Source organism: Pararhizobium sp. (assembly GCF_035497515.1).
Lineage (GTDB): Bacteria > Pseudomonadota > Alphaproteobacteria > Rhizobiales > Rhizobiaceae > Pararhizobium.
The window spans coordinates 1-56,527 of sequence record NZ_DATJDJ010000067.1; the positions used below are offsets into that span (position 1 = coordinate 1).

Annotated in this window: 54 protein-coding genes and 1 pseudogene (1 of these 55 cut by a window edge); 31 read left to right on the plus strand and 24 right to left on the minus strand. The window is 61.7% G+C overall.

Annotated features, from left to right (window positions below):
* Together VL202_RS07645 and VL202_RS07650 are read right to left on the minus strand one after the other, a co-directional pair.
* A pseudogene (locus VL202_RS07645) lies at positions 1-263 on the minus strand (hypothetical protein); the annotation flags it as partial.
* A 193-nt stretch (positions 264-456) separates the two neighbouring features.
* The gene (locus VL202_RS07650; RefSeq protein WP_082520497.1) at positions 457-828 is read right to left on the minus strand and encodes a winged helix-turn-helix transcriptional regulator; all 372 of its coding nucleotides are present in this window, start codon (positions 826-828) and stop codon (positions 457-459) included.
* Positions 829-962: 134 nt separating this feature from the next.
* Here VL202_RS07650 and gstA point away from each other — a divergent pair, with 134 nt between their 5' ends.
* The 3 genes from gstA to VL202_RS07665 are packed head-to-tail and all read left to right on the plus strand — an operon-like array spanning position 963 to position 2,194.
* Entirely contained in the window at positions 963-1,577 is a 615-nt protein-coding gene (gstA, locus tag VL202_RS07655; protein WP_056332313.1) for a glutathione transferase GstA, read from the plus strand.
* Positions 1,574-1,966, plus strand: coding sequence for a nuclear transport factor 2 family protein (locus tag VL202_RS07660; RefSeq protein ID WP_325463534.1), 393 nt, complete (start codon positions 1,574-1,576; stop codon positions 1,964-1,966). Before gstA ends, VL202_RS07660 begins: the two co-directional genes overlap by 4 nt.
* 12 nt (positions 1,967-1,978) lie before the next feature.
* Entirely contained in the window at positions 1,979-2,194 is a 216-nt protein-coding gene (locus tag VL202_RS07665; RefSeq protein ID WP_056332318.1) for a tautomerase family protein, read from the plus strand.
* Positions 2,195-2,315: 121 nt separating this feature from the next.
* Here VL202_RS07665 and VL202_RS07670 read toward each other — a convergent pair whose 3' ends face one another.
* A complete protein-coding gene (locus VL202_RS07670; RefSeq protein ID WP_325463535.1) occupies positions 2,316-4,238 on the minus strand; it encodes a methyl-accepting chemotaxis protein in 1,923 nt (640 codons plus the stop codon).
* A 309-nt stretch (positions 4,239-4,547) separates the two neighbouring features.
* On the opposite strand from VL202_RS07670, the gene VL202_RS07675 reads away from it, so the two are divergent.
* From VL202_RS07675 to VL202_RS07690, 4 genes are all read left to right on the plus strand, one after another.
* On the plus strand, positions 4,548-6,641 hold the full coding sequence (locus VL202_RS07675) for a S9 family peptidase (protein WP_325463536.1): 2,094 nt from the start codon (positions 4,548-4,550) through the stop codon (positions 6,639-6,641).
* Positions 6,642-6,731: 90 nt separating this feature from the next.
* Positions 6,732-7,187, plus strand: a complete 456-nt coding sequence (locus VL202_RS07680; protein ID WP_325463537.1) for a hypothetical protein — start codon at positions 6,732-6,734, stop codon at positions 7,185-7,187.
* A gap of 74 nt (positions 7,188-7,261) precedes the next feature.
* Positions 7,262-7,783: a DUF1697 domain-containing protein gene (locus tag VL202_RS07685; protein WP_325463538.1), complete on the plus strand. Its 522-nt coding sequence runs from the start codon at positions 7,262-7,264 to the stop codon at positions 7,781-7,783.
* Between the two features lie 104 nt (positions 7,784-7,887).
* Positions 7,888-9,396: a protein adenylyltransferase SelO gene (locus VL202_RS07690; RefSeq protein WP_325463539.1), complete on the plus strand. Its 1,509-nt coding sequence runs from the start codon at positions 7,888-7,890 to the stop codon at positions 9,394-9,396.
* Positions 9,397-9,433: 37 nt separating this feature from the next.
* Here the strand turns inward: VL202_RS07690 and VL202_RS07695 are convergent, their stop codons facing one another.
* Complete coding sequence (locus tag VL202_RS07695; RefSeq protein ID WP_325463540.1) at positions 9,434-9,676, minus strand: hypothetical protein; 243 nt, start codon at positions 9,674-9,676, stop codon at positions 9,434-9,436.
* A 444-nt stretch (positions 9,677-10,120) separates the two neighbouring features.
* Between VL202_RS07695 and VL202_RS07700 the strand changes: the two genes are divergently transcribed.
* Complete coding sequence (locus tag VL202_RS07700) at positions 10,121-12,463, plus strand: glucose/quinate/shikimate family membrane-bound PQQ-dependent dehydrogenase (RefSeq protein WP_325463541.1); 2,343 nt, start codon at positions 10,121-10,123, stop codon at positions 12,461-12,463.
* 166 nt (positions 12,464-12,629) lie between these two features.
* Here the strand turns inward: VL202_RS07700 and bla are convergent, their stop codons facing one another.
* Positions 12,630-13,514: a class A beta-lactamase gene (bla, locus tag VL202_RS07705; protein WP_325463542.1), complete on the minus strand. Its 885-nt coding sequence runs from the start codon at positions 13,512-13,514 to the stop codon at positions 12,630-12,632.
* Positions 13,515-13,888: 374 nt separating this feature from the next.
* Here bla and VL202_RS07710 point away from each other — a divergent pair, with 374 nt between their 5' ends.
* Positions 13,889-14,392, plus strand: coding sequence for a GNAT family N-acetyltransferase (locus VL202_RS07710; protein WP_325463543.1), 504 nt, complete (start codon positions 13,889-13,891; stop codon positions 14,390-14,392).
* 122 nt (positions 14,393-14,514) lie between these two features.
* On the opposite strand, the gene VL202_RS07715 is transcribed toward VL202_RS07710, so the two are convergent.
* From VL202_RS07715 to VL202_RS07725, 3 genes are all read right to left on the minus strand, one after another.
* Complete coding sequence (locus VL202_RS07715; RefSeq protein WP_325463544.1) at positions 14,515-15,432, minus strand: cytochrome c; 918 nt, start codon at positions 15,430-15,432, stop codon at positions 14,515-14,517.
* Between the two features lie 95 nt (positions 15,433-15,527).
* Positions 15,528-15,965, minus strand: a complete 438-nt coding sequence (locus tag VL202_RS07720) for a c-type cytochrome (protein WP_325463545.1) — start codon at positions 15,963-15,965, stop codon at positions 15,528-15,530.
* A 176-nt stretch (positions 15,966-16,141) separates the two neighbouring features.
* Positions 16,142-16,780 carry a LysE family translocator gene (locus tag VL202_RS07725; RefSeq protein WP_325463546.1) on the minus strand — a complete coding sequence of 213 codons (639 nt, stop codon included), beginning with the start codon at positions 16,778-16,780 and terminating at the stop codon, positions 16,142-16,144.
* A 149-nt stretch (positions 16,781-16,929) separates the two neighbouring features.
* On the opposite strand from VL202_RS07725, the gene VL202_RS07730 reads away from it, so the two are divergent.
* From VL202_RS07730 to VL202_RS07745, 4 genes are all read left to right on the plus strand, one after another.
* Positions 16,930-17,631: a YafY family protein gene (locus VL202_RS07730; RefSeq protein WP_325463547.1), complete on the plus strand. Its 702-nt coding sequence runs from the start codon at positions 16,930-16,932 to the stop codon at positions 17,629-17,631.
* Between the two features lie 174 nt (positions 17,632-17,805).
* Positions 17,806-18,132: a helix-turn-helix domain-containing protein gene (locus VL202_RS07735; RefSeq protein WP_325463548.1), complete on the plus strand. Its 327-nt coding sequence runs from the start codon at positions 17,806-17,808 to the stop codon at positions 18,130-18,132.
* Entirely contained in the window at positions 18,129-18,569 is a 441-nt protein-coding gene (locus tag VL202_RS07740) for an SRPBCC domain-containing protein (RefSeq protein WP_325463549.1), read from the plus strand. The genes VL202_RS07735 and VL202_RS07740 overlap by 4 nt, the downstream gene beginning before the upstream one ends.
* A complete protein-coding gene (locus tag VL202_RS07745) occupies positions 18,566-19,222 on the plus strand; it encodes a glutathione S-transferase family protein (protein WP_325463550.1) in 657 nt (218 codons plus the stop codon). Before VL202_RS07740 ends, VL202_RS07745 begins: the two co-directional genes overlap by 4 nt.
* A gap of 214 nt (positions 19,223-19,436) precedes the next feature.
* On the opposite strand, the gene VL202_RS07750 is transcribed toward VL202_RS07745, so the two are convergent.
* The 3 genes from VL202_RS07750 to VL202_RS07760 all read right to left on the minus strand — a co-directional run bounded on the left by VL202_RS07750 (position 19,437) and on the right by VL202_RS07760 (position 23,436).
* The gene (locus VL202_RS07750) at positions 19,437-21,638 is read right to left on the minus strand and encodes a calcium-binding protein (protein ID WP_325463551.1); all 2,202 of its coding nucleotides are present in this window, start codon (positions 21,636-21,638) and stop codon (positions 19,437-19,439) included.
* Positions 21,639-21,856: 218 nt separating this feature from the next.
* Positions 21,857-22,705, minus strand: a complete 849-nt coding sequence (locus tag VL202_RS07755; protein WP_325463552.1) for a metallophosphoesterase — start codon at positions 22,703-22,705, stop codon at positions 21,857-21,859.
* Between the two features lie 131 nt (positions 22,706-22,836).
* Positions 22,837-23,436, minus strand: coding sequence for a superoxide dismutase (locus VL202_RS07760; RefSeq protein ID WP_325463553.1), 600 nt, complete (start codon positions 23,434-23,436; stop codon positions 22,837-22,839).
* A gap of 252 nt (positions 23,437-23,688) precedes the next feature.
* Here VL202_RS07760 and VL202_RS07765 point away from each other — a divergent pair, with 252 nt between their 5' ends.
* Both VL202_RS07765 and VL202_RS07770 read left to right on the plus strand, forming a co-directional pair.
* Positions 23,689-24,018, plus strand: coding sequence for a hypothetical protein (locus VL202_RS07765; RefSeq protein ID WP_325463554.1), 330 nt, complete (start codon positions 23,689-23,691; stop codon positions 24,016-24,018).
* A gap of 92 nt (positions 24,019-24,110) precedes the next feature.
* The gene (locus VL202_RS07770) at positions 24,111-25,001 is read left to right on the plus strand and encodes a dihydrodipicolinate synthase family protein (RefSeq protein WP_325463555.1); all 891 of its coding nucleotides are present in this window, start codon (positions 24,111-24,113) and stop codon (positions 24,999-25,001) included.
* 102 nt (positions 25,002-25,103) lie between these two features.
* On the opposite strand, the gene VL202_RS07775 is transcribed toward VL202_RS07770, so the two are convergent.
* Positions 25,104-25,301: a hypothetical protein gene (locus VL202_RS07775; protein WP_325463556.1), complete on the minus strand. Its 198-nt coding sequence runs from the start codon at positions 25,299-25,301 to the stop codon at positions 25,104-25,106.
* A 258-nt stretch (positions 25,302-25,559) separates the two neighbouring features.
* Here VL202_RS07775 and VL202_RS07780 point away from each other — a divergent pair, with 258 nt between their 5' ends.
* Both VL202_RS07780 and VL202_RS07785 read left to right on the plus strand, forming a co-directional pair.
* The gene (locus VL202_RS07780) at positions 25,560-26,066 is read left to right on the plus strand and encodes a hypothetical protein (RefSeq protein WP_325463557.1); all 507 of its coding nucleotides are present in this window, start codon (positions 25,560-25,562) and stop codon (positions 26,064-26,066) included.
* A 192-nt stretch (positions 26,067-26,258) separates the two neighbouring features.
* Positions 26,259-29,213, plus strand: a complete 2,955-nt coding sequence (locus tag VL202_RS07785; RefSeq protein ID WP_325463558.1) for a calcium-binding protein — start codon at positions 26,259-26,261, stop codon at positions 29,211-29,213.
* An 87-nt stretch (positions 29,214-29,300) separates the two neighbouring features.
* Here the strand turns inward: VL202_RS07785 and VL202_RS07790 are convergent, their stop codons facing one another.
* From VL202_RS07790 to VL202_RS07805, 4 genes are all read right to left on the minus strand, one after another.
* On the minus strand, positions 29,301-30,245 hold the full coding sequence (locus VL202_RS07790) for a M10 family metallopeptidase C-terminal domain-containing protein (protein WP_325463559.1): 945 nt from the start codon (positions 30,243-30,245) through the stop codon (positions 29,301-29,303).
* Between the two features lie 108 nt (positions 30,246-30,353).
* Positions 30,354-31,298 carry an MYG1 family protein gene (locus tag VL202_RS07795; protein ID WP_325463560.1) on the minus strand — a complete coding sequence of 315 codons (945 nt, stop codon included), beginning with the start codon at positions 31,296-31,298 and terminating at the stop codon, positions 30,354-30,356.
* A 117-nt stretch (positions 31,299-31,415) separates the two neighbouring features.
* The gene (locus tag VL202_RS07800; protein ID WP_325463561.1) at positions 31,416-32,474 is read right to left on the minus strand and encodes a D-alanyl-D-alanine carboxypeptidase family protein; all 1,059 of its coding nucleotides are present in this window, start codon (positions 32,472-32,474) and stop codon (positions 31,416-31,418) included.
* A gap of 178 nt (positions 32,475-32,652) precedes the next feature.
* The gene (locus VL202_RS07805) at positions 32,653-33,540 is read right to left on the minus strand and encodes a branched-chain amino acid aminotransferase (protein WP_325463562.1); all 888 of its coding nucleotides are present in this window, start codon (positions 33,538-33,540) and stop codon (positions 32,653-32,655) included.
* Between the two features lie 312 nt (positions 33,541-33,852).
* Here VL202_RS07805 and VL202_RS07810 point away from each other — a divergent pair, with 312 nt between their 5' ends.
* The 6 genes from VL202_RS07810 to tam all read left to right on the plus strand — a co-directional run bounded on the left by VL202_RS07810 (position 33,853) and on the right by tam (position 37,912).
* Positions 33,853-34,893, plus strand: coding sequence for a zinc-dependent alcohol dehydrogenase family protein (locus VL202_RS07810; protein WP_325463563.1), 1,041 nt, complete (start codon positions 33,853-33,855; stop codon positions 34,891-34,893).
* Between the two features lie 240 nt (positions 34,894-35,133).
* Positions 35,134-35,301 (plus strand): Thivi_2564 family membrane protein, encoded by a 168-nt coding sequence (locus VL202_RS07815; RefSeq protein ID WP_325463564.1) that lies wholly within the window; start codon positions 35,134-35,136, stop codon positions 35,299-35,301.
* A 58-nt stretch (positions 35,302-35,359) separates the two neighbouring features.
* Positions 35,360-35,569 carry a hypothetical protein gene (locus VL202_RS07820; RefSeq protein ID WP_325463565.1) on the plus strand — a complete coding sequence of 70 codons (210 nt, stop codon included), beginning with the start codon at positions 35,360-35,362 and terminating at the stop codon, positions 35,567-35,569.
* Positions 35,570-35,711: 142 nt separating this feature from the next.
* The gene (locus tag VL202_RS07825) at positions 35,712-36,287 is read left to right on the plus strand and encodes a phosphatase (protein WP_325463566.1); all 576 of its coding nucleotides are present in this window, start codon (positions 35,712-35,714) and stop codon (positions 36,285-36,287) included.
* 185 nt (positions 36,288-36,472) lie between these two features.
* Positions 36,473-37,123: a haloacid dehalogenase type II gene (locus VL202_RS07830; RefSeq protein ID WP_325463567.1), complete on the plus strand. Its 651-nt coding sequence runs from the start codon at positions 36,473-36,475 to the stop codon at positions 37,121-37,123.
* An 18-nt stretch (positions 37,124-37,141) separates the two neighbouring features.
* Positions 37,142-37,912: a trans-aconitate 2-methyltransferase gene (gene tam, locus VL202_RS07835; protein ID WP_325463568.1), complete on the plus strand. Its 771-nt coding sequence runs from the start codon at positions 37,142-37,144 to the stop codon at positions 37,910-37,912.
* Positions 37,913-37,930: 18 nt separating this feature from the next.
* Here the strand turns inward: tam and VL202_RS07840 are convergent, their stop codons facing one another.
* Positions 37,931-38,629, minus strand: a complete 699-nt coding sequence (locus tag VL202_RS07840) for a gamma-glutamylcyclotransferase (RefSeq protein WP_325463569.1) — start codon at positions 38,627-38,629, stop codon at positions 37,931-37,933.
* A 422-nt stretch (positions 38,630-39,051) separates the two neighbouring features.
* Between VL202_RS07840 and VL202_RS07845 the strand changes: the two genes are divergently transcribed.
* A complete protein-coding gene (locus VL202_RS07845) occupies positions 39,052-39,543 on the plus strand; it encodes a histidine kinase (protein ID WP_325463570.1) in 492 nt (163 codons plus the stop codon).
* 87 nt (positions 39,544-39,630) lie between these two features.
* Here VL202_RS07845 and VL202_RS07850 read toward each other — a convergent pair whose 3' ends face one another.
* Positions 39,631-40,524, minus strand: a complete 894-nt coding sequence (locus VL202_RS07850) for a LysR family transcriptional regulator (RefSeq protein ID WP_325463571.1) — start codon at positions 40,522-40,524, stop codon at positions 39,631-39,633.
* Between the two features lie 154 nt (positions 40,525-40,678).
* Here VL202_RS07850 and VL202_RS07855 point away from each other — a divergent pair, with 154 nt between their 5' ends.
* Both VL202_RS07855 and VL202_RS07860 read left to right on the plus strand, forming a co-directional pair.
* Positions 40,679-41,863: an MFS transporter gene (locus VL202_RS07855; protein ID WP_325463572.1), complete on the plus strand. Its 1,185-nt coding sequence runs from the start codon at positions 40,679-40,681 to the stop codon at positions 41,861-41,863.
* Positions 41,864-41,945: 82 nt separating this feature from the next.
* A complete protein-coding gene (locus VL202_RS07860) occupies positions 41,946-42,779 on the plus strand; it encodes an aldo/keto reductase (RefSeq protein WP_325463573.1) in 834 nt (277 codons plus the stop codon).
* Between the two features lie 264 nt (positions 42,780-43,043).
* Here VL202_RS07860 and VL202_RS07865 read toward each other — a convergent pair whose 3' ends face one another.
* The 3 genes from VL202_RS07865 to VL202_RS07875 form a co-directional block, all read right to left on the minus strand.
* Entirely contained in the window at positions 43,044-43,724 is a 681-nt protein-coding gene (locus VL202_RS07865; RefSeq protein ID WP_325463574.1) for a GNAT family N-acetyltransferase, read from the minus strand.
* Positions 43,721-44,212, minus strand: coding sequence for a MarR family winged helix-turn-helix transcriptional regulator (locus VL202_RS07870; RefSeq protein ID WP_325463575.1), 492 nt, complete (start codon positions 44,210-44,212; stop codon positions 43,721-43,723). The genes VL202_RS07865 and VL202_RS07870 overlap by 4 nt, the downstream gene beginning before the upstream one ends.
* Before the next feature lie 97 nt (positions 44,213-44,309).
* The gene (locus tag VL202_RS07875; protein WP_325463576.1) at positions 44,310-45,995 is read right to left on the minus strand and encodes a calcium-binding protein; all 1,686 of its coding nucleotides are present in this window, start codon (positions 45,993-45,995) and stop codon (positions 44,310-44,312) included.
* Positions 45,996-46,298: 303 nt separating this feature from the next.
* On the opposite strand from VL202_RS07875, the gene VL202_RS07880 reads away from it, so the two are divergent.
* Entirely contained in the window at positions 46,299-47,468 is a 1,170-nt protein-coding gene (locus VL202_RS07880; protein WP_325463577.1) for an MFS transporter, read from the plus strand.
* A gap of 17 nt (positions 47,469-47,485) precedes the next feature.
* Here VL202_RS07880 and VL202_RS07885 read toward each other — a convergent pair whose 3' ends face one another.
* A complete protein-coding gene (locus tag VL202_RS07885) occupies positions 47,486-47,881 on the minus strand; it encodes a hypothetical protein (protein WP_325463578.1) in 396 nt (131 codons plus the stop codon).
* A 289-nt stretch (positions 47,882-48,170) separates the two neighbouring features.
* On the opposite strand from VL202_RS07885, the gene VL202_RS07890 reads away from it, so the two are divergent.
* Positions 48,171-49,724 (plus strand): DUF853 domain-containing protein, encoded by a 1,554-nt coding sequence (locus tag VL202_RS07890; RefSeq protein ID WP_325463579.1) that lies wholly within the window; start codon positions 48,171-48,173, stop codon positions 49,722-49,724.
* Positions 49,725-49,817: 93 nt separating this feature from the next.
* Here the strand turns inward: VL202_RS07890 and VL202_RS07895 are convergent, their stop codons facing one another.
* The gene (locus tag VL202_RS07895; RefSeq protein WP_325463580.1) at positions 49,818-52,904 is read right to left on the minus strand and encodes a calcium-binding protein; all 3,087 of its coding nucleotides are present in this window, start codon (positions 52,902-52,904) and stop codon (positions 49,818-49,820) included.
* 349 nt (positions 52,905-53,253) lie between these two features.
* Positions 53,254-53,676, minus strand: a complete 423-nt coding sequence (locus VL202_RS07900; RefSeq protein ID WP_325463581.1) for an organic hydroperoxide resistance protein — start codon at positions 53,674-53,676, stop codon at positions 53,254-53,256.
* Between the two features lie 139 nt (positions 53,677-53,815).
* Here VL202_RS07900 and VL202_RS07905 point away from each other — a divergent pair, with 139 nt between their 5' ends.
* From VL202_RS07905 to VL202_RS07915, 3 genes are all read left to right on the plus strand, one after another.
* Positions 53,816-54,295 carry a MarR family transcriptional regulator gene (locus VL202_RS07905; RefSeq protein WP_325463582.1) on the plus strand — a complete coding sequence of 160 codons (480 nt, stop codon included), beginning with the start codon at positions 53,816-53,818 and terminating at the stop codon, positions 54,293-54,295.
* 78 nt (positions 54,296-54,373) lie between these two features.
* Positions 54,374-56,305 (plus strand): PAS domain-containing sensor histidine kinase, encoded by a 1,932-nt coding sequence (locus VL202_RS07910; protein ID WP_325463583.1) that lies wholly within the window; start codon positions 54,374-54,376, stop codon positions 56,303-56,305.
* A protein-coding gene (locus VL202_RS07915; RefSeq protein ID WP_325463584.1) for a response regulator crosses the window boundary here: on the plus strand, positions 56,302-56,527 show its 5' portion. 167 nt of this gene lie beyond the right edge of the window; only the first 226 of its 393 coding nucleotides appear in the window; it begins with the start codon at positions 56,302-56,304; the stop codon falls past the right edge of the window. The genes VL202_RS07910 and VL202_RS07915 overlap by 4 nt, the downstream gene beginning before the upstream one ends.

A 56,527-nucleotide genomic window follows, 5' to 3' on the forward strand; every position in this document is an offset into this window, starting at 1 on the left:
TCTACCCTGTCCTTCTCGCCCTGGATGGCGAACACGGTTTTCCCGCTGTCGCTCAATGAAAGCGCCGCATGGCCGGCCAGATCGAAACGCCCGAGTTCGGCACCGGTTCTGGCGTCCAGCGCCCGGACGACCGGCAAAGTATGATCCGCCACGAACAGGCGCCATGTTTCGCCATGGTCTTCGGCCAGCGCCGGCGCGGCGGCAAGCGCCATGAAAGTCGCCAGGACGGTGGCCTTTCCCGTTATATTGCAAGGGCTCTGCATGAAGGTCTCCAGTGATTAATGTAATAACGTTACATTCGTATCGTTATAAAGTTACAAAGATCCTGTCCAGACGGAAAACGCCAACATGAGAGTTTTCCCGCGTCGACTCGCCGAGCGGCGTGCCGGCGCACGCGAACCTGCCGACGGCGCCTACCCGCTACAGATCACGGCGGGCGCGTGGAAAGGCCACGGGTTATGTAAGTTGCGCCGTGTCATCGCTCATCCGGCGTTGTTTCAGCTTGTGGCCGATCGCAACAATGGCGTTGATGGCGGGGACAAGCTCACTCCCAAGCGCCGTCAGGCTGTATTCCACCGTCGGCGGTGTCGTCGGCACGATGGTGCGGTCGATCACGCCCTTGGCCTCAAGGTCCTTCAGCCGGGCGCTAAGCACCTTGGCGGTGATGGCCGGAATATCGATCCTCAGCTCGCTGAAACGACGGGCGCCGCCGCTCAGGCACCAGATGACATTCGGCGTCCAGGCGCCGCCGAGCAACTGCATGCACTCGCCCACCGGGCAGGTCGGCGGCAGCGCGCCCGCCCGGTTCTTCCTGATCTTCAAGGCCATAACGAAAATTTTCCGGTTACCGCGGGGAAACTTGAAACATCGGTAACACAAGGTAATCTGGTATACAAAGGTTATCTCGCTCATTTAGGTTCCGGCTGCCTGCAAGGGCAGACCAACAGCAAAGGAACCAGATCATGAAGCTTTATTACGTCCCCGGCGCCTGCTCGCTCTCGCCGCATATCAGCCTGCGCGAGGCGGGCGCGGATTTCGCGATCGAGAAGATCGACATTTCGACCCACCGCACCGAAAGCGGCGAGGATTTCCGCGCCATCAACCCCAAGGCCCGCGTGCCGGCCCTGGTGCTGGAGGACGGCGAAGTGGTGACCGAAGGCGCCGCCATCGTTCAATATATCGCCGATCGCTTTCCCGCAGCCGGCCTTGCGCCGGACAACGGCACGCTTGCCCGCACGCGCCTGCAGGAACATCTCAACTTCATTGCCTCCGAACTGCACAAGAGCTTTGCGCCCCTGTTCAATCCCACCGCTTCCGACGAGGCGAAGACGACGGCAAAGACCCTCGTTGCCGACAAGCTCGACCATGTCGAAAGCCTGTTGTCCGACAGCCGGGCCTATCTGCTCGGCAGCCAATTCTCGGTGGCCGATGCCTATCTCTTCACCGTGACGAACTGGACCGGGCCGACCGGCATCGGGCTCGATCGCTGGCCGCATCTGGCCGCCTATGCGAAGCGAATCGGAGAACGGCCGGCCGTGCAGGCGGCGATGCAGGCGGAAGGGCTGGTTGCGGCATGAGCGGGATAGCGCGCACCGACCAGGACTTTGCGGCGGTCATGGATGTCATCGCCCGCTATTTCGACGGGCTCCACCACAGCGACACCTCGGTTCTGAAAACCGTCTTCCATCCGAAGGCGCTCTACGCGACCGCCACCGAAGGCTCCCTTCTGGAGCTTGACATGGAGCGCTATTTCCCGATCGTCGACAAGCGCGCCTCGCCGGCCAGCCGGGGCGAGGCCAGGGCCGACCGGATCATCTCCATCGAATTCGCCGGGCCGGTCACGGCTTTTGCCCGGGTGGAATGCGCGATCGGCGTAAAGTCCTTCACCGATTTCCTGTCACTGATCCGTGTCGACGGCCGCTGGCAGATCATCGCCAAGGTCTTTCATTATGACATGGCAGCCTGAAGAGGAGACGACATGCCCTATGTGAACATCAAGATCACCCGCGAAAACGCCACCGCCGAACAGAAGGCCGCCCTCATCAAGGGCGTCACCGATCTTCTGGTCACCGTGCTCGACAAGGACCCCGCCACGACATTCGTCGTCATCGATGAGGTGGCGCTGGAAGACTGGGGCGTCGGCGGCCTGCCGGTTGAGGAATATCGCCGGCAAAAACGGACGCGACCGGACTGACGAAGGGTTCCATCGTCAGTTGACAGCGAATTTCGGCGAGGGCCTCGCCTGATCGGCATACGCGCAAGGGGAGAAAGCATGCCTCCTCCCCTTGCCACTCGATTTATCAAAACCGCTTCGCTCAGGCCGCGTAGCGGGTGCGCTCCTGCTGACGCTGCAGCTGCGATGCGCGGCCTGCCTCTTCCAGCTTGAAGCGTTGAAGCAGGGCCTGGAGCTGGCGGCTTTCCTCGGCCAACGTTTCGCTGGAAGCCGTCGTTTCCTCGACCATGGCGGCATTCTGCTGCGTCATCTGGTCCATATGGTTGACCGAGCTATTGATCTCGGCAAGCGCCGTTGCCTGTTCGCGGGCGGCGGTCGCGATGCTTTCGACGTGATCGTTGACGCGCAGGACAAGCTGCTCGATCTCGACCAGCGCATCGCCCGTTGCCCGCACCAGCGAGACGCCGCCTTCGACCTCCACCGCCGAGGCGCTGATCAGCGACTTGATCTCCTTGGCGGCATTGGCGGAGCGCTGGGCAAGTTCGCGGACTTCCTGAGCGACGACGGCAAAGCCGCGGCCCGCCTCGCCCGCACGGGCGGCCTCGACGCCGGCATTGAGCGCCAGGAGGTTGGTCTGGAAGGCGATCTCGTCGATGACGCCGATGATCTGGCTGATCTTGCTGGAGGATTCCTCGATCCGACCCATGGCGCTGACGGCGCTGCGGACGATCTCGCCCGACTTGCCGGCACTGTCCTTGGTCTCGCGCACCATGTCGCGGGCTTCGTTGGCGCGCGAGGCCGAGGTGCGGACGGTCGCGGTGATCTCGTCCAGTGCTGCCGCCGTTTCCTCAAGTGCTGCCGCCTGCTGTTCCGTGCGCTTCGACAGGTCGTTGGCGGCGGAGGAGAGTTCGGACGAGCTGTCCTTGATCGTGCCGGCGGCACCGCGCACGTTTTGCATGGTCGAGCGCAGGGTCACCATGGTGGCGTTGACATTGGCCTGCAGTTCGGCGAACGCGCCCTGGAACTGGCCGTCCATGCTCTGCGACAGGTCGGCATCGGCAAGGGCCGCAATGACCCGGCGCACTTCGGCAATGGCGTGGTCGATGCTGCCGACCAGTTCGTTGACGCTGCCGGCGAAACGGTTGAGGTCGTCGTTCTGGTAATCCTTGCCGATCCGGCCGGTGAAATCGCCTGCGACGGCGGCGGCGACCACGATGCTGATGCTCGATTGCAGATCGCTGTTGAGCGCCTGCAGCGAGGCTTCCTGGGCCTTCATGTCGCGCATGACAAGCGCGTTGCGGCGGAAAACGTCGACGGCGCGCGCCATCTCGCCGATCTCGTCCTTGCGCTCGGCATCCGTGCCGGTGCTCTCCAGATTGCCTTCGGCCAGACGGGTCATGGCGGCGGTCAGCGAACGGACCGGCGCTGCGATGCCGCGACGGGCGACCAGCAGGCTGACGACGGCGCCGAAGAGGATGCAGGCCGCGGCGGATGCGGCGGCGATGATCAGCGCGACGGAAGAAGATTGCAGCGCCGATGCGCGTGCCTCGGCCAGCGCATTGCCCGAATAGGTGCTGTATTCCTTGACGCTGGCAGTCACCGTCTTCTGGGCCTCGAGCGCCTTGTCGAGCGCAACGCCGATTGCCGCCGTGTCCGCGGGGCTTGCCTCGGCGGTATCGACCATGGCGCGGATTTCACCGAAATAGGTTTCGAGCGTCGCCCGGATCGCCTTCAATTGCGCGGTTTCGGTCTCGTCGGCCGCCGCCTCGATCTTCGGCAGGCGCGCCAGCATTTCCCCGGCACGCTTTTCCGCTTCGGCGCGAAAATCGGCGGCGTTTTCCGGCTTGGCGGCGAGCTGATAGGTCATGCGGCTGATGGCGATGATATCGACGCGCAGGTCCATGGCTTCACGGGCCACCTCTTCCTTGGTGCCGACCGAGACCATCGCCTCTTCCAGCGCCAAGATCCCGCGCGCGCCGACAAAGGCGATGACCAGGCAGGATAATCCCATGACGAAGACGACGAGGCTGATCTTCTGGAGGATGGAAAGATTGCGAAAGGTCATGGCAAAACTCCGGCAGGGCGAATGCCCGCGAACGAAACACAAAGGAGGATTTAAAGGCCTGATGCCTCTGGCACTGCGCATTCGGGAGGGACATCGCGCTGCAGTGCACACTTGACGCAATCGCGCTAATGGATGGTTAAGGGCGCGTCCCAAAAGGTGACAGGCGGCGGCGTAACCTCGCCCTATCCACGGTGCCGCTGCGTGTCGGCACGACACTTTCCGCCTTGAACCGCCCTGCCCCGCCCTCTATCTCTGACGCACCATCCTTACCACCGATTTGGCCCTGCCCCGATTTTCCGGAGAACATCCTTGTCCATCTTCAAAAACCTGCCGCCCGCTCCCGTCGCCGAAAAGAAGCCGGTGACGGATATCCGACATGGCATTACCCGGACGGACGACTATGCGTGGCTGAGGGCCGACAACTGGCAGGCGATGTTCAAGGATCCATCCATCCTTGATCCGGACATCCGCGCGCATCTGGAGGCCGAGAATGCCTATATGAAGGCGGCGATGGCCGACACGGAAGCGCTGCAGAAGACGCTGTTTGCCGAGATGAAGGGCCGCATCAAGGAGGATGACTCATCCGTTCCGATGAAGGACGGCCGCTTCGCCTATGGTACCTTCTATGTCACCGGCGGCGAGCAGCCGCGCTATTTTCGCGAGGCCCGCGATGGCGGCGAACGGACAGTGCTTCTCGACGGCGACAAGGAAGCGGAAGGCAAGGCCTATTTCCGGCTGGCCGGCATCGACCATTCGACCGACCACAACCGCGGCATCTGGGGCTATGACGACAAGGGCTCGGAATATTACACGCTGCGGGTCCGCGACCTTGCAACCGGTGACGACCTCGACGACGTGATCGAGAGCACCGGCGGGGGCGGCGCCTGGGCGCCGGATGGCAAGAGCTTCTTCTACACCGTTCTCGACGACAACCACCGGCCGTCGAAGATCTTCCATCATATCATCGGCGAACCGCAATCCTCCGACCGGCTGGTCTATGAGGAAGAGGATCCGGGCTTCTTCATGGGCGTCGGCGGCTCGATGCTGGACGACTTCATCTACATCGATATCCATGACCACGAGACCAGCGAATACTTGCTGCTGCCGACCTCCGATCTTCTGGGCAAACCGCAGATCGTCTCGCCGCGCGAAACCGGGCTGGAATATTCCCTCTCCGAAGGCGGCGATGTCTTCTACATCCTGACCAATGCCGACGGCGCCAAGGATTTCAAGATCATGCAGACTCCGGTTGACAAACCGGGTCGCGACCACTGGGTGGATGTGGTGCCGCACACCGCCGGCCGGCTGATCATTTCGCATGGCGCCTATGCCCGCCATCTGGTCTGGCTGGAGCGCGAGGCCGGGCTGCCACAGATCAAGATCCGCGACCGCACAACGGGCGATGAACACGCGATCGCCTTTGCCGAGGAAGCCTTCTCGCTGGGACTTCAGGGGGCCGCCGAATACGATACGGACGTCATCCGCTTTTCCTATTCATCGATGACGACGCCGGGTCAGCTCTACGACTACAACATGGTGACGCGCGAGCGCACGCTGTTGAAGACGCAGGAAGTGCCGTCCGGTCACAATCCGGACGACTATGTCACGCGCCGCGTCATGGCACCGTCCTTCGACGGCGTGCCGGTCCCGGTCACCCTGCTCTACCGCAAGGATACGCCTCTCGACGGCTCCGCCCCCTGCCTGCTCTATGGCTACGGCGCCTATGGCATCGCCATTCCGGCCTCGTTCAACACCAATTGCCTGTCGCTCGCCGATCGCGGTTTCGTCTACGCCATCGCCCATATCCGCGGCGGCAAGGACAAGGGTTTCCAGTGGTACGAAGACGGCAAGATGGAGAAGAAGACCAATACGTTCAAGGACTTCATCGCGGCGGCGGACTATTTGAATCAGGAGAAGTTCACGTCCTACGCGAACATCGTCGCCGAGGGCGGATCGGCCGGCGGCATGTTGATGGGCGCGATCGCCAACATGGCGCCGGAGAAATTCAAGGGCGTCATCGCCGCCGTTCCCTTCGTCGATGTCTTGAACACCATGCTCGACGACACGCTGCCGCTGACGCCGCCGGAATGGCCGGAATGGGGCAACCCGATCGAGGACAAGACGGCCTACGAGCGCATGGCCGCCTACTCGCCCTACGACAATGTTTCGGAAAAGCCCTACCCCGCGATCCTCGCGCTCGGCGGCCTGACCGACCCGCGCGTCACCTATTGGGAGCCGGCCAAATGGGTCGCCAGGCTGCGTGAAAAGACCACCGGCAGCGAACCGATCCTGATGAAGACCAACATGGATGCCGGCCATGGCGGCGCGTCCGGCCGCTTCCAGCGGCTGGAGGAGATCGCGTTCGAATATGCGTTTGCAATCAAGGTGGCGGGGAAGATGTAGGCGCAAAGCTCAAATTCCCCGGGCTGACAACAAGCTCCGCACATGCCCCGCCGCCTAATTCTCCCCGCAAACCCTGAAGGGAGAATCAGCATGAAACTCGGCGACAGCATCAGCAGTTATTATCGGTCGCAGAACACCGGCCAGACATCCGGCAGCGCAGCCTCCAGCCTGCTCATTCCGACCGACGGCGGCAGCCAGCGAACGCAGGCGCCGACGGTTTCGATCGGCGGCTCGGCGTCGTCCTCGTCGCTGTCGTCGGCGTTGTGGCTATCGATGGCCGACAAGATGGAAGCCGATACCGGCTCGCTGACCGAGGCGCCGAAGGGGCCCGCCGACGAATTCATGGAATGGTCGAGGATGTCGCTCGCCGAAAAGATCCGCGCACAGATTCTGGGCGAAAAAGGTTTGACCGAAGAAGACCTTGCCGGGATGGATGCCGACGCCCGCGCCGCCATCGAAGCCGAGATCAAGGAAGCCATCAAGCGGCAACTCGTCGGTATCGAGGGCAAGGGTGATTTGACAACCACGGACGCCACCAGCCTCTAGAATATTGTGCGCAACTGCCGACGCAGGTTATCTTCCCTGTCCGCGTGATTTGCGGACAGATGCGGAGGAGACGCATGCCCGTTCATATTGCCCTCCTGCGGGCCGTCAATGTCGGCGGCACCGGCAGGCTTTTGATGAGCGAACTGAGAGCCCTGTGCGAGGACGTGGGCTTTACCGACGTGAAAACCTATATCCAGAGCGGCAATGTCCTGTTCCGCTCGCCGCTGCCGGCGGATGACGCCGGCAAGAGGCTGGACGAGTCGCTGGCCCGGATCATGGGCAAGGCGCCGGGCGTGGTGGTGCGCAACCGCAGGCAACTCGAAACCATCGCCGAACGCAATCCCTTTCCGGATGCCAAGCCGAATTACCTGATGGTGAATTTCCTTCCCGAAGCCGCACCCGCCAATGCATTGAGCGACTTCGTCGCGCCAGATGGCGAGGAGGCAAAGGTCGCCGGGGAGGAGATCTACGTGCATTACCCGAACGGTTCGGGCCGCTCGCGCCTGACGCTGAAAATCTTAAGGCGAGCGACCTCGCGCAATCTCAACACCGTGCGCAAGCTGGCGGAGATGGCGGCGGAGATCGAGGCAAACTGACGACACCGGCCCGGATTCCACATCCGCTCTTTCGCTCGTAACGATGACGCCCTATCTATTGCTCAATCGTCGGACGGCCGGCGTTGACAAGACAGGATCGGGTCATGACGGAAGCAAGCAAGCGTGCCCAACAGGCGCACAACACGCCCATCCCGTTCGACAACAGCTATGCCCGGCTGCCGGCGCATTTCCATGCGAGCGCCATCCCCACGCCGGTGGCGGAACCCTGGCTGATCAAGTTCAATCGGCCGCTGGCGGAAGAACTGGGGCTCGATGCCGATGCGCTGGAGCGCGATGGCGCGGCGATCTTTTCCGGCAACCAGGTTCCGCAAGGCGCCGAGCCGCTCGGCATGGCCTATGCCGGCCATCAGTTCGGCCAGTTCGTGCCGCTGCTCGGAGACGGGCGGGCGATCCTGCTCGGCGAAGTGATCGACCGCGCGGGAAAGCGGCGCGACATCCAGTTGAAGGGTGCCGGCAAGACCCCCTATTCGCGGCGCGGCGATGGGCGGGCAGCCCTTGGGCCGGTCCTGCGGGAATATATCGTCAGCGAGGCGATGTTTGCGTTGGGCATCCCGGCAACCCGGGCGCTCGCCGCTGTCGTCACCGGCGAGCCGGTCTACCGCGAACAGGTCCTGCCCGGCGGCGTCATCACCCGGGTGGCGGCCAGCCATATCCGCGTCGGCACGTTCCAGTTCCTTGCCGCGCGCGGCGATACCGACGGGCTGAAGACGCTGGCGGACTACGTGATCGACCGCCATTATCCCAACCTCAAGGGCAGCGACCGGCCTTATCTCGATCTCATCAAGGCCGTCGTCGAACGGCAGGCGGCGCTGATCGCCCGCTGGCTCTGCATCGGCTTCATCCATGGCGTGATGAACACCGACAATTGCTCTGTCTCTGGCGAAACCATCGATTTCGGCCCCTGCGCCTTCCTCGATGCCTATGATCCGACCAAGGTGTTTTCCTCGATCGATCGCGGCGGCCGCTATGCCTATGCCAGCCAGCCAGCGATCGGCCAGTGGAACATGGCGCGCCTTGCCGAGACCCTGTTGCCGCTCATCGACCCCGATCCGTCTGAAGCGGTCAATCTCGCCAATGACGTCATCGCCGGATATGGGCCAATTTTCCAGGCCCATTGGCTCGCCGGCATGAAGGCGAAGATCGGCCTGTTCACCGAGGAGGATGGCGATCTCGACCTGGTCCAGGGGCTTTTGACCGCTATGCACCAGGGTGGCGCCGATTTCACCCTGACGTTTCGCGCGCTCTGCGATGCCGCCGAAAGTGCCGGCAAGGACGAGCCGCTGAAAACCCTCTTTGCCAATCCGCACCAGATCGAAGCCTGGCTCCCCGCCTGGCGCGAGCGAACCGGCCGCGAGCCATTGTCGGATGCCAAGACCTCGGCTGCGATGCGCACGGTCAACCCCGCTTTCATCCCGCGCAACCACCGCATCGAACAGGCCATCCGCGCGGCCGAGGACGACGGCGATTTCTCGCTGTTCGAAGCTTTGAACGACGTGCTGGCCAAACCTTATGAAGACCAGCCGAAATTCGCCGCCTACACGGCCGCCCCGCAACCGCAGGAAGAGGTGTTGCGGACGTTCTGCGGAACGTAGGGCAGAGCATCTGACTCTTGGTCAGCGGTTCTCCCCATTACTCCCACCCCCCGCTGCCATCCGCCGCAGCGCAGCCGTAGGGCGGCAGGCGGGCTTCGAAATTGGCTTTCAGTTGTGCGCAGCCCCATTTGCGCAAGGGGTCGGGCATGCGGCTGTTGAGTTCGATGCCGACCTCGTCCAGGGGGTCGCTGGTATTGGTGACGTAGATCAGCCAGCGGCCGCCGATCACGCCGAAAACGGAGATGGCGGCAACGATCAGAACAGTCAGCAGTCTTTTCATGTTTCCTCCCGGCGTTTCGGCCGTGACAGTATCAGCCCCCGTTGCGACCACCAGTTCCCCGACATGCGCATCCACAGGCATATTCCATCCGCTTCGCCTTGACGCCGCTGCAATGCTGGAATGCCCGATATGCGCATAATGCATGACTCTGACGAACTGTGGCTATTGAAAGGCAGGCGGCGCGCGTTAGTTGCCCTGTCACGGAGCATGGGCATCGCGCATTCCTGCTCGACGCGCAACGCTCCGCTTCTGTTCGTCCTCCGCGAGCCCTTCCGACACGCGGCCTCAGTCTCGTGACGGTTCGTTGCCGCCACGTCTCTCCACCCTGCTGCATAATTCCTTAAATCGGAATCGATTTATGGACAAAATTATCCAGCATATTTAAAGTGTTACAGCGATCTTTGCGCGTCATATCTGACGCGCGGCGCTGGAGGGAGACCACTCATGCTTCTCATCCTGACAGCCATCGTCTTCGCCCTGATCGGTCTCGCGCTCGGCGGTGGCGGGCTCTGGCTCATCGTACTCGGCGGCAGCTGGTATTATCTGATTGCCGGTCTCGGCTTCCTTGCCACCGCCTTCCTCCTGTTCGCACGGCGCGGGGCGGCACTCTCCGTCTACGCGCTTCTCATTTTCGGCACGCTGGCCTGGGCGATCTGGGAAGTCGGCTTCGACTGGTGGCAGCTTGGCCCGCGCGGCGGCGTCATCATCCTGCTCGGGCTCTGGCTGCTGATCCCCGCCATCCGGCGGCAACTCGGTTTCGTCAGCCCGACCGGGCAGGTGTATAAGGCAAGCGCCCTGCCCCTTGGTGCGGCGGTGATTGTCTCGTTCGTGGTCGCCCTCTACTCGATGACGCAGGACCCGCTTGATCTTGCCGGTGAACTGCCGGCGGGAATATCAGCAGCGACGCCCGATCTCGGCGGCAATGTGCCCGAAGGCGACTGGCATCAATATGGCCGTACGCCCTATGGCCAGCGCTATTCGCCGCTCGCCCAGATCACGCCGGAGAATGTCGGCACGCTGGAGGTCGCCTGGCAATACCAGACGGGCGACGTGAAGCGGCCGGACGATGTCGGCGAGACCACCTACCAGGTGACGCCGCTCAAGGTGAAGGACACGCTCTATATCTGCACGCCGCACAATCTTGCCATCGCGCTCGACGCGGCGACCGGCAAGGAGAAGTGGAAGTTCGACGCCAATTCCGGCATGAACCCGGACCGGCAGCACCAGACCTGCCGTGGTGTCAGCTACTACGCCGATCCCACGGCTGTCGCCGGAAGCCCCTGCGCCGAAAGGGTCTATCTGCCGACCGCCGATGCGCGGCTGATCGCGCTCGATGCCGCCACTGGCCAGGTTTGTGAGAGCTTTGCCGACAAGGGCACGCTGCACCTGGAAACCGGCATGAAATATAATCCGGCCGGCTATTACTACTCGACCTCACCGCCGGTCATCGTTGCCGGCAAGATCATCATCGGCGGCGCCGTCAACGACAATTATTCGACCCAGTCGCAATCCGGCGTCATCCGTGCCTTCGATGTCGACAGCGGTGCGCTGATCTGGAACTGGGACAGCGGCAATCCGGACGTGACCGTCCCCCTGCCCGAAGGCCAGACCTACACGACCAATTCACCGAACAGCTGGTCCGTCTTCAGCTATGACGAGAACCTGAACCTGGTGTTCATTCCGCTCGGAAACCAGGTGCCCGACCAGCTCGGCATGAACCGCAGCGAGGCGGTGGAGAAATATTCCTCCTCGATCGTCGCGCTCGACCTTGCGAGCGGCGCGGTGCGCTGGGTTCGCCAGACCGTGCATCACGATCTCTGGGACATGGACGTTCCGGCCCAGCCGGTGTTGCTCGACATCACCGGCAAGGACGGCCAGCCGGTGCCGGCACTGGTCGGCCCGACCAAGCAGGGCGATATCTACGTGCTCGACCGGCGCACCGGCGAGCCGATCATCCCGGTCAAGGAAATCCCGGCTCCAACCGGCGCCATCCCGGAGGACTTCACCAGTCCGACCCAGCCGATCTCCGACCTCACCTTCTCGCCGCCGCCGCTCACCGGCAAGGACATGTGGGGCGTGACGATGTTCGACCAGCTTGCCTGCCGGATCGATTTCAAGCGGCTGAAATATGACGGTCGCTACACGCCGCCGTCGCTGGAAGGCACGCTCGTCTATCCCGGCAATTTCGGCGTGTTCAACTGGGGCTCGGTGGCTGTCGATCCGGAACGGCAGGTGATGTTCGGCATGCCGACCTACCTCGCCTTCACCTCCAGGCTCGTCCCGCGCGACCAGATCCCGCCGAAGGAGCAGGACCAGAAGGGCTCCGAGCAGGGTCTCAACCGCAATGACGGCGCCCCCTATGGCGTCTTCATGGGTCCCTTCCTCGGCCCGCTCGGCATTCCCTGCCAGGCGCCACCATGGGGCTATGTCGCCGGCGTTGACCTGAAGACCGGCGAGATCGCCTACAAGCACCGCAACGGCACCGTCTACGACATGACGCCGCTGCCGCTGCCTTTCAAGGTCGGCGTGCCCGGCATCGGCGGCCCGATGATCACCAAGGGCGGCCTCGCCTTCCTGGGCGCTGCCGTCGACAACTATCTGCGCGCCTATGACCTGACCACCGGAAAGGTACTCTGGACCGGCCGCCTGCCCGCCGGCGGCCAGTCGACGCCGATGAGCTATGCCACCGATGACGGCACCCAATATGTCCTCATCGTCGCCGGTGGCCACGGTTCGATCGGGACGAAACCGGGGGATTATGTGATCGCCTACCGGTTGGCGAAGTAGGCCCTGAATACAGTGGAAACGGAAAAGCCGGGCGTCTCGAACGCCCGGCTTTTTTCATGGGATGGGATGTCGGAAACGATAGCGCATATCCGTCATGCCGGACATGTTCCGGTATCCAGATTCGTCCGGGCACAAGATCGACTTCAGCCGGCCTGCTCCCCTGACTTCAGGCCACCATCCCTGCGATCAGCCTGCCGACTTCGGCGAAAACAGGCTCCAGTTCCTTCGTCTTTTTCGTCCCCTCGGCGATATAGACCGATGCCAGGATCACATGCCCCTCGGCTGGCCGCGTGAAGCCGATGTCGCCGGCTTCACCATGGCCGCTGGTGCCGGTCTTTTCGCCCACCGTCCAGCCGCCCGGGAGCCCTGCCCTCAGGCGCCTGGCTCCCGTCTTGTTGGCGACGAGCCAGGCGGCAAACTGGTCGCGCGATGACGGCGACAACGTATCCTGCAGCAGCAGCTTGCCGAGCGTCTGCGTCATCGCCATCGGCGTCGTCGTATCACGGGGATCGCCGACCTTCGCTTCGTTGAGCTCCGGCTCGGTCCGGTCGAGGCGGGTGGTGCCGTCGCCGATGGTGCGCAGCCAGGCGGTCAATCCGTCCGGTCCGCCAAAGCTCGCCAGCAGCAGGTTGGCGGCCGCATTGTCGCTCATCGTCACCGCGGCATCGCAGAGTTCGGCAACCGTCATGCCGCCGCCGACACGTTTCTCGACAACAGGCGAATAGGACAGGAGATCGGCCTTGGAAATCGGAATGCGTCGGTCGAGCTTCTCCTTGCCGTTGTCGACCCGCGCCAGCACGAACGCCGCCGCCAGCGCCTTGAAGGTCGAGCACATGGCAAAGCGCTCGTCAGGCCGATGCGCGAAGGAGGCCTTGGTTTTCGTGTCGAGAACATGGACGCCGAGACGACCGCCGGTGCGCTTTTCCAGCGCGGCAAGCTGCTTCCTGACATCGATGCCGGCGGCAAAGGCCATTGCAGGCAGCAATCCGGCGGCAGGCAGAAGCAGGCTGGAGCCGATGATGAAAGACCTGCGATCGAGCGTGAAGGACATGTGAAGGGTTCTCCCGGAATGATTCAACGGGCGACACCAAGCCGTTGATCAGGTTAGTCAATATTAACCATCCCGCAGCAGTTGGATTGTCGCTGGCGATGATGCGTAGAGAGTGAATGTGGCCGGTCTTGGCCGGAAAGGCGGCAGTCCGGAATCTTGTTTTCGCCGCAACAGTAAACGCCGGCAAGATTCCGATTGACAAAATCCAGGAAAAGGACAAATTGCCCGCCATGATCAGAACCGCGAACATCAACCGTTGGTATTTTACGCTGCTCCCATAGGTGTGGCTGTCTGATCTCGTTCAACAAGCCGCCATCAGGCGGCTTTTGTTTTTGACGGCACCTGATGGCGCAAAAGCCATAAGGAGCCTCGAAATGCTGCAGACCGCCACCCCGACGTCCCTCCTCCATCCGGCGACACGCGCGCCCATGGTCACCATCCGCACCGCCAAGCAACGCGACCTTCCGGGCTTACGCGAACTGATCGCCGAGCTTGCCGCCCATCATGGCGATGCCGCCGCCGTCACGCCGGAAAATCTCGAGCGCGACCTGTTCGGCCGCATGCCCTGGATCACCGCGCTGGTGGCGGAAGCCGGCGGCGAACTGATCGGCTACGCCATCCTCGTCCCGCTCTACCGCGCCCAGCAGGGTGCGCGCGGCATGGAACTGCATCATCTCTATGTCCGCTCCGCCCATCGCGGCACCGGCATCGGCCGTCACCTCGTCGCCAAGGCCCGCGAACAGGCCCGCATGGCCGGCGCGACCTATCTCTCCGTCAGCGCCGCCACCGGCAATTTCCAGGCCCACCGCTTCTACGAATCGGAAAACTTCACCCCCGGCCCGGTGACCGGCATGCGCTATCTGCAGACACTGGTTTGAAAGCGGTCGAAAACGCATTGTATCCGCTTGCCCTTGCATGCCCGGCATCTGCAGCTGCCGCGGCATGACGGGCGGGCGGATATCGCGCTCTATCGGGGCAGACGCAAATTTGCCCTCGGCCCTCATTCCACCGCCGGCACCGCCTTCAGGTAGGCGGCGATCGCCTCGCGGTCGCTGGCCGGAAGCCTGGCCATGTTCCGCTGCACCTCGACCATCGAGCCGCCGACCGTGTCGAATTCGGGCGTGAAGCCGGTCTCGAGATAGCTGACGATATCGCCTTCGCTCCACGAACCGATGCTTTTCGAGCCCGGCGTGATGTTGGGAATGCGGCCCTGGCCTTCGGGATTGGGCGCGCCGGCGAGCCATTGCGCGGCCTCAAAACCGCCGAGCGCATTGCGCGGCGTGTGGCATTCGCCGCAATGACCGGGACCTTCCACCAAATACTGGCCTCGGGCGAGTTTCGCATTCGCGGTATCGACGGTCACACGCGGCTTGTCGGTGAAGAACAAAAGCTTCCAGCCGCCGAGCGACAGCCGGATGTTGAACGGAAACGGCAGGTCATGCGGCGCGGCGACATTGGCGCTCTTTGGCAGGGTCTTCAGGAAACCCCAGAGGTCGTTGACATCCTTCGGCGTCAGCCGGGCATAGGAACCGTAGGGGAAGGACGGATAAAGATGCTCGCCCTTCTTGCCGACGCCACGCGTCATCGCATTGCCGAAATCGGCGAGCGTCCAGTTGCCGATCCCTGCGGTTTCATCCGGGGAGATATTGGGCACATGGAAGGTGCCGAAAGGACTGTTCAGCGGCAGGCCGCCGGAAAGAACCAGCTTGGCGTCGCCTTCGGATTTCGGCGCTGCATGACAGCTCGTGCAACCGCCCGCCCAGAATATCTGTTCGCCATTGGCAAGATCCGGATCGCCGAGGCCTTCCCAATGCGCAGCGGGCCAAGGCTCGGGCTTTGTCAGGAACCAGCCGGCGCCGGCAGCGGCGACGCCGAGGACAACCACCGTCGATACCAGTCTTCGAATCCGCGTGCCCATCCGTCTCTCCCACCGTCGGTATTATAGTGGATCAGGCGCACCGGCAAAAGGCCGGGCGCCTGATCGATCGTTTCTGAAGGAGATATGCTCTATCGCTATTTCTTGATGCGATAGAGCTCGTGACAGGCGCCGCAATCCTTGCCGAGCATGCCGGCGGCCGCGCCGACGCCCGCCTGGTCCGCCGGAAGCTGCGCCAGCAGCGTATCGGCGTCGGTGCCGAGCTTGGCGGCATGGGCCTTGAAGTCGTCCATGTTTTCCCAGATCTTCGGGCTTGCTTCCGAATTGACGTCTGAGCCGGCCGGGAACTGATCCGGGAAGGCCTTGATATTGGTGCTGATCGTCGTCAGCGCCGTCTTGACCACCTCGGCGTCATAGGGCTTTTCGCCCTTGGCAATGCCCGCGATCGCGCCCATCGATCTGCCTATGCCCTTCATCAGTCCTTCGCGGACCTTGACCGGGTCATCCGCGGCCAACACGGCGCCCGCGCCGCAGCCTGCAATCACCATTGCGCTCAGTATCGTCTTCAGCTTCATCCAAATCTCCCAACTCTCACGCGACGCCGCCCGGATTCGGGAAGCGGGTTCTCTCAATCGATGCGTCGGCATGATTGCATTTTGCATCGATGATGAAAGTAACATTTTTTTGAGATCGAATTTATTTCAGCCGTTGCAACGGCTTGATTTAACAGGAGCATCCTCTTGTGTGGCGATCAAGCGGGCGTCATCCATCCGTGCCAGGCCGTCAGCGCCGCCACGGCGATCAGGACGACGCCGACCGTCTTGCCGATGATAGCGGTTGCGCGCGGGCTGGCGACAATGACGTCGCGGCTGCGACCGGCCGCCAGCGCCAGGCCGCCATAGACGGCGAGTTGGGTCACCGAGATCATGACCGCCATCACCAGCACCTGCGACCAGAGCGGCCCGAACTGGGGTTTGAGGAACTGCGGATAGACGGCCAGCATGAACAGATAGGCCTTTGGATTGAGCAGGCTGGTCAGCGCGCCCCGGCGAAAACTGGTCCACAGCGACAGCCGCGCCCCCGGCTCCACCGAGGCTATGGCGATGCTGCTGCGGGCGAGCGAAACACCGATCCAGGCGATGTACCCTGCGCCGGCCAGCAGGAGGACGTTGAACAATTGCGGCACCAGATGCATGAGGAAACCGACGCCGAGCGCCGCATAGAGCGTGTGGAAGATCCCGCCGGCCATGATGCCCGCCGTCGCCGTCAGGCCGGAGGCCCGCCCGCCGGTCAGCGCATTGGCCATGACGAAGACCATGTCCATGCCGGGAACGATGATGATGCCGAACAGAAGGGTAAAGAAGAGCCAGAGATTTTCCGCGTAGGTCATGTCAGTTGTCCGTCTTTGCAAGAGGCTTAAGCCTGGAAAGGAGCACTTGTTTTTCAAGCGCTTTCGGACATTCTATAACCTGTCCCAACTGACAGGGTTCTGTCAGGAGCCTTCGCCGGAATGTTTCGATCGGGCCAGAAAGGAAATGCTTGCGCAAGGCATCGCGACTGTTCGAGATCATCCAGATCCTGCGGCTTTCGGCGCGGCCGGTGACGGCGGCCGAGATCGGCGAACGGCTGGAGGTGACGCCGCGTTCGATCTACCGCGATATAGCAGCGCTCCAGGCGATGCGCGTGCCGATCGAGGGCGGGCGCGGCATCGGCTATATCCTGCGACCCGGCTTCGACCTGCCGCCGCTGATGTTTTCGATCGAGGAGACGGAAGCGATCGTGCTGGCGCTGGCACTTCTGGAGCGCACCGGCGATGACGAACTGAAGGCGGCGGCCAAGCGCGTCAACCAGAAGATCGCCGGCGCCATGCCGGCCCCACTGCGCCAGACGCTGCAGTCGAACGCGCTGCACGCCTGGGGCACGATCACGCCGCCGCCCTTGGGCCTCGATCTCGCTTTGGTCCGCCGGGCGATCCGCGACGAGTGCAAGCTGCTGATCGATTATCGCGACGAACTCGGCCGCGCCTCTGAGCGCACCGTGCGCCCGCTCGCACTGATCTACTACTCGGCCACGGCGGTCATGGTCGGCTGGTGCGAACTGCGCGCCGCCATCCGCAACTTCCGCGCCGACCGGGTGGAAAGCTGCGAGCCGACGGAAGCCCATTTCCGCGGCGAAGGCGATGGCCTGAGAGACCTGTGGATCCGCGGATGGACGGTGAACGGCGGGATGGCCGGTTCCTGATCAACGCCGCGAAAGCCCTGCTTGCAAACCCGGACATAAACTTTCGCGTCCCCGGCAGATGACGGCGCATCCGTGGAATTCGAACGCTCTGGGCAATGACGGCTGCGCTGCATGGAAGAGGGAGGATTGACTCCGTCCGTTTCCCTTGCAATACTTCACCACATGGCGAAGTATTTGACATCCAGCATGGACCGCACGTTTTCCGCGCTCTCCGACCCGACGCGACGGGGCATTCTCGCGCGGCTGGAAGGCGAGCCGGGTGTGTCGGTGAGCGAACTCGCACGGCCGCTGTCCCTCAAGCTTCCCGGCCTGATGAAGCATCTGGATGTCCTGTCGGATGCCGGACTGATCACACGAACGAAGAGCGGCCGCACCGTCTCGGTCCATCTGTCTGTCGGGCCGATGCAGGAGGCGATGGACTGGCTGCGGCGCTACGAACGGCTCTGGACCGTCAGTCTCGACCGCCTCGCCGCGATTGTCGAAGAGGAGGACGAACAATGACAAAACACCTGCCCAGCGTGACCATCGTGCGGCGGATCAAGGCGACGCCGGCGCGGATTTTCCAGGCGATCACCGAGCCTTCGCAGATGCTGCAATGGTGGGGACCGGATGCCGGGCCGACGCTCAGTGTTGAAGCCGACGTGCGGCCAGGCGGCCGCTTCAGCATCGTCTTCCGCCTCCTGAACGGCGACGAGCACAATCCGACTGGCGTCTATCGCGAGGTCGTTCCCGACCGGAAGCTGGTCTTCACCTGGGAATGGCCGGATATGCCGGAGCGGGAGTCGCTGGTGACATTTTTGCTCGAACCGATCGACGGCGGCACCGAACTGACGCTGGTCCATGCCAACCTTCCCGATGAAGAGGCGCGCCAGAGCCACGAGGCCGGCTGGTGCGGCCTTCTCGACAAACTGCCTGTTTTCCTGGGAGAAGAGATATGAGCGACCTGATCCTGACGACCTACGACTGGGTTCCCGAGATACCGCGCGGCTTCGTCCGCGACATTCGTGTCCGCTGGGCACTGGAAGAGGCGGGGCTGCCCTACCGCGTCGAGAGCGCTCCCTTCAAGGACCGCGGGCCGGAGCATTTTTCGCACCAGCCGTTTGGCCAGGTCCCCTGGCTCACGGATGACGGGATTTCGATCTTCGAAAGCGGCGCGATCCTGCTGCATCTGGCCGAGCGCAGCGACAAACTGATGCCGAGCGATCCGCGCGGCCGGGCGCAAGTCCTGGAATGGCTGTTTGCGGCGCTCAATTCCGTCGAGATGGCAAGCCTGCCCTGGTCCCTGCTCAAATTCATGGGCCATACCAGCGATACGCCTGGCTGGACCTTCCTCGACGACTTTCTCCATAAACACCGGCTGACGCATATGGAAACGGTACTCACGGATCGCGAATGGCTGGCGGGCAGCTTCAGCGTTGCCGATATCCTGATGGCCGATGTGCTGCGCCTCATCGATCGCTTCGATGGGCTGGCGGCTTACCCCGCCTGCCGCCGCTACGTCACCAACGCCACCGCCCGCCCGGCCTTCACCAAGGCCCATGCGGACCAGATGGCGCATTTCGCGGCGGCGGATCGAGAACGCCCTATTTGAACAAATCCGCCGTGGTCCTCGATCTGGGAGGTCCGCCGCTTGCCATGCCGGTCGAGCAGCTATAGCAGATAGGCTCTGCTTCAGCCATCATGGAATTTCTCGGCTTTTCATGGCGATCAACGGTATGGCGGATCGATGGCGGGGGCGGGGCAGTCTAGCGAGTTTTCGGAAACGCCAACCCGTGATCACGGCCATCCACATCGCTTCGGATCGCTCACGCGATGGCGAAGTCGGCATGGGTAAGGCCAAGGCCCGCGGTCACGACGGCAAAGACGATGCCCGTCGTCCCGCCGCTGCCATCGGCATCATAGAACAGCTTGCCCGTAGTCATGTCGTAGATGATCCGGTCGTCGGCGTCCCCGGCCAGCCCGCTCGTATTGGCGCGAAACGCGGCGGAGGCAAGCGTTCCGGGCGCAAGCATCGTGAAAACCGCGTCGGAGAGCAGGAAGCGGTCGTCGGCAGGGTTGAAATCGGTGATCGCGTCGACATTGCCGGGGCCGGGCGTCGTGTTGAAAACGAAGGTATCGTCGCCGGCAAAGCCGCGCAGCGTGTCGCTCCCGCCCCGGCCCTCCAGCCGGTTATGGCCCGCATTACCGATGATCTGCTGGCCGAATTCGTTGCCCGCCAGATCGATCGGCGTGGTGCCGCTTGCGCCGTTGGTCGTCAGGATTTCGACATGGATGCCAGCGCCGAGCCGGTAATCCACTGCCGCCATCACCCGGTCAGCGTCCCCTTCCGCCGCCCCCTCGATGATTGAATCCGCCGCATTGAAGATGCGGTAGATGTCGTTGCCACCGAGGCCGCGCATCACGTCGCCAGCACCCTTGCCACCATCGTGCAGGATGTTGTCGCCGGCATTGCCGGTGATATCCTGTCGCAGCGAATTGCCGGTCAGGTTGATCGCCGCCGTGCCGCCGGCCGATGTCGTGCGCAGGACTTCGATATCCGCCGTCTTCGACAGGACGTAGCTCGCCGATGCCGTCACCCGGTCGGAACTTCCTTCGCCCGCAGCTTCGATGACGACGTCGGATTGCGTGTTCACGTAAAAGATATCGTTGCCCAGACCACCCGTGAGGCGATCCGCACCGGCGCCGCCATTCAGGATGTCATTGCCGGCGCCACCGCTGATGACATCATTGTCGCCGAGCCCTAAAAACGTGTCGGCACCACCGGCACCGACGATCGTGTCCGAAAAATTTCCGCCGGCAAAGGTCCCGCCGGAGGACGTGGCGTGAAACGCGGTGGGGTCGAAGACCTGCTGGCGGATGCAGGTGCCGCTGCCATCGCCACCATCCTCGGACTGCCACGTCACGACGAACCGGCCGTCGGCAAGCGCTGTCACCGCCGGATTGAGTTGTTTTCCGGTGCTCACCGTGTTGACGATGAAATCGTCGCCGGACAGGCTGCCGTCGACATTGAACAGGCGGGCGCGCACGCAATAGGACGACCCGTCGCCGGTATCCCCGGAATACCAGACGGCGACGGCACGTCCATCGGCAAGCGCGGTGACCTTCGGATCGACCTGGTTGGTGGCGGTGGTGGAATTGACGATGAAATCGGGGCCGGACGGCACGCCGTCCTTTGTGAGGAAACGCGCGCGGATGCAGCCGAATGCGCCATCGCCGATATCGTCGGACTCGAAAATGACAAGCACGCGGCCATCGGCGAGAACCGTGAGGCCCGGATTGGTCTGGCCGTCGGAAATCGTGCTGTTGACGATGAAATCGCCGCCCGCCGCCGTTCCGTCCGCGTCGAAGATGCGGGCGCGAACGCAGCCGCCGCTGCCATCGCCAGTATCCTCCGACGCCCAGGCGACCATGAAGCGGCCATCGCCAAGCGCCGCGATGACCGGCGTGATCTGGGTGGCCGTCGCGGTTGTATTGACGATGAAATCCGCGCCCACAGCGTCGCCATCGGCATCGACCAGCCGCGCCCGGATGCAGGTGGCGTCGCCGTCGCCTGTGTCATAGGACTGCCAGATGGCGACGAAGCTCCCGTCCTCGAACACCGTCACGGCGGGCCGCGTCTGGCTTGCCGCCGCTGTCGAATTGACGATGAATTCAACCCCGGCCGGATCGCCATCCGCCCCGAACATCCGGGCACGGATGCAGGAGGACGAACCGTCGCCTGCATCGAAAGAGGTCCAGAGTGCGACAAAGCCGCCGCCGGGCAACGCGCTGACGGTGGAAATCACCTGGTTCTTGTCCGTGATGGCGTTCAACACGAAATCGCCGCCAGCCGGACTGCCATCGACCTTGAAGATGCGCCCAAAGATATCCTGGCCGTTCGAGGGCGTATCCGACCGCCAGATCACCACATAGCCGCCATCGGCAAGACCGGTCACCTGCGACACGATCTGACCGCCTGACGTCGTGGTGTTGACGATGCTGTCCGTACCCAGCCGCTTGATCGGCACCGGTTTTCCTCCGCCGGGATAAGCTTAAGTAACAGCCGGAGAAAGGGGCCTCAAGCGGTTTTGAGTGAAGCGTTGATCAGAGGCTCGGCACTGGGATACGTCCAGTGGGTGCGGATTCTGCCAGCGTATTACCGCCAGCAGCGTCAGGTCACATAATTGACCTTTACGCCAGGAGGTGGACGCGAGCGCCACCCCAGGTCCGGCGAGCGTAAACCTGTTCAATTCTTAAACTCCAGAGTCCTGCTCTCCTCCCGCCCAAACCCCTTGATCTCTATCCGGTCCTCGAAGAGTTCGACGATCGCGAAGGTGTTTTCGTCGGGCGTTTCGACCATGCCCTTGAAGGTGACGAAGGGTCGGCCGGCTGCTTCGCCAAAATTGCCGTCGTGGTTATGGCCGCAGACATAGCCGCGGAAGCAGGAAAAGCCGGTGAGCAGATCTATCAGTCGCTGGCTGTCCCAGAGGTTGTGACGGTTGGGCGGGAAAATCGGGTAATGGCAGAGGACGAGAACGGATTCGCCATCGGCTTCCGCGTTTTCCAGAACGCCGGACAGCCAGGTAAATTGTGCGTCGCTCAGCGATCCGTTCCAAGGATGGGCATTGGCGGCGCCCTCCGCCTGCAGTGCGCGCAGCCGTTCCGCCGCCAGCACCGAGCGCGGATCGCCGGTGGGGGTGGAGAAGACGCTGACATCATTGCCGTCAAGAATGACGAAGCGCCATTTGCCGATGACGAAGTCATGATAGGCGGATGGCATGGACAGGCGGGCGGAGACCTCGCCCAAACGTTGCGGCGCGACCGCAAAATCATGATTGCCGAGCAGGAACAGGCTCTTGTGGCGCAGTTCTCCGTAGACCGAGAGGATCGCGTCGAAATTCTCCCAGCCGCGATCGATGATGTCGCCGAGCGTGATAACGAAATCGAGCCCGGTCGCATTGAAGGTGGCGATGGCCTCGGAGACCTTGGCGAGACTTGCGGCATAATACCGGTTCATCGCCTCGTCCGGCTCGATATCGGCATATTGCGGGTCGGCGATGACGCCGAAGCGGAGAAGGGGATTTTCTATTGTCATGACGGCTGGATAGCGGAGCTGCGTGACGGTTTGGTGACGTCGTTTCTGTCTCGTACTATTCGGTAAGTGGGCATTACCAGCAACAAAAAACCCGGCATCGCTGCCGGGTTTCGATGTCCAGTGACCGTGACTTAGGCTGCAGCTTCGTAAAGCTCGAGCACGTAGTCCCAGTTGATCAGGCTGTCGACGAAGGCTTCGAGATACTTCGGACGGGCGTTGCGGTAGTCGATGTAATAGGAATGCTCCCAGACATCGACGCCGAGGATCGGCGATGCGCCATGCACCAGCGGGTTTTCGCCGTTCGGGGTCTTGGAGATTTCCAGTTTGCCGCCCTTGACGGAGAGCCAGGCCCAGCCCGAACCGAACTGGCCGGCGCCGGCAGCGATGAAATCGGCGCGGAACTTGTCATAGCCGCCGAGGTCGGACTTGATGGCCGCATCGAGCTTGGCCGGCAGGTCCTTGCCGCCGCCGCCCTTCTTCATCCACTTCCAGAAATGCAGGTGGTTGTAGTGCTGGCCGGCATTGTTGAACAGCGGCTGGTTGGTGCCGTAGGACTTCTTGACGATTTCCTCGAGCGAGAGGCCGGCAAGGCCGGCTTCCTCGGCGAGCTTGTTGCCGTTGGTCACGTAAGCGAGGTGATGCTTGTCGTGGTGATATTCGAGCGTTTCGCGCGACATGTAAGGGGTGAGCGCATCGTAGTCGTAAGGCAGGTTCGGCAATTCGAAAGCCATGGTGGTGTCTCCTCTGCTGGCGGGGTTCATGAAAGCCGGGTTGGAATTCATGACGGAAATCTTTGAGCCGGAACATAGGGACCACCGCCGCAACAGGCAACCGCCACTATCCCAAATTTCGCCACAGGCTTGGAAAATACTTCTCGCTGGCGATTGTTCCATTTGCCGGCAGGGCACAGACCAACGGGCACAGAATGGACACGATCCTTTTCCAGGATTGTGAGCGACCCGCAATCAATTCAAGGAAATGACATGTCTTGCTACCATCGCTCCGCCGCGATCGTGATTCTGACCGCCAGCCTCTTGCCGACCGCCGTCCTCGCCTCCACCGATGACGCCTGGGAAGCGTTGCGCGCCGATGTCTCGGCCAAATGCCTGGAAGCGGCTGCCGGCTCGATGGAAGCGCCACAGGCGGTCGTCGATCCCTTCGGCTCGGAAAGCTTTGGCCTGGCGCTGATCAGCGGCAAGCCAAAGGGCGCGGAGGGCAGGATCAGCCAGATCTGCGTCTACAACAAGCAGACGAAAGCTGTCGAACTGGGTGGCGAATTGACCGAGGACATGCTGAAAACGCCAGCAAAATGATTTTTAAAATGATATCGCGACAATCCCGGCGTTGATTTCGATCCTGCATGCCGTCACAGATGCGGGATCATCGCGCAACACGAGATCCCGCCATGCTGTTTCACGGCCTGTCAGCCTTCCCGATCACGCCCATGGACAGCGAGGGCCGCGTCGATACCGGCGCGCTGAACGTCCTGCTGCAGCGGATCGACACGGCCGGCGCCGATAGTATCGGCCTGCTCGGCAGCACCGGATCCTACATGTACCTCTCCCGCACCGAGCGGCGGCGGGCAATCGAGACCGCCGCCGAATGCCTTGGCGGGCGCACGCCGCTGATCGTCGGCGTCGGCGCGCTGCGCACCGACGAGGCCGCGGCGCTCGCCCGTGACGCGCGCGATGCCGGCGCACAGGGCCTCTTGATGGCGCCCGTTTCCTACACGCCGCTCACCGACGACGAAGTTTTCGAGCATTTCGCCGAGGTCGCGCGGGCGACCGACCTGCCGCTCAGCGTCTACAACAATCCCGGCACGACGCATTTTACCATCGGCAATGCGCTGCTGACGCGCCTTTCCGGCATCGACACGATCGTCGCGGTCAAGAACCCCGCTCCGCCCGCCGCCGACATGGCCGCCGCGCATCAGGCAACGAAGGCCGCCGTCCCCGACGGCTTCGCCATCGGCTATAGCGGCGACTGGCTGGCGGCGAACGCCATCCTTGCCGGCGGCGTCACCTGGTACAGCGTCATCGCCGGGCTGCTGCCGGAACCATCCGTCAAGCTGATGCGCGCCGCACAAGCCGGCGACACGGCAGAAATCACCCGTATCAACGGCCTGTTCGAACCGTTCTGGACCCTGTTTCGTGACCTCAGCAGCTACCGCGTCATCCACGCCACCGCCAACCTCCTGGGCCTTAGTCCTCATCAACCGCCGCGTCCAATCCTGCCGCTGGCAGACGGCGAGCGGGTGAGATTGCAGGCGGCGCTGGAGCGTTTGGCGGGCGTGTGATGGCGTCAAACCGTTGATTGCATTGATATCCGGATGCGGCCTGCTGGTCCGCCGCCGCATTTTCGAATTCCATCGTGAAATCCGGCATCCGAAAGCCCGTTTCTACGGCCGCCCGCTGGTGCCACCAAGCGAGAACAGGCCGGCGAGCGTGGGAAACAGCGAACGGCGGACGGGCTCTTCGGGTTCCGTTGCAGAGACGTGTTTCTGCATCGACGCTTTACGGGCGGATAAATCGAAGGCCCGCTCGGCTTCCGACAGAAGTTCGTCGTCGTCGACGGGATACTGGTATTGCTGACCCATAGCATTCCCCTTTGCATGAAGGTGATAAACCAGACAGGCGCGAGATTGTTCCACAGCGTGACGTCCGCGGCGTTCGTGCGCGACGCACTCTTCGACTTAAACCGCCTCCTGCGATCCACGCTTCAAAACTAACCCATTGCGCAACAATCCGGAACAGAACAAACTCCCGTCGGGCGCCTTAGGCAATATTGCGCCGCTGTCCCGCTTGATTCCGTACCCATCGATATTTGCGACATTCATCATTCAGGGGGAAATTTCATGGCCAATCCGTTGTCGACGCTGGGCATCGTCCACACCGTCATCAGTGTCGTGCCGGTCGTTGCCGGACTCTATTCCTTTTCGAAATATGCGGCGATCATCCCGAAAACCAATTCGGGACGGATCTACGTCATCACGCTGTTTCTCTCGGCTATCACCTCCTTCGGCCTGTCGAGCACCGGCGGCTTCAATGCCGGCCATGCGATCGGCATCCTCGCCATGCTGGCGACGATCTTCTCCATCGCCATTGCCCGGCTCGGCTGGTTCGGCCGGCTCAATCGCTACCTGCAGGCTTTGTCGATGTCGTTCACCTTTTTCCTGCTGATGGTGCCGGCGATCAACGAGACGCTGTCGCGCCTGCCGCCGGAGAGCCCGATCGGCAACGGCCCGGATTCGCCTCCGGTGCAGACGGTCACGGCCATCTGGGCCGTCATTTTCCTTGCCGGCATCTGTCTGCAGGCCTGGGTGATGCATCGCCGCGCGGGGGCGCCGGGGCTCGCCGCGTGAGATCGCAAAAGAGCTTAAGCTGGCGCGGCCTCGCGATACGACTTGCCCCTCCCCTCCGGGTTGCAACTTCTGCGACCAGCCGATAGACTTTTCGCAGCCTCGTCTATCACCCCACCGCCCAGCAACTCATCGCTTTATCGACACCCGCCCCGGCGAGAGTTGCCGCTACGCAAGGATCAAACAGGATATCGAATGGCAGACATTACAGGGACCGCTGACAACGATATTCTGGTCGGCACGGAATTCCATGATTTCATCGAGGGCCTGGAGGGGGCCGACAAGATCAATGGCGCTGCGGGTGACGATGAAATCTATGGCGGCACCGGCAATGACAATATTTCCGGCTCTTTCAGCGGTGACTATCTCGCCGGCGACGAGGGCAACGATGCGCTGACCGGCAACAACGGCAGCGACACGCTCGAAGGTGGCGAAGGCAAGGACAGCTATTACGGCGGCAGCGGCAGGGATACGATCAGGCTCGGAACGTTGGCAACGGCATCGGGTGAAGCCGTCGATGGTGGCTCAGGTATCGATCGGCTCGAAATCGACTACACGCTCTCATCGGTGAAGCTGAACATCACCATCAAGGACTGGATTTCCACACAGACCCTGACCGGCGGCATTCAGGTGATCAATGTCGAGCGTTTCACCCTAACCGGCAGCAACTTCGCGGACACCCTCACAGGCGGTATTTACTCTGACACGCTCAACGGCGGCGGCGGCAACGACGTGCTATCCGGCGAACGGGGAGACGATTGGCTTGACGGCGGCGGCGGCAATGACAAGCTTTACGGCGGCCTCGGCTTGGACAACCTTTCTGGCGGCAGCGGCACGGATTACCTTTCCGGCAGCAGTGGCGATGACACTCTGTATGGAGGCGATGGGAACGACACGCTGAATGGCGGTTCGGGAAATGATCAGCTCTCCGGCGGCGTCGGCAACGATATCATTGAAGGCGGCAGCGGTGACGACACCGTATGGGCGGGCTCAGGCAAGGATATCATTACCGATTCCAGCGGAAGCGATCGACTGATGCTGGACTTGACGGAGAATTTCACCGCCAAGGCATCCACCGAAGTCACCACACTTAAGAACGGGACAACGTTCACCGGCTTCGAGCATTTCACGATCCAGGTCTGGGAGGGCAAAGCCAACACGTTCACGACCGGCACCGGCAACGATATCATTTATATCGAGAATTCCGGGAGGGAGGTCAGCGCTTACAAAGTCAAGGCAGGCGCCGGGAACGACGTTGTCACCATCGAGAATACCAGTAATGACTGGATCGATGGCGGTGCCGGCGACGACGTCCTTAGTAGCGGGTGGGGCAAGGACACGATCTACGGCGGCAGCGGCAACGACACGGTGCTCTTGGGCTCGGGCGGCAGTAATTTCGCGGACGGCGGCAGCGGTACGGACACCGTCGATATCTATCGCGACTATGGCCAAGATCAGATTTTCTCGGTGACCGGAACGACCGCAACAATAACCGGCGGAATGACTCTCAAGAATTTCGAGCACTATGTCGTGTGGTTTGGCGAGCACGATGATGTTGTCAAATCCGTCGGATCCGCACTGAGCGTCGTCTTCCACGGCTACAAGGGTAACGATACGCTGATCGGCACCGCGGGAGCCGACAAACTGTACGGGGGCGACGGCAACGATACCCTGACGTCAGGCGATGGTGACGATCTCATCCATGACAATGAGGGCACCAACGTCATCTCGTCCGGCGACGGCAACGACAGCGTCTATGCAAGCGACCCCTATGACACCACCTGGGTCGGCAATTACACGGTCAATCTCGGAACGGGAGACGACGGTTTCTACGGTACGGAATGGACCAAGAAGCTCAATCTCCAGGCGGGAGCGGGTATCGACTTTGCCTCGCTCGATTTCAGCAAATATACGGCAGGCATCACCTTCCAGCTTTCCAGCCTCGTTACGGTTGCCAATGCACCCGTCACGGTCAAGAATGTCGAGCGGATCGCGCTGGTTGGAAGCAGCGGCAACGACGTCTTTACCGGCGGCGGCCTGAACGACGATCTGCGCGGTGGCAAGGGCAATGACACGATCACAGGCGGCGGTGGCAACGACACCTTTTACGCTGATGCCTATGGCCTCAGCGGTGGCAAGGACAAGGTTTATGGCGGGGCCGGCGACGATCTTGTCTATACCGGCGTCGGCGACAGGGCAGATGGTGGCGCTGGCAGCGATGTGATCATCCTGAACGCCTCTGAACAGACAAAGGATATCAGTTTCGTCTTCTCGACCGGGAAGGTCGATATCGACGCCGCGACGTCGTTTCATGCTTTCGAGATGCTCAGCTACCAAGGCGGCAAAGGCAAGGACACCGTGACCGGCGGCGAACTGGCCGATTTTCTCGCCGGCAATGGCGGCGACGATATCCTGAAGGGCGCCGGTGGCAACGATCTGCTCAAGGACGGCGCTGGCAGCGACACGCTCTACGGCGACAAGGGCGATGATATCCTGGCCCGCACATCGACGGCCGGCAAGGATGTTTTCACCCCCATCGGCAAGGATGTGTTCGATGGCGGCTCCGGGACGGACACGCTGTCGTTCGAGGAGCCTTTCGTAGGGTCAGGCTTCGTCATCATTGACCTGATGGCTCAAAACAAGAACTACGGCCTGGCGCTCGGCCTGACGATCAAGAACGTGGAGATCATCGAAGGCAGTGCGCTGGACGACGACATCCGCGGTGATGCCAACGCGAATATCCTCAAGGGAGGCGAAAGCGACGACGTGCTGCAGGGCCGAGATGGCAATGATACGCTGAACGGCGGAATCGGAGACGACTGGCTGACGGGCGGCAAGGGCAACGACACGTTCGTTTTCGATCTCTACGGGCGCCAAGACGGCGACGTGATCACGGATTTCACCCGCGGCCAGGACAAGCTGGTGATCGACAGAAGCGACTACAACATTGCGATCGCAGACAAGACAGTCACGCTCGTTGTCGGTGCTGACCCTGTTGCGACCAGCGCGAAGGGCACGTTCCTGTTTGAAAACGACAATGGTCGCCTCTGGTTCGACGCCGACGGCAAGGGAACGAAGGCCGATCTCGAACTCGTGGCCATTCTGCAAAACATAAAGACGCTGTCGACCGGCGATTTCAGCCTGATTTGAGAAGGAAAAGGCTCCCCCTCCCCATGCCTGCGCAGGGATGGAGCGGGAGCCTATCCCGTTCCATACACGTCTGATGCCCATCCCCGGCTACAGGATGAACATATCCTTGGTCAGAGTGACCGCATCATCCAGATGCAGGACGAAATCGGCTTTCTTGTCGCCGTTGATGTCGGCATAGATGTAGGTGTCGGATGCCGCCTTCTCTGTGCGCAGTTCGCCGGCTTTTCCGGAAAAGGCCTTGGCGGCGATGAGGGTGAAGGGCTGGTCGCCGGCGAGCTTGCTGTTCGCGTCGATGGCGGAAAGGTCGATCACGTCGCCCTTGCTGAAATCGAAGATCGTGTCGGTCGCGGTCTTGGACGTGCCGAGTTCCTTGGCAGACTTGAAGATGAAACGGTCCTTTCCGGTGCCGCCGTACAGATCGTCCTGCCCTGCCCCGCCATCGAGATGGTCGTTGCCGGCGCCGCCGCTCAGCCGATCCTTGCCGTCTCCGCCTTCGAAAACGTCGTTGCCCTTGCCGCCGTAGAGCTTGTCGGCGCCGCGCTGGCCACGCACGAAAACGCTCTCGTCGCCGGCGCGGAAGGTGATCGGTGCATCGGTCTTGGTCTGGAACACGACGTTGAACCGGAGGTAGGACTGCTCGAAGGTCGTCGCACCCTTCAGATCGACGGCGATCCAGTCATGGCTGAAATGCAGGTCCCTGGCGTCGATATCCTTGATATTGGTCTTCAGCCGGACGCCAATGATCGGCTCGATCTTTCCCTTCAGGTCCGCGAAGACCGGTCCGTTGAAATCGGCCGGCTTGTTTTTACCCGTGGTCAGGTCGAGATAACCCGTGTGCCAGAGCGCCGTGCCATGAAAATCGAGCCCGATCCCCGTATTGGTCACGGTGGTGGTGTAGACCTCCGTGCCCTTCACCGTCAGGCCGGCAATCTCGGTCGGGCCATCGATCAGCGTTTCGGATCCACGACCATAGGTCATGCCGATCTTGCCGAAAAAATACTGATAATGCAGAATCTTGCCGTCGAAACCCATTCACCCACTCCGCGTCGTCAGAGACTGTAGGGCGAGCGGGTAAACGTTTCCTTAACCATGATTAAGGGCGCGTCGGCTTCCGGAACGGAGGCAGCCCATGACGCGCTTCTATTCGGCAGCCGTGCGGACGGTCCCGGCGAGATGCTCGCTGACGGCGATATCAGCCATGGCGAGCACCGCCTCGCGGGTCTTGGCGGCGGCGACGAAACGGCCGTTGTGGCAGAAGCTGGCGCCCTTGATGCCACAGACAGCCTCCAGATCAGCGTTGGTCAGACCGGCCCAGGAGGCGGGCAGATCGGCGCGCACCTCGAAACCTTCGTCGGCGCGGCGAATGGTGGTCAGGCACCAGTCCCGTTCGCGCGGATGGACGACGAACAACAGGTGATCAGCGCCGGCCCTGACGATGGCGGGACGGAACGGCATGCCGGCTGGCAGTTCCAGCACCCGCCCTTCGCCCGTATCCTTGATTGCCTGCTGAACGATTGCCTCGGCGCGCAGCTTGGCAGCGATCTGGGCGATCCGGCCTTCGACGAAGAGGCGGGCGACAGCAAGCGCCGCGTGGAAGCCGCGATCGTCGGCGTGCGGGTCGGCATCATCGAAGACGGGCTTCAGCGTTTCCAGGAGGACCGGCAGGGTGAGCGGGCTCAACGGGCCGGCAATAGCGGGGCTGAGCGCGCCGTTGTCGACGAGATCGACCGGCAGCACAAAGCCTGCATCGAAGGTCGCATGAACGGGTCCGACATGCGCGTGCGGCAGGCCGTAAGCCAGCAGATAATCGCGGCCGAAATGCTTCCAGATCAGGCCGAAGGAGCTGTAGGGCTGGCCATCGTCGCGCAGCGGCGCGCCGCGCTGGTGGTGATCGAAGATGTGGAGCCCGGCATCATAGGCGCCGCCGACATCATAGATGACCCGGTCCGCGGCCGGCGTGATCCATTCCGGCGCGCGGCTGCGCACGATCTTCGCCTGCGGGAAAAGACGCGTGAGGATGACGCTGGACAGCAGTTCATCGGCATGGAAGCCACCGGAATGGGTGACGAGAAAGTCTGGGGTCATGCCGGGATGTGCCTTGTCGCTTGCGGTTGTCTCTGATCGGCATCAGATAGCGGTTGCCGGCGGTTCGCTCAACCCGTCATTCCCCATTTACGCCTTGATGGGGCTCATTGCCCGCAATCAGGACGGGCGGCGGGCGGGAATGGGCATATCCGTCACCTTTTCGTTCGGCCAGGTGCGGATCCGGTGGACCTGCTCCGGGATCTTGTCGCGCAAATAGGTCTCGTTGCCGGGCAGCCCCATTGGATAGAGCGCATTTCGTTTGGTTTCGTAAGCGACGCTCTGGTCCGTGCAGAGCAGCAGGCGCATGTCCTGCGGCGCGACATCTTTCCGGTTTTGCAACGCCTCCACCGGCCCCGCATCGGACGACAGGCGCCCGTCGAAAGCCTGTGTCAGATATTGCGCCGACCGCTCATTGCGCTCCCTCTCCGTCGTCGCGCCCAGAATGACCACCATGACACGCCGCCCGTTTCGCGTGGCCAGTCCGACATAATTGCGTCCGGAAGCGCAGAGGAAGCCGGTCTTCATCCCGATCGTGCCGCTGAAACGGGTCAGCAACTGATTGTTGGACTTGATCTCCTTGCCATCGATCATGACGGAAGACGCCAGGAAGAAGCGCCGATATTCGGGGAACAGGCGGTCCACTTCCAGCCCGAGGACTGCGAGATCGCGCGCGGTCGTGTAGTTGTTCTTGTCGAACAGGCCGTTTGGGTTCGCAAAATGCGTGCCCGTCATTCCAAGGCGAGCCGCCGCCTCGTTCATTCGCCGCACGAAGGAGGCTTGATCGGAAGCCACGGTTTCCGCCAGGGCGACCGCAACGTCGTTTGCCGAGGCGGTGATCGTCGCGAAAAGCGAATCCTCCAGCGTCATGGTCCGCCCGAAAGTCAGGCCGGATTCGAGAAAGGCCTGTTTGGTCGCGCCGCGGCTCATGGTGACCGGGGTCGTCAGCGTCACCTCGCCGGCTCGAAGGGCTTCGAACGCAAGATAGGCCGTCATCAGCTTGGTGGTGGAGGCCGGATACCAGGGCACGCCGGCGTCTTCCTGGTAAAGCACCTTGTGACTGTCGGCATCGACGACCAGAACAGGCGTGGCGCTTGCGGGTGCCCCAATGAAAAGGGCCGCCACGAAGGCAAGGCCCTTCCAGGATTGTCTGGTCATCCCGTTCATCTTCTTGGTCATGTGCCTTCTCCGGAGAAGGACCGTTAATGGCATGGCGCGTTGCGCAAGGGCAAGGGTTTGCCACGACAAACAATCAGTCCATGCGCGGGATAAGCCGGGCTTGGCCGCTTCGTATCAGACATCGGTCACGATGACAAAGCAGCGCCCACCCATCGAGTGGCCGGACGATCCGGACACCTCACATATCCGACGCCGTCGAATGCGCCCAATCCATGTACAGATCCTTCGCCTTGGCGGCGATCGGGCCGGGTTGGAGATCGCGGTCTTCGAGTTTGGTGACGGGGACGACCTTGGAATAGTTGCCGGAGGTGAATATCTCGTCGGCGCCCTCGAAATCGGCAAGCGTCAGCGTCGTCTCGACGACGTCAAAGCCGGCATCGCGCAAGAGGGCGATGACGCGGGTACGGGTGATGCCGGCGAGGAAAGTGCGGTTGGAGGCGGGCGTGAAGACGACGCCGTCCTTGACCATGAAGACGTTGGACGAGCCGGTTTCGGCCACATTGCCGAGCATGTCGCGCACCAGAGCATTGGAGAAGCCGCGCTTGCGCGCCTCGATCAGGATGCGGCCATTGTTGGGATAGAGGCAGCCGGCCTTGGCGTCGGTCGGCATGCATTCGATCGTCGGGCGGCGGAAGGGCGAGACGGTGAGTGACTGACCACCAGGCCCTTCTCCCATCGGCGCTTCGAACAGGCAAAGCGCAAAGCGGGTCGAATCCGGATCGACGGCGACGACGCTGCCGGGCATGCCATGTTCGCCCCAATACATCGGCTTGATATAGATCGCCGTCTTGCCGTCGAATTTCTTGACGCCTTCCCAGGCCAGCCCTTCGATATCTTCCGCCGTCACGATGGGCTTCAGGCCGAGCGCCAGCGCCGAGCGATTGACGCGCTGGCAGTGCAGGTCGAGGTCGGGCGCGATATCGTCGAACCAGCGGGCGCCGTCGAACACCGTCGAGCCCAGCCACATGGCATGCGATGTCGGCCCGATCAGCGGCGGATTGCCGGAGACCCATTCGCCTTCGACATAGGTCCATGTGGTGCTGCGCGGGGATGTATCGACGGCCATGGTGGTCTCCTGTTTTTCAATTTTCTCCAGTCGGCATAACCCGAAAATCGAGAACTGGGGTAAATAGGTACATCAAAAAATGTCATGCCGTCCAACGTGGATTTTCCTCGCCCCTTGTGGGAGAGGATACAAAATCAACATCTTAGCTTCAGCCGGGTGTTAGATTTTGTTGGTGAGGGGATCGTTCCGTGCGCCCATGCCTACCCCCTCTCTTGCAATTTCTAACACTTAGCTGAAGCTAAGATGTTGAAATTGCTTTCTCCCCCGCCGAGGGGGAGATAGAGTTCCGCGCCACCAACCAGGACCCTCCCGATGAAAGCCATGTATTACGACGCCTTCGGCAAGACCCCCGATATCCGCGTGCTGCCGGACCCGACGCCGAGCGCGGACGGCGTCGTCATCAAGGTCGAGGCGACCGGGCTTTGCCGCAGCGACTGGCATGGCTGGATGGGCCACGATCCGGATATCGCCCTGCCGCATGTTCCCGGCCACGAACTCGCCGGCACGATTGCCGCGACAGGCAGGCAGGTGCTGCGCTACAAGGTCGGCGACCGGGTGACGGTGCCCTTCGTCTCCGGCTGCGGCCGCTGCGGTGAATGCCATTCCGGCAATCAACAGGTCTGCGCCAACCAGTTCCAGCCGGGCTTTACCCATTGGGGCTCGTTCGCCGAATATGTGGCGATCGATTTCGCCGACCAGAACCTCGTGCACCTGCCCGACACGCTCGATTACGCCACGGCCGCCAGCCTCGGCTGCCGCTTCGCCACCTCCTTCCGCGCCATCGTCGACCAGGGCCGGGTGCGCGGCGGCGAATGGGTGGCGGTGCATGGCTGCGGCGGCGTCGGTCTGTCGGCGATCATGATCGCCACCGCGCTCGGCGCCAATGTCATCGCCATCGACATTTCCGAAACGAAACTCTCCTTCGCCCGCGAGATCGGTGCCGTCGCCACCATCGACGCCAGCGTCACCGGCGATGTGGCGGACGCCGTGCGTGACATCACCAAGGGCGGCGCGCATGTCTCGATCGATGCGCTGGGCTCGCCCGTCACCTGCTTCAACTCGATCAAGAACCTGCGGCGCCGCGGCCGCCATGTCCAGGTCGGGCTGATGCTCGGCGAGCATGCCAGCCCGCAGATCCCGATGGCGCAGGTGATCGGCCATGAACTCGAAATCTATGGCAGCCATGGCATGCAGGCCTGGCGCTACCAGGAGATGATGGCGATGCTGGAAACCGGCAAGCTCAACCCGCAAAAGCTGATCGGCCGCCATATCAGCCTGGAGGAAGCCGTGCCGACGCTGACGACCATGGATACGGCGCAGGATCTGGGGATCAGCGTGATCACGCGGTTTTGAGAGGCAGCCCCGCCCTGCCCTGCGGGCATCACCGCTGCATCGCATCGCTGGCGGCCGTCCGGCCATTGGCTACTGCAGTATTACAGCGACCTTTGCGCGTCATTCTTGACGCGCGGCGCTGTAGAGTGCCTGAAACCGCCCGCCGCCAACATATTCTTTAGAGAACAGCTTCTCCTCAGGCCGCCGCGCCCTATTTCAACTTGACCGCGCAATGCGTCGTTGTTTTATGGAGTGGGATAAATGGCATCATCCATGCTGATCAGCATCCTGATCACGTTTCTCGTCATCGTACTTGTCTTGTATCTTGTTGCGCGTCTGCCGATCGATGGCCGTGCCAAGCAGATCGCCCAGATCGTCGTGATCATCATCGGCATTGTTTCACTGCTGAAATATCTCGCGGTCTTCTGATCGTGGGCGGGAGAGCGATCTCCCGCAGCCCCTCCGACCGAAAAGCGAGTGCATCACATTGGCAAACAAAAATGACGTCAAGGCCCCACCGAAGGTGACAGTGCGCCGAAGCGCTGAGGAGACGAGCGCGGCGGCTCTCGGCATCATCAACGCCGAACTGATTGCTCGAAACAAGAAAACGGCGATGCTCAAGGCACTGCGGCTCGCCCAGGAGCCGACCGTTGCAATCCCGGTCAAGAAGGCAGCGGCGAAGAAGAAAAAGGCATAGCCGCCGCCCGATTTTCCGGAATGTATGGCCAATGATCATTCAGTGAGGGGCCGAAAGATGAAGCCGGCGCGATTTTGCTCTTTTCGCGTCCATGAGGCATCGCTATTTTGCCTCTCATCAGGGGAATCAAAAGAGGCGATCCATGGCACTGGCGGCGGAAAAGCAGGCAGTCGAGAAGCAGACGGAGGCGCTCTATGCTCCCCTGCTCGAAACCAACCCCGCCCATCCGAACGGCTGGCCGATCCGGATTATCGTCAGTTCGCAGACCGAGGCGCGGCACAACCGGACGCTCTGGGCGCCGACGCACCTGATCTCGATCCGCGCGACGGGTTCCAAGCTTCTGTCGATGATCGACCTTCCCGCAGAGCGCCATCTCGAACTGCTGTTCGGAGACGTCATGGATCCGGACGAACCTGATGCGGCCCGCGCCGAGGCGATCGAACGGGCTTTCGCCTTCGTCGATCAACTGCCGCAGGATGCCCATCTGCTCATCCACTGCCTGCGCGGCATCGGCCGATCGACGGCGCTGACGCTCGGCATCCTGGCGCGCTACATGGACCCGGAAGAGGCCGCCGCCGCACTGCACGGCCTGCGCCCGGAAGCCAAGCCGAACCGGTATGTGACAGGACTCTGCGATAACGTGCTCGGCCTCAAGGGCAAGCTCGCCAAGCAGGCCTTGCGTTTTCCCGCCAAGGTCTGGAAACCGGCGAAAAGTTGATCCTGCTTCCTGCGTCGAATGATTGTGCGTCGCACAAATTTTTGACATGATCCCAACCAACTACCGCAGACAAGCGTTGATCGCGAAATCTCTGGCGCAAACCGGGGACGCGATCGATAAAGACGCGGCGTCCCGCCTTTCAGGAGCAAGGCGACCGCCGCGAACGGAATAATGGGAGGACCTCTATGTCTCATGCTGCCTATGTGTTCGATGCCTATGGCACATTGTTCGACGTGCATGCGGCCGTGCGCAAGCATGCCGGGGCGATCGGTCCGGACGGCGAGGCGTTTTCCACCCTGTGGCGTGCCAAGCAGCTAGAATATTCCTGGATCCGGGCACTGATGGGCCAGTACACCGACTTCTGGACGCTGACGGAACAGTCGCTGGACTTCGCTTTCGCGCGTTTTCCCTCCGCCGACCGTGGCCTGAAGGCGGCGCTGCTGGATGCCTACTGGCATCTGGATTGCTATCCGGAAGTGCCGGCCGTCCTGAAGAATCTCAAGGATCGCGGCGCCCGCATCGCCATCCTGTCGAACGGCACGCCGCAGATGCTGCAATCGGCCGTGAAGAAGGCGGGGCTGGACCTCATCATCGACGACATCTTTTCGGTCGAGGCGGTGCGTTCCTTCAAGACGGCGCCCGCCGTCTATGACATGGTGACGACCAGCTACCGGCTTTATCCCGATGCCGTGTCCTTCCAGTCGTCCAATCGCTGGGATATTGCCGGGGCCACCAAATTCGGCTTCCGCACCGTCTGGATCAATCGCGGCGACATGCCGGACGAATATGCCGATTTCGGTCCGGCGCTGATCCTGCCCTCGCTGGAAAGCCTGTAACACATCACGGAGACGACGATGGCCTGGTCGGCGGAACAATATGTGAAGTTCGAGGACGAGCGCACCCGCCCTGCCCGCGATCTGCTCCACCAGGTCTCCAGCATTCCCGACGGGCCGCTCTACGATCTCGGCTGCGGCCCGGGCAATTCCACGGAACTGATCCGCGACCGCTTTCCCGTCTACCTGCTCACCGGCATCGACAGCGACGGCAACATGCTGGAAGCCGCCCGCAAGCGGCTGACGGACATAACCTTCGAGCAAGGAGACCTGACGCAATGGGCTCCGCTCGAGCCGGCGGCGCTGTTCTTCGCCAATGCCGTGTTCCAGTGGCTGCCGGATCACCTGAGCGCCTTCGACCGGCTGATGGACACGCTGCTGCCCGGCGGCGTTCTCGCCGTGCAGATGCCCGACAATCTCGACGAGCCGACGCATGTCAGCATGCAGGAACTGGCCGAGGATCCGCGCTTTTCTCAGTTCTATCCGAAGGGCTGGAAGCGCCGCGACCCGCTGCCGGGGCCGGATGTCTATCTCAACCGGCTGATGCCGAAATCCGGCTATGTCGATGTCTGGCACACGGTCTACTATCACCGCCTCGCCAATGCGGAAGCCATCGTCGAATGGGTCAAGGGCACCGGCCTGCGCCCCTATCTCGACGTCCTGCCCGCGTCCGTGCGGAACGACTACCTGGCCGCCTATCTGGAGCGCATCCGCGCCGCCTACCCGCCGCTTTCGGACGGCCGCGTCGTCCTCAGATTCCCAAGGCTGTTCATCGTGGCGGTGAAAGACTGAAGAGCGGATGCGGTCATTCTATCCCAGGGAAGGCTGGTCGAGGCCATGGATGGAGTGGATTTCTCGTGCCACCAGATGCTGAAGCCGCCAGAGGTTGCGGTCGCGAATACCGACATCCTCCAGGTGCGAGACGGTGTTGTAGAGATATTCGGCGCAGGACCCAACGTGACCACAGGCGCGCGCCAGGATGGAGGCGACGACTTCCGGTGATTCACCCGGCAATGCCCGCCGCTCTCCCGTGACGCCCACCCAGAAACCCAGCGCCTTGAGCGTGCCGGCGGCGGTGCGGACCGGCAGCCAGCGCACCGAGCGCACGCCCTCGTGATAGGTGACCTCGCGGCGCAGCATGCGTTCGATCTGCTGCACCCGGTCGTCATCCGGCAGGCGGTAGATGACGCCCTCGCAGCGGCCGCCGCGTTCCAGCGCCATCATCAGGCCCGGCTGCTCGGTCGAACCGCGCCACCGCTTGATCGACAGGGAGAAAGCGCGATGCCAGCCGAACGCGGTTGCCCGCATATTGTCGATCGCCTCGAATTCCGGTTTCCAGATCAGCGAGCCGTACGCGAAGACCCATAGTCCGCCCGGATCGCATTCGCTTTCGAGCTTTTGGGCAAGCCGCCGGAAATCCTCGTCATCGAGCTTGGCGAGCGTCGGATCGGGACCGGGATCGGCTTCCTCGCGGTGGCAGAGGGCAACGAGATCGGGCGTCAGGGACATGGTTCTTTGCTTGGGCATTCAAAGGGTCTCGGTCGAGGATTTTCAGGCCGGCGGGTGCTGTTCCAGGGGATCATGGCCGCGCCCGCATCAAAGATGCGACGCGGGACGACAATGCCCCAAAATTGGACGCTATCTCCAGCGGAATTTCAGGTATTTCTAGGCATGTGGACAGGTCCGCATGGCCTTTCAAGGCCTACTGCATAACTCCTTAAATCGGAATCGATTTAGGGCTAAAATTATGCAGTATTTTTAAAGTGTTACAACGACCTTTGCGCGTCATATTTGACGCGCGGTGCTGTAATGGCCGGCGGACGCGGACCGACACTGCCATACGATGCCGGCACGGCCGGCAGAATTGCCTTTATTCCTATGAACCAGACTGCATTCATTCCAAGAACCCGCGAAAATGAAGAGGTAACTTTATGAAAAAATTGATCACCGCGGCATTGTTCGCCGCCTTTTTGCCGACCGCATCCTATGCAGCGGACCTTTCGTTTCCGAACGACGAGCCCGTCGCATCGATCAGCATTCCAGACAGTTGGAGCCCGACGGTCACCGATGACGGTATCGAGGCCAATGCCGGCGACGATGCGATTTATCTGGCCATCGACGTCACCGACGAGGAAGGCACGCAGGAAGTCATCGACGGCTGCGTCGAATATCTGAAGACGAGCGGCGTCACCGTCGATCTCGCCACGCAGAAGGAATCGAGCGGCGAACTCAACGGCATGAAGGCCACCAGCCTCGACTGGGACGGCAAGGACAACGACGGCGATGTCAGCATCAGCCTGACCTTCGTCTCGCCAAAACCAGGGAAAATCCTGGTCATCACCTATTGGGGCACGAAGGGCATGCAGGAACAGCATGGTCCGGAGTTGCAGCAGATGATCGCTTCGCTGAAGCCGACGGCCTGAGGCGGCTTCAATCGGCTCGGAAATTGAGGGGATTTACCCCCTCTGTTACTGCGTGACAGAGGGGGTAGGCAGCCGCGGTCTTGAACTTCACATCTTTGCGGCCAGAAAATCGATGAACGCCCGGATGCGGGCCGCCAGATGTTCATGTCCGGCGAAGACCGCATGAACCTGTTCCGGCTCGTGCGGATTGTAATCCGCCAGGACCTCCACCAGCGCGCCCTTTTCGATGAATGGATCGACGTCGAATTTTCCGATGCGGGCAATACCGAGGCTCGTGAGGCATAGATTGCGGGCAATCGAACCGCTGGAGGCCTGCACGTTGCCCGGCGCCGGCCGATTGTAGAGGGTCTGGTTTGCCGGGTCGCGGAACAACCATTCGCCGGGATGTCGTCCGAAGGTGAAGGTGATGCAGTTGTGATGGATGAGTTCATCCGGCGTACTGGGGACACCATGCCGCTCAAGATAGTCCGGCGTCGCCACGGTGATACGATAACTCTCCATCAGCTTGCGCGCCTTCAACGCTGAATCGCGCATCGGGCCGACGCGGATGGCGATATCGGTGCGCTCCTCGACCAGGTCGATGACGCCGTCGGTCAGCGAAATATCGAGCCGCACCTGCGGATAAAGTGCCAGGAATTCCCCCGCCAGCGGCAGGATATAGCGTTCGCCAAAGCCAACGGTGGCGTTGATACGCAACAGGCCGCGCGGCGTCGCCCGGCCGCCATTGGCCACCATCTGCTCGGTCTCGGCGATCTCGGCAAGGATCCGCTGCGCGCGGGAAAGATAGATTTCGCCTTCCGGCGTCAGGAGCAGCGAGCGGGTGGTGCGCACCAGGAGGCGCGTGCCGAGCCGGTCCTCGATGCGGGTCACCAGCTTGCTGACGGCCGAGGGCGACAGGTTCAACCGCCGTCCGGCGGCCGAGAAACTCTTGAGTTCCGCCGCTGCGACGAAGACTTCCATCTCCCCTGCCCGGTTGTCCACGGCTTTCTCCCTGTGAATTCATTTCACAGCCATTTATCCATTCCTCCAGATTATCGCGCAAGTGGCTTTGGCCCATATTCCAGCCAACGAAACCCCGACGGTCCTCGACCGCCACCAACCACGCCCGCCCTCCTCGGGCGGAAAAGGTGCTTCCATGCCACTTGCCCTCTTTGCCCTGACGATCGCGGCCTACGCGATCGGAACCACCGAATTCGTCATTGTCGGCCTGTTGCCGACCGTGGCGACCGACCTCGGCATCACCCTGCCGCTCGCCGGTCTCATCGTTTCCATCTATGCGCTCGGCGTCACCTTCGGCGCGCCGATCCTGACGGCACTGACCGGCCGGATCGAACGCAAGCCGCTGCTGCTTGGCCTGATGGCCCTGTTCATCGTGGGCAACACGCTGGCCGCGCTGAGCCCCAGCTATGAAATACTGCTCGTCGCCCGCGTCCTGTCTGCCTTCGCCCATGGCGTCTTCTTCTCCGTCGGCGCCACCATTGCGGCCGACCTCGTGCCGGAAAACCGTCGCGCCTCGGCCATCGCGCTGATGTTCATGGGCCTGACGGTCGCCATCGTTACCGGCGTTCCGCTCGGCACGCTGATCGGCCAGACGTTTGGCTGGCGCGCCACGTTCTTTGCCGTCGCAGGCCTCGGCGCCATCGCATTGACCGCAATTGCCCTGCTCCTGCCCTCGACGCTGTCCAAGGCGGCGCCGGCGAGCATTCTCGATCAGGTCCGTGTCCTCGGTTCGGGCCGGCTGCTGCTCGTCTTCGCCATGACGGCTCTCGGCTACGGCGGCACCTTCGTCACCTTCACCTTTCTGGCGCCGATGCTGCAGGACGTCACCGGCTTTGCCGCCGCCTCGGTCAGCCTCGTGCTGGTGCTCTATGGGCTGGCGATCGCCGCCGGCAATATCGTCGGCGGCCGCATTGCCGACCGCAATCCGGTGAAGGCGCTCACCTTTCTGTTTGCCGCGCAGGCAATCGTGCTGGTGATCTTCACCTTTACCTCGGTCTCGGCCGTGCCGGCGCTGATCACGCTCGCTGCCCTCGGCTTCCTGTCGTTCGCCAACGTGCCCGGCCTGCAACTCTATGTCGTGCAGCTTGCCAAGCAGCATCGCCCCGGTGCCGTCGATGTCGCCTCGGCGCTGAACATCGCCGCCTTCAACCTCGGCATTGCCGCCGGCGCCTGGATCGGTGGCCTGGTCGTCGCCTCGCCGCTCGGCTTGCAGGCAACGCCATGGGTCGGCGCCATCCTGGTTACCGGTGCACTGGTCCTGACGCTGGTCAGCAGCGCGCTCGACCGCAAGCCGGAAGCGATCGTACAAGCGGCCGCTTGAACCGGCCGGCAAAGGCCACATCTATACGGCACCATTCAAGACCCGGCCGTCCGCCGGGTCTTCTTCCCGAAAGGACATTGCCATGCAGACTGTCAGCGCCAACGGCGCCCATATTCCCGTTCTTGGATTCGGTACGTTTCGCATACCCGGTCCGGATGTTCTGCGCATCCTGCCACAGGCGATCAAGACCGGCTTCCGCCACATCGACACCGCCCAGGCTTACCGCAACGAGGCGCAGGTCGGCGAGGCAATCCAGTCCTCCGGCGTCGCCCGCGGCGATATTTTCCTCACCACCAAGGTCTGGGTGGACAATTACAAGCATGCCGATTTTCTCGCCTCGGTCGATGAAAGCCTGAGGAAGCTGCGCACGGATTATGTCGACCTCCTGCTTCTGCATTGGCCAAGCAGCGGCGTGCCGCTGGCCGAGCAGATCGGCGCGCTGAACGAGGTCAGGAAGGCCGGCAAGGCGAAGAATATCGGCGTCAGCAATTTCAACACGGCGCTGATGGCACAATCGGTGGAACTCAGCGAAGCCCCGATCGCCACCAACCAGATCGAATATCACCCCTATCTCGACCAGACGAAAGTACTGGACGCCGCCCGCTCCACCGGCATGTCGATCACCGCCTATTATGCGATGGCCGACGGCAAGGTGCCGAACGAGCCCCTGTTGAAGGATATCGGCTCGAAGCACCGCAAGACGGCGGCGCAGGTCGTGTTGCGCTGGCTGGTCCAGCAGAAGAACGTGGTCACGCTGTCGAAGACGGCGACGGAAAGCCGGTTGACCGAGAATTTCGATATTTTCGACTTCGAACTCTCCGCCGAGGAAATCGCCGCGATCCACAGGCTCGCCCGGTCGAACGGCCGCATCGTTAGCCCCGGCGGCCTGGCGCCCGACTGGGACAAGGCCGCCTGAGGCAGCCAACATACTGCCGGCAAAGTTATTTTCTGACGATTTTTGAAGGTCGTCTGGAAAATGATGCGGGTCTTCCCCTCCGTCATCCTGTGCCTGTCACAGGACTCTTCTCGCAAGGGCGAGTATGACGGAGGATGGTGGGCGGCCTTCGTCAAATAGCGGGCTGCGGCTTTGCCGGCAGTTGAAGGCGGCCAAAAGTCGCTCATTCTCAAATACCCCGTGGGGCGACAGCGATCTGAACTCTGCAAGCGTTTTCAGCACAGGTTACTGCGTCAGCGTCAAGGCTGTCACATGCATGTCGGATCGCAGCTTGAATCCGATCGAGCCGTAGAGCGTGATCGCCGCCGTGTTGGTGGCGTAGGAATGCAGGGAGACGCGCTCTCCGCGCGTGCAGATCTTCCCCGCAACATAGAGCGACATCAAGCGGCCGAGGCCCCGCCCGCGCGCATCCGGATGGGTACAGACGCCGCTGAGTTCGGTATAGCCGGGTTGTTTCAGCCGTTCTCCGGCCATGGCCACCAGCCTTCCACCCTGCTTGATGCCCCAGAACGAGCCGAAGCGTTGGGCGCCGAGCGTGAACGGGCCCGGCTTCGTCAGGGTCGCAAGTTCCAGCATCGCCTGCGCATCCTCTTCGCCCAAGAGTTCGACGCGCGGATCGGCGATCTCCGGGAGCGGCTCTGCGGCCAGCATCTGCACCAGCGAGGCGCGCGACACGGCGGTCATGCCGTCCGGCACCAGCGCTTCGGTGGATTGCACGACCAGCAGCGTCTCGCCGGGAGAGGCAAGCGCGCGAAGAGCCTTAAGGCTTTCGGGACGATCATCGCCGGTCGCGGAGAAAAGGCTGACGGATGGCAGATAGCGGCGAGCGAGCGCGCCGCCTTGGGCCAGGGCGGAATGACGCGTGCCCAAGGCACTCCAGATCGGGCGGTCGAGGATGTGGCTCACGGCTTTTTCCCCGAGGTGTCGGAACCACGCCGGGAGAGCGGTCGCTCGGCCAGCCCGTCCTCGATGGCGGCAAGCTGGGCGAGCAGCGAGCCACCCAGTCCGCCGCAGAGATCGATGACGGCGTTTTCGATGCGCGGCCAGACCTCTGCCTTGGCCTGCGCGATGAGGCGCTCCCCTTTTGTGGAAAGGCTTGCCGCCTTTCGCCTCTGGTCGCCGGGGATCGACTGGATTTGAACGAGATCGAGCAATGCCAGTTGCGACAGGCTGCGGGTTACGCCCGGCTGGCTGACGCCAAGCGCTTCAGCGAGATCGCCAACGGAGAGCGGCCCGAGCCTGTCGAGCGCCGCAAGCAAAGGATACTGACCCGACGCGATGCCGACGCCGACTTCGTCCATGATCTGCTGGGTATCGGCCTGCAGGCGCTCGCCGACCCGCTTCAGGCGGGATCCGAGACAGAGAAAACCCAGATTGCGAATGACATCTTCCATGGCCGACCTCCATTTACATAACAAGTTATATAACGCGTTATGTAAATGTCAATCCGCCCGCCCTGCCAGTGCGCCAGTCGCGGAAAGCGGCAGCAAGTCAGGTGATGATGAAGTCCGCTTCCGTCAGCACGAGGTTCTTCGTCACCAGCGCGAACTGAATACCAACCGCCGAACCCGTGCCATCGGCGTCATAGAACAGCTTGCCGGTGTCCTTTTCAAAGATGATCCGGTCGCTGGCATCACCGGCCAAGCCTGTCAGGTTGATCGCAAACGCGGTGGCGGATAGCATTCCCGTGGTGGCAAGCGCGGTGAAAACGGCGTTATCCAGCCGGATCGTATCGTCGATGACGCTGAAATCATTGATCGTGTCGATATTGTCGGCCGCCAATGTCGTGTCGAAGATGAAACTGTCCTTGCCGAGGCCGCCGACGAGCTTGTCGAGCCCAAGGCCGCCATTCAGCGTATCGTCGCCATCCTTGCCCTGCAGCCTGTTCTTGCCGCTGTTGCCGATGACGATATTGGCAAGCTCGTTGCCGGTACCGTTGAAATCCAGCGTGCCGATCAGTGTCAGGTTTTCGACATTGGCGGCCAGCGTATGGGCTGCCGACGCCTTGACGAGATCGGTTCCCTCGCCCGCCGCTTCAACGACGGTGTCACTGCCATCGACGATATAGGTGTCGTCGCCGATCAGCCCTGTCAGCCGGTCGGTGCCGCCACCGCCATTCAGCGTGTCATTGCCGACGCCGCCGATGATCGATTGCTTGAGATTGTTGCCGGTCAGGACGACGTTCTTGACGGTATCCGAAAGGTTGGCGAAGATCATCTGCTCGACGGACTGGTCGTATTCCAGCGCGAAGCTGACCAGAGCGAACAGAACATCATTGCCGCCGCCCGAAACCTCGATCACGCTGTCCTTGGCATTGTCCACCAGATAGAGATCGCTGCCGGAGCCGCCGACCATGCAATCGGCCCCCGTTCCGCCATCGATCGTGTCCTGCGCCGCGCCGCCATGGATCTCGTCGTTGCCGGAGCCGCCCGTCAGCCGGTCGGTGCCCGCGTCGCCGACGATGTAATCGTTGCCGCCGCCACCGCTGATATCGTCGGCATCGGCGCCGCCCTCGAGATGATCCGCTCCCTTGCCGCCGATGAGGTAATCCTGTCCGGCGCCGCCATAGACCGTTCCATCCAGCAATCCATTCGTGCCGTCGTACCAGTCGTCGCCACTGCCAAGCAGAACATCGCCCAGGATCGCGCCCTTGTTGACGATGTTGTCCACGGCCACCGCCTGCGACGAGAAGGCATAGGCCGCGCCTTCGATCGTCCCGGTGTTGATGAGGAACAACGCGTCGGTGTTCTTGTTCAGGATGGCGGTTTCGCCCTCGATCGTGCCGCGATTGTTGATCTCGGTCGTTTTCAGGTTGCCGTCCGGGGATGTGGCGTTGATTTCAATACCGGTGCGGGCGCTCCATATCGTGCCGCGATTGTCAATGCTGCCATCGAAACCCGCCATCGAAATGCCGGTCGCAAAACCGCCGACATAACCGCTCTTTCCGATGAAGAGATTGCTGCCGAAGTTGCTTGACGTCCCCCACGCGATCGCCGCTGTCTGGCCGATGACGGTCCCCTGGATATTGATGTCGATGCCATCGCCGATACCGTTAATCGCGGTTCCGTCCGTCGATCCGACGGTGACGCCCAACCCGACGAATGCCGTCTCGTAGGTCGCCAGCGACGCGCGGATACCCGTACCCACCGAATCCGTGTTGAAGATACTGGACGCCATGACGCTGCTCCCCATCGTTGAAGGACTGAAAGAGCGCGCAGCTTACCCTCGCACCGCCAAAAGTCTCCGGGGCAGCGCCGACTATTTTTGGGTGATTGCCGGATGGAAACGAGGCGGCTCAGCAATAGAACAGCTGGGATGGCGCGCAAATCCGTGTGCGTCAGGACCAGATCGCCGGTGAACCCGCACCGACTGAATGACGTTGAAAGTCAGTCAATTTCTCCCAGCATTCCGTTGCGGCAGAAGTTCGGATATGAGAGGGCCAAGGCCCGAACTTCGGATCGCCGGGAGGACAGCATGCACATGCAAAACGCCACAGCCGATTTTATGCCCGACTGGGCGGCCATCGTTGCCGTCATTCTCGGTGCATCGGCTTTTTCCGTCGCGCAGGGCATCACCTATCCGCTGATTTCGCTGACGCTGGAAAGCCGTGGCGTGACGCCGGCAATGATCGGGTTCAATGCCGTCGGCTTCGCCTTCGGCCTTGCCGCCTCGACACTGATGCTCGGGCAACTGACATCGCGCATCCGCACCGACCGGCTGATCATCGTCAGTCTCATCGGCTGCTCATTGTGCCTGGCGACCTTTGCCGCCACCGCCTCGCTGCCGGTCTGGTTCCTGGCGCGTTTTCTCCTGGGCTTCTTCGCCAGCCTGATCTTCATGCTCGGCGAAGCCTGGATGAACGCCGCCTGCCCCGACCGGCTGCGTGGTCGCGTCTCCGGCCTCTATGGCGCCGGCGTCTGCGGTGGTTTCGCCGCCGGTCCGCTGGTCATTCCGCTGGTCGGCACCGAGGGCGGGTTCGGTTTTGCGCTGACGGCCGTCTATGTGGCGCTCGTCGCCTTTGCCACGGCCATCCTGACGCTCTCCACGAAGACCACACCCGAGGCATCCTCGACCCGCAGCGTCTTCATCTTCTTCGGCAAGGCGCCCCTTTTGATCGCCATGGTGCTGGCCTTCGGATTTTCGGATATCGCGGCGATCTCGGTCATGCCGGTCTATTTCGTCAAGACCGGCCATTCGGAAGCCTTCGCGGCGCTCAGCGTCACCGTGCTGGCGCTGCCGACGGCGCTGGCGCAACCGTTCATCGGCGTGGCGCTCGATCGCCTGCCGCGTCGGCAGGTGGCGACCGTGACCGCCGCCATCGCCGCCATTGCCTTCCTCGTCATCCCGTTCCTGACATCGCAGGCGGCGATCCTGATCGACTTCGCGCTGCTGGGCGCCGCGAGCTTCTCGCTCTACACCTGCGCGCTGACGATGCTGGGGGAACAATATCGGGGCGGGATGCTGGTGGCGGGAAGCGCCGCCTTCACGCTTGCCTATGCCGTCGGCAGCGGCGCCGGGTCCGGCGCGACGGGTGCCGTCATGGACCTGCTCGGTCCCTCCGCAGCGCCGATCGGCGTCGGCCTGGCCCTGGTCGTGTTCACGACCATCTTTGCGTCTGCAAAAACGGCCGTGAAAGAAAACGCTCGCTGATCAGACGAACTGGCTGATCAGACGAATTGGCTGAGGCCCGGAACCGAGGCGACGACTTCGTCAACCGTTTCCTCGCCGGCTTTTTCCTTGGCGTAACCGATGGTTTCCTTGGCGAGTGCTGTAATTTCGCCCATGCCGAGGCCTTGGCTCATCAACTGCTGACCGAGCGCCATGACGCCGCCGCCGGCGCCAACCGCGCTGAGCAGGCCGCCGAGGAGGCCACCGCCACCGGAGCCTTCTCCATTGAACTTGGCAACGAGTTCGGACGCGCCGGGTATGGCTTCGATCATCTTGGCAACCGGACCATCCGCAGCTTCGCGCTGCAGGAAACCAAGCATCATGCCGATGGCCTTTTCAGCGGTTGCCGGATCGATGCCGACATTCTCCGCGACGCGCGTGACCAGTTCGTTCATGGGTGATTCTCCTCGTTTAATTGACGTGAACGTCAAGGTAAATTATCTCGGATTGAAACTCAAGCGCCGACCAGACCGGGTATCCATGGCGCGAAGACAATCATCGTTTCATGCCTTGGGCCAAATGACAATGCGACGCAAAAGCCATGTCGGGGTTAAGTGACACCGCAATCCTTCTGTTGCCGGTGACCGGCACTCCTCCTATAACTGCGTTGAGAAAACAATGTGATGAGGGCGGGGGGCGAGGCAAACCATCGGCTTTCATCGACAAAACGGAGACGAGGCCCACATGCTTGAGGACGGAAAGCTCTATATCGGCACCAGCCGCAAACCGGACGACACGATCAACAAGGGCGAGTATCTGGATCTGAAATTCGGCAACCGGCACGGCCTGGTGACCGGCGCCACCGGTACCGGCAAGACCGTGACGCTGCAGGTACTGGCGGAAAGCTTTTCCAACGCCGGCGTGCCGGTCTTCTGCGCCGACGTGAAGGGCGACCTGTCGGGCATCGGCGCGATCGGCGAAGCCAAGGATTGGGTGACCAAGCGGGCCGAGCAGATCGGCTTTACCGATTTTGCCTTCCAGGAGTTTCCGGTGATCTTCTGGGATCTCTACGGTGAAAAGGGCCACCGCGTCCGCACCACCATGTCGGAAATGGGCCCGCTGCTTTTGTCGCGCCTGATGAGCGCCACCGATGCGCAGGAAGGCGTCATCAACATTGCCTTCAAGATCGCCGACGAAGGCGGCCTGCCGCTGCTCGACCTGAAGGATTTCCAGGCGATGCTCACCTATATGGGCGAGAACGCCACCGAACTTTCCAACAAATACGGCTTCATTTCCAAGGCCTCCGTCGGCTCGATCCAGCGCGAACTGCTGATCCTCGAGCAGCAGGGTGCGAAGAACTTCTTCGGCGAACCGGCGCTGAAGATTTCCGATATCATGCGCACGACACGCGACGGCCGCGGCGCGATCTCGGTGCTGGCCGCCGACAAGCTGATGATGAACCCGCGCCTCTACGGCACCTTCCTGCTCTGGCTGATGTCGGAACTGTTCGAGGAACTGCCCGAAGTCGGCGATCCAGACAAGCCAAAGCTGGTGTTCTTCTTCGACGAGGCGCATCTGCTGTTCAACGACGCGCCGAAAGTGCTGATCGAGCGCGTCGAGCAGGTCGTCCGCCTGATCCGCTCGAAGGGCGTCGGCGTTTATTTCGTCACGCAGAACCCGCTCGATGTGCCGGAAACCGTGCTGGCCCAGCTCGGCAACCGTGTCCAGCACGCTCTGCGCGCCTATACGCCGCGCGAGCAGAAGGCGGTAAAGACGGCCGCCGACACGTTCCGGCCCAATCCGGACTTTGATTGCGCCACGGTGATCACCAATCTCGGCACCGGCGAAGCGCTGGTCTCGACGCTCGAAGGCAAGGGCTCGCCCTCGATGGTCGAGCGCACGCTGATCCGCCCGCCCTCCTCCCGCGCCGGCCCGCTGACAGAGGTAGAACGCACCAATGTCATGAAGATCAGCCCGGTCGCCGGCCTCTACGACGAGGATTTCGACCGGGAATCCGCCTATGAACTCCTGGCCAAGCGCGCCGCCAGGGCAACGCAGCAGGCCGAAGCCTCGCGCGAAGCCGAAGAGGCCCCGCCGCCGACCACCCCCGGCGGCAGCGGCTGGACCCTGCCCGGCTTCGGCAACGACAGCGCGCCGGCGGAACCCAAACCGAAGGCCCGCTCCGGCTACCAGCGCGAAACCGTCGCCGAAGCCGCGATGAAATCCGTCGCCCGCACCGTCGCCTCCTCGCTCGGACGGGCTCTGGTGCGCGGCATTCTGGGTAGTTTGAAGCGGTAGGATTTATCGGCATTCACAATGCAAAACGGCGGCCCGATGGAGCCGCCGTTTTCACTTGGTCGATCTGATCTGCGCTGTTCGGAACGCGGACGATTACAGGATGAAATAGCCCTTCGACAGCGCGACAGCGTCGTCGAGATGGATCGAGAAATCGGCTTTCTTGTCGCCGTTGGTATCGGCGTAAATGTAGGTGTCGGATGCCAGCTTGTCGTAGCGCAACTCGCCGGCCTTGCCGGTGAAGGCGCCTTTTCCGAGATAGATGAACGCCTGGTCGCCGGCAACCTTCGTGCTGGCGTCGATATTGAAAAGATCGATGCGATCGCCCTCGGCTGCGGAGAAGTCGAAAATCGTATCGCGTCCCTTATCCGAATTTATGGAGTCGGCCGCATAATTGTACAGGAAGACATCCGCCCCCTTGCCGCCGGTCAGTTTGTCGGCATCCAGGCCGCCGTAGAGGAGGTCATTCCCGTTGCCGCCGGAAAGCACGTCGAAACCTTCCATACCGGCAAGCCCGTCATTGCCGCCGCCACCGATAAACGTGTGGGAATAATTATCGCTGATCATGATGTCATCGGCGTCCGAGCCGTCGAATATCTCGATCTCATAGTAATCCGAGCCTTCGGCTTCGCCGGTATTGAGCTTGTGGTCGAGCAGGTTGAGAGTAACCTTCCGGGAAAAATCCACCGTGTCGGAGCCCCAGATGCCGCCGTGAACATCATCGTAGCTGCTGGCGATGATAACATCGTCGCCCAGCCCGCCATCGATCCGATCCTTGCCGACACCGCCGCTCAACACATCGTTGCCTGCACCGCCCAACACCTTGTCGTTGCCATCGCCGCCGTCGAGCCGGTCATTGCCGTCTCCGCCCCGAAGCACGTCGTTCCCACCCATGCCCTTGAGGACGTCGTTGCCGGCCTCGCCATAAAACGTATCGGTTCCGCGACTTCCGACCATGCGATCGGCTGCCACCGATCCGTGAAACTCCTCGATATTGAGATAGGTGGTCATTTGCGCTTCGCCGGTGCTGTTAGCCGGCGTAGTCAAATCGAGGGTGGTTTTCGAGGAGAAATAGACCTTGTCGAGCCCCAGACCGCCATCGACGGCGTCCTTGCCGAGGCCGTTATAAATCGTGTCATCACCCTCGCCGCCACGAATGACATCATTGCCCGCTTCGCCGTGAAGGATATCCCGGCCTTCGCCGCCATCAATGGTGTCATTACCCAAGCCACCATAAACGGTGTCGTCAAGCCCTCCCCCCTCAAGGATGTCGTTGCCATTTCCGCCCAAAAGATGATCGTTGCCGTCGCCACCCTTCAGCGTATCCGCCTTGACGCTGCCGAAGTACCAGTCATCGCCACTCGTCCCGGTCAGATTGAGGGCTCCCCGCTTGGAGAAGATGAAATCCCGTGAAGTGAAAGAGGAGAGCTCGAGATTTTTCCAGGTTATTGAGACAAAACGGCCATCGACTTCAACTGTGAAGCCGATATCCGTTGGACTCTTCGACACCATGATGGCTTGAACCTGATCCAGGCTCGATATGCCGATCGCGGTTAGATCGATCTTTTCGACACCGACCTCGAAATCGGCAATCACCATGCTGACAGAGTAACGATCGGAAAGAAAGAACGTATCATTGCCCGTGCCGCCATACAGGATATCCCCGCCTCTGCCATAGAGAATATCGTTCCCGGCGCCTCCGAAAAGCTTGTCGATGCCATCGCCGCCAATCAGATAGTCGTTTCCGCCGCCACCGTAAATTTCATCGTCACCAGCGCCGCCGTTGAGCGTCTCGCCCTCCCGGCTGCCGAACATCCGTCCCGAATAGTGATTGCCCGTCTGGTTCTTCGCCCCGCTCATCGAAAAAATGAAGTCGGAAGCCGTCAAGTCGAGCATCGACACATTCTTGAGCGTTGCGCCGAAATTGAACTCTTCGGATGTATAGGCGTCGAAAATCGTATCCTTGCCATTCCGCATTTCAAGGATCGCCTGCATCTGGCCGAAATCCGATATTCCCAGTGCGGAAACGTCGATCTTGTCCTTTCCGACTTCGAAATCGGCAATGACATCCCAAGTGCCTTCCAGATCCGCGACAAACCGGGCAGCCAGCTTGAACGTGTCGGCGCCACCCATTCCATAGAGTGTATTCCATCCGCCCTGGCCGTCGATGATGATATCGTCACCGTCGCCGGCAAACACTTCGTCGGAACCGGCACCCGCCTTCAGGACATCGGCGCCATTGCTGCCGAGGAGGAAATCGTTGAGGGCGGTCCCGTTCCTTGGCTTTACATCGGATGACGTGAAGATAAAGTCGGAGGCACTGAGATCACCAACCTTGAGATCGCGAATCCTGTGCTCAGAAGGGAGGGCGTAATTGGGCGCGTCCGAACCATAATATGTAACGACAGAGGCAAAGCCGCCGCTGAGCGATGGTTTCAGCACCAGTTTCAACTGATCGAAACTGTAAATTCCAAACTCCGAAAGATCGATCTTGTCCATCCCGATCTTGAAATCTTCAATCGTGGAGGACGAAAAGCCGTAACCAACCAGCTTGAAGATATCCCTGCCGCTATCGCCATAGACAGAACCACGGCAGATCAGGGTATCGTTTCCCTTGCCGCCGTGGGAAACATCATATCCGTTCAACATATCATCGCCCGCTCCACCATTGAGCGTCCCGCTTCCCCTTAAGATGTCATTGCCGTCCCCGCCATAAACAGTATCGCTCACACCGCCGGTCAGCGTATCGTCGCCCGCACTGCCGAGAATCGTGTCAATATATTTGGTGCCGGACAGAACCCGGGGGCCGGACGTATCAAAGATGAAATCGTCCGCTGAAAGCTGATCGAACGTTATGTTCGACAGGTTCAGGATATGCCGAACCTTGTTGTATTCGAAACCAAGGCCGACAGAGGTTGGGCCACGGTACACAAGGGACTGAAACTGATCCCAACTAGAGACTCCGAGTACCGACAGATCGATCTTGTCTACACCAACCTGGAAGTCCTTGATCGTATCGTAGGTTGAACTCTTCGTCGTGATCAGGTTCGCCTTGATCACGAAGGTGTCGGCGCCACCCTTGCCATAGAGGATGTTCGTTCCCGGGCCACCGATGATGATGTCGTCCTCGGCCGTGCCGATCAGCTTTTCCTCAGCACTCGTCGTCCCGACAATCTTCGCCATGCTTTCCGCCATCCACCCAATTTAGTCCGATAATCAGGCGGTTAAGCTGTGACTAACCTAATGCCCTGCCGCGATATGCGATGATGGATTTATAGCAAGGGTTGCATTGAAAACAATTACGGCGGGAAGAATTCTTTTTCAAAAGTTAACAGGCAAATCAGGCTCGGCCAGCCCTCAGAAATGGATGACGCCGAGGGAGACGGCGGCGGTAGCGAGTTCGGCGCGGTGGGAGGCTTCGAAGCGCTTGCGGGCGTTTTTGACAAGCCGCCATTCCGATCAGCCCATGAAGACGGAAACACCCGGCGGATCGCTCCGCCGGGCGTTTCCGTGCTGATCCGATGAGGCCGCCTCAGGCGAGCGTTGCCGAGGCTTCCGTGGAGGTGCGCAGCGCATGGCTATAGGGGCAGACGATGTGGGCGGCGGCGACGAGCTTTTCGCCGATTTCGCGATCGATGCCCGGCAGGTTCACCGAGATGGACGGGGTGATGTAGAAGCCGGTGCCGTCATCGCGCGGGCCGATGCCGACGGTCGCGGTGACCGAGGCGTCATCCGGAATTTTCACCTTTTCCTTGCCGGCGACGAACTTCAGCGCGCCGAGGAAGCAGGCGGAATAGCCGGCTGCGAACAGTTGCTCGGGATTGGTGCCGGTGGCGCCATCGCCCCCCAGTTCCTTCGGAACGGTCAGCGTCACATCGAGAACGCCATTTTCACTCACGGCATGGCCAGCGCGGCCACCGGTGGCGGATGCCTTGGTTGTGTAGAGAATGGGCATGTCTGTCTCCTTGGTTCTGGGTTTGGCGGGTTGATTGCGGGGCAATGCGTCTGCCTGCGTTTTTAATAGCGCATAATTTAATTGGACGCAATACAATTTTGCAAATTGCAAATCGTCGGCAAAACTGAGAGAATGCAGCATGGACGGAAATGATGACAACGGCAAAGCCATACTGAAGGATGGTGAAGCGCTGGCGCTAGGCCAGCAGCTCTGCTTCGCCGTCTATTCCGTCGCGCATGCGTTCAACCGCACCTACAAGCCGCTGCTTGACCGTTTCGGCTTGACCTACCCGCAATATCTCGTGCTGCTTGCGCTGTGGCAGAAGGACAGCATGACGGTGAAGGGGATCGGCGAGGAACTGGGGCTCGATTCCGGAACGCTTTCTCCCCTGCTGAAGCGGCTGGAAACAGCCGGCTTCGTCAGCCGCACGCGCGACAAGAGCGACGAGCGCCAGGTCATCATCAGGCTGACCCCGAAAGGTCAGGACCTGAAGACCGAAGCCTTTGGCATCCTGACGGAAATCGGCAAGGCGACCGGCTGCAGCATGGAGGAAGCCGCAGCCCTTCGTTCGGCGCTCAGCGATCTCAATCGCCATCTGGATGACAACCAGCGCAGCTAAAACACCAGCCCATCCTTCCAATATGCAACCATCGCGGTATATCTTTCCGAGCGATTCTTGTCGCGGGGAGGCGGTCCGGTGCGCAGCGGGTTTACATGGGAACGGCTTGGCGTCGCCGCGGGAGGACTGAGCATCGCGGTAAGCCTCGCGGTCATGTCGCTCTGGCTGTTGCGTCCCGCCGCGCTGGCGAAAGCGGCGCCTCTGCTGTTTGCCATGCAGTTCAACACCGCCTTGAGCTTCCTGTTGACCGGTATCGCCTACTGCCTGCTGTTTTCAGGCATGCCCCGCCTGGCCGTGCTGCCGGCGTTGCTCACGGCAATCTTCACGACGCTCATTTTCTTCCAGCACCCGCTTGCCGTCGATCTCAATGTCGACCGGTTATTCATCACCCCCTTTTTTACCAACAATGCCGCCCATCCCGGCCGCATGGCGCCCAACACCGCGTTCTGCTTCATCCTGATCAACGCTGCCGTGATCGTGACTGCATGTCTCCGACGAAATTCGAATGCACGGCTGATCTGCGCCGCGCTTGTCTGCATGATTTCGGTCACCGCGCTGATCGGCTATGCGCTCAGCATCACCACCGCGCGCGACTGGCTGCCGCTGGCGCGCATGTCGCCACAGACGGCGCTCTGCTTCTTCAGTCTCTCGACAGGGCTGATCTTCTCCGGCGTCGAGAAGCTCGGCTATAACCAGACGATCGTGGCGGCGACGCTGGCGGCCGCGACCTATCTCCTGCTCCTGTCGCTGACCTATGTCGAACTGATGCGGCAGGAGGTGCTGTTCACGCAGGAGCTTCCGGCCGGCGAAAACGCCAATGCCCGCACCACCCTGCTCGGCGTATTGCTGCTTTCCGGCAGCGTCTTCGCCTGCCTGATCGTCTATGCCTTTCGAAGCGCCGAAAACTCGCGCCGCATGGCGCTGCAACTGTCGGAAAGCCAGAAGCGGCTGGCGGCCATCATCGACACCGCCGTCGATGGTTTCATCACCATCGACGATCGCGGCAGAATTCTCTCCATCAATCCCGCCTGCGAGCGGATCTTCGGTTATTGCGCCGATGAAATGCTGCGGCAGAACATCCGCATGCTGATGCCGCCGCCCTATCGCGACGAGCATGACCAGTATCTGGCGAACTACAGGAAAACCGGCGAGGCCAAGATCATCGGCAGCGGGCGGGAAGCGGAAGGGCAGCGAAAGGACGGCTCGACCTTTCCGGTCGATCTCTCCATCGCCCGCATCGATCTCGATCACCAGGTGATCTACAGCGGCGTTGTTCGCGATATTTCCGAACGCAAGGCCTATGAACGCGACATTCTCGATGCGAACGCGGAACTGGAGGAATTCTCCTACCGGACCTCGCACGACCTGCGCTCACCGATCGCCTCGTCGCTGGGGCTGATCGCGATCGCCGATGACATGATCCGGCAAGGCGCAGGCGTGACGGAGGTGCAGCCGGTTCTCTCCCGCATCGAACAGAGCTTCCGCAAGCTCGACCATCTCATCCAGAACATCATCTATCTCACCCGCACGAAGATGCTGGACGAGCCGGATACGTCCATCGCCGTTGCCCGGGCCGTGGGCGAGACGGTGGAGAAGCTGCATTTTACCGATGGCGGCCGCCGCACGACCGTGCATATCGACATTCCCGAAACGATGATCATCCACAAGAAGCTCAGCCGCTTCCAGATCATCCTCGACAACCTGCTGTCGAACGCGGTGAAATATCACGACCCGGCCGAGGCATCGCCGGAGGTCTTCGTTCGTGCCTCGACCATTAAGGGGCGCTTCGTCCTGTCCGTGGCCGACAACGGGCTCGGTATTCCCATGGAAAACGAGACGCAACTGTTCCAAATGTTCAAGCGCTTCCACCCGACGCATGCCCAGGGCAGCGGGCTGGGGCTCTATATCCTGCGCAAGAGCGTCGAGCACCTGGGTGGCACGGTCGCCTACAGGCGGCGGGACAAGGGCAGCATTTTCACCGTGACATTGCCGGAGGACAACAGGGCATGAAGATGCATTCGATACTGACCGTCGATGACGATGAAAACGACCTGTTCATCTGCACCTACACGATCCGAAGATTCGATCCCGGCATCAAGGTCTTGAAGGCGATGAACGGCCTGGAAGCGCTCGGCGTGCTGAAAGACACGACACCGGACGCGATTATCCTGGACATCAACATGCCGGTGATGAACGGGTTCGAATTCCTGGAGCATTATACCAAGGAGTTCG

What these genes read in the sequence shown, in the direction of transcription:
- VL202_RS07650 (WP_082520497.1), bottom strand. Translation starts at nt 828, where the DNA reads ATGGCCTTGAAGATCAGGAAGAACCGGGCGGGCGCGCTGCCGCCGACC.
- gstA (WP_056332313.1), top strand. Translation starts at nt 963, where the DNA reads ATGAAGCTTTATTACGTCCCCGGCGCCTGCTCGCTCTCGCCGCATATC.
- VL202_RS07660 (WP_325463534.1), top strand. Translation starts at nt 1,574, where the DNA reads ATGAGCGGGATAGCGCGCACCGACCAGGACTTTGCGGCGGTCATGGAT.
- VL202_RS07665 (WP_056332318.1), top strand. Translation starts at nt 1,979, where the DNA reads ATGCCCTATGTGAACATCAAGATCACCCGCGAAAACGCCACCGCCGAA.
- VL202_RS07670 (WP_325463535.1), bottom strand. Translation starts at nt 4,238, where the DNA reads ATGACCTTTCGCAATCTTTCCATCCTCCAGAAGATCAGCCTCGTCGTC.
- VL202_RS07680 (WP_325463537.1), top strand. Translation starts at nt 6,732, where the DNA reads ATGAAACTCGGCGACAGCATCAGCAGTTATTATCGGTCGCAGAACACC.
- VL202_RS07685 (WP_325463538.1), top strand. Translation starts at nt 7,262, where the DNA reads ATGCCCGTTCATATTGCCCTCCTGCGGGCCGTCAATGTCGGCGGCACC.
- VL202_RS07690 (WP_325463539.1), top strand. Translation starts at nt 7,888, where the DNA reads ATGACGGAAGCAAGCAAGCGTGCCCAACAGGCGCACAACACGCCCATC.
- VL202_RS07695 (WP_325463540.1), bottom strand. Translation starts at nt 9,676, where the DNA reads ATGAAAAGACTGCTGACTGTTCTGATCGTTGCCGCCATCTCCGTTTTC.
- VL202_RS07700 (WP_325463541.1), top strand. Translation starts at nt 10,121, where the DNA reads ATGCTTCTCATCCTGACAGCCATCGTCTTCGCCCTGATCGGTCTCGCG.
- bla (WP_325463542.1), bottom strand. Translation starts at nt 13,514, where the DNA reads ATGTCCTTCACGCTCGATCGCAGGTCTTTCATCATCGGCTCCAGCCTG.
- VL202_RS07710 (WP_325463543.1), top strand. Translation starts at nt 13,889, where the DNA reads ATGCTGCAGACCGCCACCCCGACGTCCCTCCTCCATCCGGCGACACGC.
- VL202_RS07715 (WP_325463544.1), bottom strand. Translation starts at nt 15,432, where the DNA reads ATGGGCACGCGGATTCGAAGACTGGTATCGACGGTGGTTGTCCTCGGC.
- VL202_RS07720 (WP_325463545.1), bottom strand. Translation starts at nt 15,965, where the DNA reads ATGAAGCTGAAGACGATACTGAGCGCAATGGTGATTGCAGGCTGCGGC.
- VL202_RS07725 (WP_325463546.1), bottom strand. Translation starts at nt 16,780, where the DNA reads ATGACCTACGCGGAAAATCTCTGGCTCTTCTTTACCCTTCTGTTCGGC.
- VL202_RS07740 (WP_325463549.1), top strand. Translation starts at nt 18,129, where the DNA reads ATGACAAAACACCTGCCCAGCGTGACCATCGTGCGGCGGATCAAGGCG.
- VL202_RS07745 (WP_325463550.1), top strand. Translation starts at nt 18,566, where the DNA reads ATGAGCGACCTGATCCTGACGACCTACGACTGGGTTCCCGAGATACCG.
- VL202_RS07755 (WP_325463552.1), bottom strand. Translation starts at nt 22,705, where the DNA reads ATGACAATAGAAAATCCCCTTCTCCGCTTCGGCGTCATCGCCGACCCG.
- VL202_RS07760 (WP_325463553.1), bottom strand. Translation starts at nt 23,436, where the DNA reads ATGGCTTTCGAATTGCCGAACCTGCCTTACGACTACGATGCGCTCACC.
- VL202_RS07765 (WP_325463554.1), top strand. Translation starts at nt 23,689, where the DNA reads ATGTCTTGCTACCATCGCTCCGCCGCGATCGTGATTCTGACCGCCAGC.
- VL202_RS07770 (WP_325463555.1), top strand. Translation starts at nt 24,111, where the DNA reads ATGCTGTTTCACGGCCTGTCAGCCTTCCCGATCACGCCCATGGACAGC.
- VL202_RS07775 (WP_325463556.1), bottom strand. Translation starts at nt 25,301, where the DNA reads ATGGGTCAGCAATACCAGTATCCCGTCGACGACGACGAACTTCTGTCG.
- VL202_RS07780 (WP_325463557.1), top strand. Translation starts at nt 25,560, where the DNA reads ATGGCCAATCCGTTGTCGACGCTGGGCATCGTCCACACCGTCATCAGT.
- VL202_RS07785 (WP_325463558.1), top strand. Translation starts at nt 26,259, where the DNA reads ATGGCAGACATTACAGGGACCGCTGACAACGATATTCTGGTCGGCACG.
- VL202_RS07790 (WP_325463559.1), bottom strand. Translation starts at nt 30,245, where the DNA reads ATGGGTTTCGACGGCAAGATTCTGCATTATCAGTATTTTTTCGGCAAG.
- VL202_RS07795 (WP_325463560.1), bottom strand. Translation starts at nt 31,298, where the DNA reads ATGACCCCAGACTTTCTCGTCACCCATTCCGGTGGCTTCCATGCCGAT.
- VL202_RS07800 (WP_325463561.1), bottom strand. Translation starts at nt 32,474, where the DNA reads ATGACCAAGAAGATGAACGGGATGACCAGACAATCCTGGAAGGGCCTT.
- VL202_RS07805 (WP_325463562.1), bottom strand. Translation starts at nt 33,540, where the DNA reads ATGGCCGTCGATACATCCCCGCGCAGCACCACATGGACCTATGTCGAA.
- VL202_RS07810 (WP_325463563.1), top strand. Translation starts at nt 33,853, where the DNA reads ATGAAAGCCATGTATTACGACGCCTTCGGCAAGACCCCCGATATCCGC.
- VL202_RS07815 (WP_325463564.1), top strand. Translation starts at nt 35,134, where the DNA reads ATGGCATCATCCATGCTGATCAGCATCCTGATCACGTTTCTCGTCATC.
- VL202_RS07825 (WP_325463566.1), top strand. Translation starts at nt 35,712, where the DNA reads ATGGCACTGGCGGCGGAAAAGCAGGCAGTCGAGAAGCAGACGGAGGCG.
- VL202_RS07830 (WP_325463567.1), top strand. Translation starts at nt 36,473, where the DNA reads ATGTCTCATGCTGCCTATGTGTTCGATGCCTATGGCACATTGTTCGAC.
- tam (WP_325463568.1), top strand. Translation starts at nt 37,142, where the DNA reads ATGGCCTGGTCGGCGGAACAATATGTGAAGTTCGAGGACGAGCGCACC.
- VL202_RS07840 (WP_325463569.1), bottom strand. Translation starts at nt 38,629, where the DNA reads ATGTCCCTGACGCCCGATCTCGTTGCCCTCTGCCACCGCGAGGAAGCC.
- VL202_RS07845 (WP_325463570.1), top strand. Translation starts at nt 39,052, where the DNA reads ATGAAAAAATTGATCACCGCGGCATTGTTCGCCGCCTTTTTGCCGACC.
- VL202_RS07855 (WP_325463572.1), top strand. Translation starts at nt 40,679, where the DNA reads ATGCCACTTGCCCTCTTTGCCCTGACGATCGCGGCCTACGCGATCGGA.
- VL202_RS07860 (WP_325463573.1), top strand. Translation starts at nt 41,946, where the DNA reads ATGCAGACTGTCAGCGCCAACGGCGCCCATATTCCCGTTCTTGGATTC.
- VL202_RS07870 (WP_325463575.1), bottom strand. Translation starts at nt 44,212, where the DNA reads ATGGAAGATGTCATTCGCAATCTGGGTTTTCTCTGTCTCGGATCCCGC.
- VL202_RS07875 (WP_325463576.1), bottom strand. Translation starts at nt 45,995, where the DNA reads ATGGCGTCCAGTATCTTCAACACGGATTCGGTGGGTACGGGTATCCGC.
- VL202_RS07880 (WP_325463577.1), top strand. Translation starts at nt 46,299, where the DNA reads ATGCAAAACGCCACAGCCGATTTTATGCCCGACTGGGCGGCCATCGTT.
- VL202_RS07885 (WP_325463578.1), bottom strand. Translation starts at nt 47,881, where the DNA reads ATGAACGAACTGGTCACGCGCGTCGCGGAGAATGTCGGCATCGATCCG.
- VL202_RS07890 (WP_325463579.1), top strand. Translation starts at nt 48,171, where the DNA reads ATGCTTGAGGACGGAAAGCTCTATATCGGCACCAGCCGCAAACCGGAC.
- VL202_RS07895 (WP_325463580.1), bottom strand. Translation starts at nt 52,904, where the DNA reads ATGGCGAAGATTGTCGGGACGACGAGTGCTGAGGAAAAGCTGATCGGC.
- VL202_RS07900 (WP_325463581.1), bottom strand. Translation starts at nt 53,676, where the DNA reads ATGCCCATTCTCTACACAACCAAGGCATCCGCCACCGGTGGCCGCGCT.
- VL202_RS07905 (WP_325463582.1), top strand. Translation starts at nt 53,816, where the DNA reads ATGGACGGAAATGATGACAACGGCAAAGCCATACTGAAGGATGGTGAA.